Raw genomic sequence first — 57,233 nt, forward strand, 5'->3', positions numbered from 1 at the left:
GCCGCCGAGCCGCCGAGCCGCCGAGCCGCCGAGCCGCCGAGCCGCCGAGCCGCCGAGCCGCCGAGCCGCCGAGCCGCTGAGCCGCTGAGCCGCTGAGCCGCTGAGCCGCTGGGGCATGATCGGGTCTTGTCGCACCCGCATCTGCCCAGCACCCAGGCCGCCGTCGACGCCGTTCGCGCGCTCGCCGAGGAGTTCGGCCTGGAGATCACCGTGACCGACGACATCGGCGCCGACCAGACCTCGCGCCGCACCGCCTCCGGCGCCTTCAGCGTGCTGGACGAGGACGGTTCACTGCCGCACGAGGCCTTCATCGAGCTCGGCGGCTCCCCCTCGGTCTCCGTGCGGCTCCATCCCGAGGACGACGCCTGGATCCTGGTGGACGGCGTCGAGTTCGCCGACGTGCCGAGGGACGCCGTTCCCGGCTTCGTACGGGCGCTCCACACCGGTCTCGCGCATGTGAAGGGACGGTTCTTCCCGCCCGGCCAGTGGCTGGTCGTCCCGGTGCCCGGCGGCGAGACGTACAAGGAGCCCGTTCCGATGATGACGCTCACCCCGTGGCTGAGCGGCCGCGTCCGCTGACGGATGCGGCACCCGGTCAGCCCAGGCGCGCCATGGCGTCCGTGGCGATCGACTCGAAGACGGCCGGGTCGGCGGCGAACACCGAGTCCTGGATCGGCCAGTGGATCACGATCTCGGTGAAGCCGAGGTCGCGGTGGGTGCCCGCGAAGTCCACGAAGGCCTCCAGGGAGGAGAGCACGTCGTTCTTCTCCGGGGTGAAGCCGGTGAGCAGGATCTTGTCCAGCCCGGCCACGTCCCGTCCGGTGTCCGCGCACGCCTTGCCGAGCCGCTCGACCTGGCCGCGCAGGGCCTCCACCGACTCGGCGGCCGTACCGGACTCGTACAGCTTCGGGTCGCCGGTCGTCACCCACGCCTGCCCGTGCCGGGCGGCGAGCCGCATCCCGCGCGGGCCGGTCGCGGCGACCGCGAAGGGCAGCCGGGGCCGCTGCACGCAGCCCGGGATGTTGCGGGCCTCCTCGGCCGAGTAGAACGTGCCGCGCTCCGTCACCGCGTCCTCGGTCAGCAGCCGGTCGAGCAGCGGGACGAACTCGGCGAACCGGTCGGCCCGCTCCTTCGGCGTCCACGGCTCCTGGCCGAGCGCGGTGGCGTCGAAGCCGTTGCCGCCCGCCCCGATGCCGAGGGTGATCCGGCCGCCCGAGACGTCGTCGAGCGCGATGAGCTCCTTGGCCAGCGTCACCGGGTGCCGGAAGTTGGGCGAGGTGACGAGGGTGCCCAGGCGCATACCCTGGGTGACCGCCGCTGCGGCGGTGAGCGTGGGGACGGCGCCGAACCACGGCCCGTCCCGGAACGACCGCCACGACAGGTGGTCGTACGTGTACGCGGCATGGAAGCCGAGGTCTTCGGCCCGCCGCCAGATCTTCTGCCCTTCGGCCCATCGGTGGATGGGGAGGATCACCGTGCTCAGACGCATGACCTCGACGATACGCGGGCCTCCCGCTGTCGCGGATATGCCGACGGAGCAGATCCGGGAAGCCACGCCGACGTCGTGATGCGGGCCGCTGCCGCTGCCCGCTTCGACCGGTGGGCAGACGGCCGGAGCCGCCGCCGGCCTGCTGGAAGAGGTCGGACCGCACGCCGCCGACCTGCTGGAAGAGGCCGGACCGCACGGCCGCATGTACGCGATCGTTGTCACCGTCGCCGAGCTCGCGCTCCGCCGGCCAGGCCCGGTGGCCATGATCGCGTCGGAGGTCGACGACATGACCGAGCTGTGCGGTAACCGCGTCCGCCTCATCGGGATCCGATCCGCTTCGTTCGGTACCAAGACGCCGCTGACGTGTGTTTCCCCAGGTCAGGCCGCAATGGGTGAACGAGGCTCGACTGAGATGACGAGGGTGCCCGGGCGCAGCCGGTCCGTGGCGGTCGCGGCGGCGGTGGGCGCCGGCAGGGCGCCGAACCACGGGCCGTCCCGGAAGGCGCGCCAGGACAGGTGGTCGTAGGCGTACGCGGCGTGGAAGCCGGGCTCCTCGGCGCGCTGCCAGGTCTTCTGCCCCCCCCTCGCTCCACCGGTGGACGGGGAGGACCGCCGTGCTCGGTCGCATGCCGTCGACCCCGCGGAATCCTTCCGGCCGACCCGGACGGGAACGCCAGGGCGGGAACGCCAGAACGGAAAGCCGGGTCGGGAACGCCAGAACGGAACGCCGTCTCCCGGCCGCTCAGAACAGGAACGCCGAGTCGGTGGTGTCGTCCGCCTGCACGGCTCCGCACGGCGTGCCGAGAAGACGGTTCATCGTCTCGGCGGCGCGGACGGCCGCGTCACCGCAGCAGTTGTTGAACAGGACGTGCACCTCGCGGGCCCGGTCGGCCATCTCGCGGACGGCCGACGTCCAGGGCGACAGCTCCTCGGGCGTGTACCGGTGGCGGAACCGATCCTCCTTCGAACCCGTCCCCCAGGCAGGGCTGCGGCCGTGGAAGCGCACCACGGCGAGCCGGGCGGAGGGGACCGGGGTGACCGGCGGGATGGACGTGGGCAGCGACTGTGCCATGTCCACGGCCACGGCGGTCAGGTCCAGTTCCGCCAACAGGCCGAAGGTGGAGGCGTAACGGTCCGGCCGCCACCAGTCGGGGTGCCGGAACTCCACCGCCACCGGCCAGCCCTCCGTGCGTTCCCGGCACCGGCGCAATATCGCCGTCGCCGACGTGCCCGGGGCGAGCCAGGGCGGGAACTGGAAGAGGACGGTGCCCAGGCGTTCCGCTCGGCGCAGCGGTTCGAGGGCTCCGCTGAAACGGCGCCACACCTCGTCGAGCAGCTCGGGATCCGCCTCCGTCCGGCCGTTCCGCCCTGCCGAAGCCGACCGCAGATCGGCAGGCAGCGCGCCGGGGCGCGTCGGGTGCCCGGTCAGCAGCGAGAACGCCTTCACGTCGAACCGGAAACCGGCCGGAGAGCGCTCGACCCAGAGGGCGCTGTTCCGCGTACTGGGCAGGCCGTAGTAGGTGGCGTCCACTTCGACCAGCGGAAACCTGGCGGTGTAGTACCGCAGCCTGGCCTCCGCCCCGCGGTGGCCTTCCGGGTACCAGCCGCTGGAGAGCAGCTCCCGGTCCGTCCACGAGCACGCGCCGACGAGAATGTCGCCCATGGCAGGCGTCTTCCCGGTCCCGGGGCGCTGATTCCCTCACTCCGCGTGTCGATGTCCTCGCTTCGCGCCCCGGCCCCTCACACCGCGTGCCGATCCCCTCCGGCTCGGCCCGACGCCCGGGCCGACGGCGGGGAAACACCGACCGCGGCCGAAAGCCGGCCCCTCCCCGTCCGGACCACGTGCCCCACCGCCCACAGCCACACCGAGTGACCCACGTCCTCCTCGCCCTCCGCATGACGCGACCCCACCGCTTGCCTCACTCAGATGTGCAGTGACCCGCACGCACGTGCGGCCGGTGCGGAACAATGAGGAGGTGACCTCTCCCCGACCCTCACCCCGTCCCGCCGACGAGTCCGCCGGCCCCGCCGGCGCCCGCTCCACCGACTCTCCCATCGGCTCCGCCGCCGTCCGGCCCGCCGCCCGTCTCGTCGCCACCGACCTCGACGGCACCCTCCTTCGCGACGACAAGTCCGTCTCCGAGCGGACCGTCGCCGCCCTCGCCGCGGCCGAGCGGGCGGGGATCGAGGTCTTCTTCGTCACCGGCCGCCCGGCCCGCTGGATGGACGTGGTCAGCGCCCACGTCCACGGCCACGGCCTCGCCATCTGCGCCAACGGCGCGGCCGTCGTGGACCTGCACGCGGGCGGCACCTTCCAGCAGGTGCGCCCGCTGCCCCGGCCCGCCGCGCTCGACGTCGTACGGGCCCTGCGGGCCGCCGCGCCCGGCACCAGCTTCGCCGTGGAGATGACGACCGGCATCCACTACGAGCCGCTGTACCCGCCGTTCTTCCTCGACCCCGGCGCCACCGTCGCCACCGCAGAGAAGCTGCTGTACGAGGAGGTGCCCGACGCCGCCGCGCCGGTCCTCAAGCTGCTCGCCCAGCACCCCGAGCACGACCCCGACGTGTTCCTGGCGACGGCCCGGGAGGCCGCCGGCCACCTGGCGTCCTTCACCCGCTCCAGCCCCACCGCGCTCATCGAGATCAGCGCCCTCGGCGTCTCCAAGGCGTCCACGCTCGCCCTCTGCTGCGAACAGCGCGGCATCTCTCCGGACGAGGTGGTGGCCTTCGGCGACATGCCGAACGACATCGAGATGCTGAGCTGGGCGGGCCGTTCGTACGCCATGGGCAACGCCCATCCCGACGTCGTCGCCGCCGCCTCCGGCCGCACGGTCGGCAACAACGACGACGGCGTCGCCGTCGTCATCGAACAGCTCGTCGCCCAAGCGGTCGCGGCGCAGCGCGCCGGGGACCTGCCCTAGGGCCTGTCTGACCATCCCCGTCGGTCCGGCCCGCCCGGCACGCACGCTCGCCGCACGGCAGAAACGCCCAAGTAGCTCCGCTGCGAGGACGCCCCTGCCGCACGCCGATCACACGCACCGAACAACCCGGCCTGATCCGACGCCGATGGTCAGACAGACCCTAGAGGGGCGCCTCCCACACCACCGACGTGCCGCCGCCGTCCTCGGCGAGGCCCGGGCCGCACCAGCTCGCCCCGCCGAGGGACTCGGCGCGGCGGGCGAGGTTGCGCAGACCGCTGCGGCGGCCGCCCTCGGGCAGGCCGACGCCGTCATCCGCGACCGTGAGCCGCACCCCGGGCGATCCGTCCGGCAGGGTCACGGTCGCGTCGACGACGACCTCGATGCGGCCGGCCGAGGCGTGCCGGAAGGCGTTGGAGAGCGCCTCGCGGAGCGCGGCGATCAGGTTCTTGCCCGTCAGTTCGCCGACGGTGGCGTCGATCGCGCCGAGGAAGCGGTGGGCGGGCTTGAAGCCCAGCGGCACCGCCGCCATGTTGATCTCCCGCAGCACGCGCGTGCGCAGCCCCGACGGGGCCTCCGCCGGGCCCTGCTGGAGGGCGAAGATCGCCGTGCGGATCTCCTGGATGGTCACGTCCAGCTCGTCCACGGCCTTGCCGACGCCCTCCTGGACGGCCGGCACGATCGCCTTCCGCTGGGCGCTCTCCAGCATCATCCCGGTGGCGAAGAGCCGCTGGATGACGAGGTCGTGCAGGTCGCGGGCGATCCGGTCGCGGTCCTCGAAGACCGCGAGCCGCTCCCGGTCGCGCTGGGCCTCGGCCATCATCAGTGCGAGCGCGGCCTGCGAGGCGAACTGGGTGGCGAGGGTCCGTTCCGCCTCGGAGAAGGGCCGGGCGCCCCGGGCCCGGGGCATCGCGAGCGCGCCGAGCACCCGGCCGCCGCTCTGCAGCGGCAGCAGCATGCTCGGCCCGTACAGGGAGGTCAGCCGGCTGAGCATGCGCGGATCGGTGGAGGCGTCCTGGACGAAGACCGCCTCGCCCTCCAGGAGGAGCTCCACGACCTGGCTCTCCGGCGGGATCACCATGCCGAGGGCCTTGGTGGCGCGGGCCGAGGAGACGGCGACGATCTCCAGGCCGCCCTCCTCGGCGGGCAGCAGCACGATCCCGGCGTCCGCGTCGGCGAGCCTGCACGCCTGTTCGGCGACGACGGACAGGGCGTCGTCGGCATCGCCGCCGGAGAGCAGGGCGGTGGTGACGGCGACGGAGCCGTCGATCCACCGCTCGCGCTGCCGGGCCGCCTCGTAGAGGCGGGCGTTGCCGATGGCGATGCCCGCCTCGGTGGCGAGCACCCGGACCATGTGCTCGTCGTAGTCGTTGAACTCCTCGCCGCTCCGCTTCTCCGCGAGGTAGAGGTTGCCGAAGATCTCGCCCTGGACGCGGATGGGGACGCCGAGGAAGCTCCGCATGACCGGGTGGCCGGGCGGGAAGCCGGCCGAGCGCGGATCGGAGGCGAGGTCGGCGAGCCGGATGGTCCGGGGTTCGCGGATGAGCGCGCCGAGCAGCCCGGCGTGCCCGTCGGGGAGGCGTCCGATCCGCCGGGCCACGTCCTCGCCGACGCCGTGGGTGACGAAGTCGGAAAGGCCCTTGCCCTCCTCGTCGACGACTCCGATGGCCGCGTAGCGGGCGCCGGCCAGCTCCGCCGCGGTCTCGCAGATCCGGTCGAGGGTGGTGTGGAGTTCGAGCCCGGTACCCACCGACCGCATCGCTTCGAGCAGCTGCGGCACGCGGGCGGTCAGCTCCGTGGAGAGCCCCTGGAGACTGCGGGTGGCCTCGGTGGCGGCGACCAGGGGGTCCGGGGAATCGGGCGTGGCGGCGGTCATGGCCCCGAGCCTAGTTAGTCCTATTTGGAGAGAAAAGTCGGACGGTCGGGCGGCGTCGGCCCGCCACCGGCGAGGAGCAGATCGGCCGCCCGCTCCTGCTCCAGCATCCGCCGCAGCGGCCCGTCCTCTGCGGCGAGCTCGGCGTACGGTCCGCGCTGCACGGTCCGGCCGCCGTCGAGGACCACCACCTCGTCGACCGCGTCGAGTCCGTGCAGCCGGTGGGTGATGAGGACGGTGGTACGGCCCTCGGTGGCGCGGAGCAGGTCGTCGGTGAGCGCGTCGGCCGTGGCCAGGTCCAGGTGCTCGGCCGGCTCGTCGAGGACGAGGACCGGGAAGTCGGCGAGGAGGGCGCGGGCCAGCGCGAGCCGCTGCCGCTGGCCGCCCGAGAGCTTCGAACCGTGCTCGCCGACCAGCGTGTCGAGCCCGTCGGGCAGCCCGTCGACCCAGTCGAGCAGCCGGGCCCGGCGCAGCGCCTCCCGCAGTTCCCCGTCGCCCGCGTCCGGCCGGGCGAGCCGCAGGTTCTCCCGCAGGGAGCTGTCGAAGAGGTGCGCGTCCTGCGCGCACAGGCCCACGAAGCGGCGCACGTCGTCGCCGTCGAGCTCCGCCGCGGGCACCCCGCCGATCCGGTACGTTCCCGCCTCCGTGTCCAGGAAGCGCAACAGCACCTGGGCGAGCGTGGTCTTGCCGGAGCCGGAGGCGCCGACGACGGCGACCCGCCGCCCGGCGTCGAGGGTGAGCGCGAACCCGTCGAGCGCGGGCCGCTCCTGTCCGGCGTACCGGGCCGAGAGCCCGGTCAGCTCCAGCGGGAACGGCCCGGCCGGGGGAGCCGCGGGCACCGCGGGCTCGTGTACGGGGACGGGCGCGTCGAGCACCTCGAAGACCCGCTCGGCGCTGTGCCGGACCCGTCGGCGGTACTGCACGGCGAGCGGCAGCCCCGTCACGGCCTCGAAGGCGGCGAGCGGGGTGAGGACGACGACCGCGAGCGCGACGCCGTCGAGCCTGCCGTCCCGGACGGCCTGGACGCCGACCCAGGCCGCGGCGACCACCGTCAGACCGCACACCAGGGCCGAGAGCCCGGCGCCGAGGGCGGCCGCGGCGGACTGCCGGGAGGCGATGCCGGTGAGGACGCGGTCGGCGGCCCGCGCCCGGTCGAGCCGGTCCCGCAGCGCCCCGGCCACGGTCAGCTCGGCGCAGCCGCGCAGCGGATCGGCGACCGCGGTCGCGAGCGCCCCGCGCGCCGGGGCGAGCCGCCGCTCGGCCCGGCGGGCCAGCGCGGCGCCCAGCGGCGGCACGAGCACGCCCGCCACGAGGAGGCCCACCGCGAGCACGGCGCCCGCCTCCGGCAGCAGCCAGGCGGTGAAGCCGACCGAACCGAGCCCGACGACGAGCGCGGCACCGGCCGGGAGCAGCCAGCGCAGCCAGTAGTCCTGGAGGGCGTCGACGTCGTGGACGAGCCGGGCGAGCAGATCGCCGCGCCGGACGCGGCTCAGTCCGGCCGGGGCGATCCGCTCGAGGCGGGAGTAGACGGAGACCCGTAGTTCGGCGAGCATCCGCAGCACGGCGTCGTGCGACACCAGCCGCTCGGTGTACCGGAAGACGGCCCGTCCGATGCCGAAGGCGCGGGTGGCGGTCACGGCGACCATGAGGTGCAGCACGGGCGGCTGCTCCGAGGCCCGCGAGATGAGCCATCCGGACACGGCCATGAGCCCCACGGCCGAGCCGAGCGCGAGGCTGCCGAGCAGCAGCGCCAGCCCCATCCGCCCCTTGAGCTCCCCGGCCATGGACCGCACCCGGGCGAGCACGCCCCGCTCGCCCGTGGACACCGGTGCGGCCTCCTGCCGCACGGACGCGGCCGCGGGCGGAACGGCGGCGCGGGCCGCCGCCACGGGCTCTTCCGCGCCCCCGGCGACCTCGCCCACGGGCGCGTCCGTACCGATCCTCACGACCCGGTCCGCCACCGCGAGCAGCGCGGGCCGGTGCACCACGAGCAGCACCGTCCGTCCGGCGGCGAGTCGCCGCACCGCGTCGACGATCCCCGCCTCCGTCTCCCCGTCGAGCGCCGCCGTCGGCTCGTCGAGGAGCAGCAGCGGCCGGTCCGCGAGGAAGGCCCGCGCCAGCGCGAGCCGCTGCCGCTGCCCGGCCGAGAGCCCGGACCCGTCCTCGCCGAGGACGGTCCCGGCCCCGTCCGGCAGCGCGTCCACGAAGCCGTCCGCCCCGGCGTCCCGGAGCGCCGCCCGCACCTCCTCGTCACCGGCCCCCGGCCGGGCGAGCCGTACGTTCTCGGCGATCGTCCCGGCGAAGAGGTACGGCCGCTGCGGCACCCACGCGATCCGCTCGCGCCAGGCCGTCGGGTCCAGCTTCGCCAGGTCCACGTCCCCGACCCGTACGCTGCCCGCCGCCGGCTCCGTGAAGCCGAGGACGACGTCGAGCAGGGTCGACTTCCCGGCGCCACTCGGCCCGACGAGCGCCACCGTCTCCCCCGGCTCGACGGTGAGGCTCGCCGCGTCCAAGGAGGGCTCCGCCCGCCCCGGGTGGCGGACCGTCACCCCGTCGAGCTCCAGTCGTGTCCCGGCCGGCACCGCCCGCCCGCCGCCGCTCCGCACCGGGGTCTCCAGGACCTCGAAGATCTCCTCTGCGGCCGCGAGGCCCTCCGCCGCGGCGTGGAACTGGGCGCCGACCTGGCGCAGCGGCAGATATGCCTCGGGGGCGAGGACCAGGATGACGAGACCGGTGTAGAGGTCGAGGGTGCCGTGGACGAGCCGCATGCCGATGGTGACGGCGACCAGCGCCACCGACAGGGTGGAGAGCAGCTCCAGGGCGAAGGAGGAGAGGAAGGCGATCCGCAGGGTGCGCATGGTCGCCCGCCGGTAGTCGGCGGTGATGGCGCGGATCGACGCGGCCTGCGCCTTGGCCCGGCCGAAGACCTTGAGGGTGGGGAGGCCCGCGACGACGTCGAGGAAGTGGCCGGAGAGCCGGGAGAGCAGCTTCCACTGCCGGTCCATCCGGGCCTGGGTGTACCAGCCGATCAGGATCATGAAGATCGGGATGAGCGGCAGGGTGACGACGATGATGGCGGCCGAGACCCAGTCCTCGGTCACGATCCGCGCGAGGACCGCGATCGGGACGACGACGGCGAGGCCGAGCTGGGGCAGGTAGCGGGCGAAGTAGTCGTCGAGCGCGTCCACGCCCCGGGTGGCGAGCGCGATGAGCGAGCCGGTGCGCTGTCCGCCGAGCCAGCCGGGCCCGAGCGCGGTGGCCCGCTCCAGGAGCCGGCCGCGGAGCTCGGACTTGACCGCCGCACTGGCCCGGTGGGCGGCGAGTTCGGTCAGCCAGGAGACCAGGCCCCGTGCCACCGCGACCCCGGCGAGCAGCAGCAGGGGAGTGGACAGCGCGGAAACCGAGAGGCCCTGCTGGAAGGCCCCCACCACGATCTCGGCGATCAGCATGGCCTGGGCGATGACCAGGCCGGCCCCGACCAGGCCGAGCACGACGACCGCGACGAGGAAGACGCGGGTCGCCCGGGCGTACCGGAGGAGACGCGGGTCGATCGGTTTCACGTGAAACATGCCCCTCTGGATGAGCGCCCGGGCCCTCGCGGACCCGGGCGACGACGGCGTCGGCGGCTGCCCTAGTGGGCGTCGGCGATGTGCTGGGTGCCGATCCGCTTGCGGAAGACCCAGTAGGTCCAGCCCTGGTAGAGCAGGACCAGCGGCGTGGCGACGGCCGCGCACCAGGTCATGATCTTGAGCGTGTACGGGCTCGACGACGCGTTCGTCACGGTCAGGCTCCACGCGGGGTCGAGCGAGGACGGCATGACGTTCGGGAAGAGCGCCAGGAACAGCATCGCGACCGCGGCGGCGATCGTCACGCCCGAGAGCGCGAACGACCAGCCCTCGCGCCCCGCCTTGATCGCGCCGATCGCTCCGACCAGCGAGAGCGCCGCGACGAGCATCGCCGCGAGGCTCCAGCCGTCGCCGGAGTCGGCCTGGGTCCAGATCAGGAAGGCGAGCGCGAGCACCGCGGTGACCAGCCCCAGCCTCAGGGCGAGCGCCCGGGCCCTGACCCGGATGTCACCGACCGTCTTCAGGGCCACGAAGACCGTGCCGTGGAAGGTGAAGAGGGCGAGCGTCACCAGTCCGCCGAGGAGGGCGTACGGGTTGAGCAGCTCCCAGAGGTTGCCGACGTACTCCATGTCCCCGTCGATCTTCACGCCGCGGACGATGTTGCCGAAGGCGACGCCCCACAGGATCGCGGGGATCAGCGAGGTCCAGAAGATCGCCTGCTCCCAGTTGCGCTGCCAGTTCTCCTCGGGCCGCTTGACCCGGTACTCGAAGGCGACACCGCGGACGATGAGGCAGACCAGGATGACCAGCAGCGGCAGGTAGAAGCCGGAGAAGAGGGTCGCGTACCACTCGGGGAAGGCGGCGAAGGTCGCACCGCCGGCGGTCAGCAACCACACCTCGTTGCCGTCCCAGACGGGTCCGATGGTGTTGATCAGGACCCGCTTCTCGGGCCGGTTCCGGGCGAGCAGCTTGGTGAGGACGCCGACCCCGAAGTCGAATCCCTCCAGGAAGAAGTAGCCGGTCCAGAGGACGGCGATGAGTACGAACCAGACGTCGTGGAGTTCCATGCCTCGATCTCCTGAGCCTCAGTACGAGAAGGCCATGGGCCGGTCGGGGTCGCGGGTGTCCCCGCCGATCTTGGTGGGCGGGTTGAGGTCGTCCTCGGTGAGCTCGGGCGGTCCGGCCTTCGCGTACTTCACGATGAGCTTGACCTCGATGACGGCGAGGATCGCGTAGAGCGTGGTGAAGACGATCATCGAGGTGAGCACCTCGCCCTGGGAGGTGCCGGGGGAGACGGCGGCGCTGGTCTTCATCACGCCGTAGACCACCCAGGGCTGCCTGCCCATCTCGGTGAAGATCCAGCCCCAGGAGTTGGCGATCAGCGGGAAGAGCATGGTCCAGAGGGCCACGATCCAGTACCACTTGCCGATCTTCGGGCTGAGCGCCTTGTTCTTGAAGAGGACGAGGTTCGGCACCTCGTCCTCACCGGTCCGCAGGCCGGGGGCGATCAGGAACTTCCTGCGGGTCAGCCAGAGCCCGATGAAACCGAGGGTGAGCGAGGCCATGCCGAAGCCGATCATCCAGCGGAAGCCCCAGTAGGCGACGGGGATGTTGGGCCGGTAGTCGCCGGGCCCGTACTTCTCCTGCTCGGCCTTGTTGATGTCGTTGATGCCGGGGACGTACGAGTGGAAGTCGCCGTTGGCGAGGTAGGAGAGCACCCCGGGGACCTCGATGGCGACCTTGTTGTGGCCCTTGTCGACGTCGCCGACGGCGAATATCGAGAAGGGCGCGGGCGCCTCGCCGTCCCACAGCGCCTCGGCGGCGGCCATCTTCATCGGCTGCTGCTTGAACATGACCTTGCCGAGCATGTCCCCGCTGATCGCGGTGCCCAGGCCGGCGATGATCAGGGTGATCAGGCCGAGCCGCAGCGAGGTCCGCATCACCGGGACGTGCCGCTTGCGCGCCAGGTGGAAGGCGGCGATGCCGACCATGAAGGCGCCGCCGACGAGGAAGGCCGCCGTCATGGTGTGGAAGAACTGGGTGAGGGCGGTGTTCTGGGTGAGGACCGCCCAGAAGTCGGTGAGCTCGGCGCGCGCGCCCTGGCCGCGGTCCTCGTTGATGCGGTAGCCGACCGGGTGCTGCATCCAGGAGTTGGCGGCCAGGATGAAGTACGCGGAGAGGATCGTGCCGATCGACACCATCCAGATGCAGGCGAGGTGGATCTTCTTCGGCAGCTTGTCCCAGCCGAAGATCCACAGGCCGATGAACGTGGACTCGAAGAAGAAGGCGATGAGCGCCTCGAAGGCCAGCGGGGCGCCGAAGACGTCACCGACGAAGCGGGAGTAGTCCGACCAGTTCATGCCGAACTGGAACTCCTGCACGATGCCGGTGACGACGCCCATCGCGATGTTGATGAGGAAGAGCTTCCCCCAGAACTTGGTGGCCCGGAGGTACTTCTCCTTCTCGGTCCGCACCCAGGCGGTCTGGAGCCCCGCGGTGAGCGCGGCGAGCGAGATCGTCAGCGGGACGAAGAGAAAGTGGTAGACGGTGGTGATGCCGAACTGCCAGCGCGCCAAGGTCTCCGGCGCCAGAGCGAGGTCCACGTCGTCTTCTCCTTACATCGCCGTGGTCACATCGGCGGTTTGCCCCTTTAATCCCGCCCTTACGGGACGAACGGGGACACGCTTGTGAACGCGTTCACATTCACAAGCAATTATGACTCATACGAAATCCGTACTGGAGAGCGGGGGCCTGTACCGAAGGTCACACCTTCCCAAGGCCTTCAACATATTGTTGAATTCGGCGCATGATCCTTCGGATACGCCTCAGCTGGCCGGCCGGTCACACCACGGCCACCCTCGACGAGACCCCCACGAGCACGGCGCTCCTGGGGGCTCTGCCGATCGTCTCCACCGCCCGCACGTGGGGCGAGGAGGTCTACTTCGACACTCCGGTCTCGGTGCCGCGCGAGGAGGGGGCGCGTCAGGTCGTCGACCCCGGCACGGTGGCCTTCTGGACCGACGGCGACGCCCTCGCCCTCCCCTACGGGCCGACCCCGATCTCACGGGGCGAGGAGTGCCGGCTGGCGAGCCCCTGCAATCTGCTGGGCTCGCTCGACGGGGACCCGCGGATCCTGGCCACCGTCCGCGACGGCGACCCGATCCGCGTGGAACTCGCCTGAGAGGTGCGCCCCCGGGCCGTCAGGCCCACGAAGGGCGCCTCCCCGAGCCGTCAGGCTCCCTGCCGGAAGCCCTCCGTCACCTTGAGGAACAGGTCGTTCGCCTCGGTCTCGCCGATCGTGACGCGCACACCCTCCCCCGCGAACGGCCGCACCACCACACCGTGCCGCTCGCACTCCGCCGCGAACTCCATGGTCCGCTCGCCGAGCCGCAGCCAGACGAAGTTCGCCTGTGCGTCCGGCACCGTCCAGCCCTGGGCCACGAGCCCCGCGCGGACCCGCTCGCGCTCCGCCACCAGCGAGCCGACCCGGCCGAGCAGTTCGTCCTCGGCGCGCAGCGAGGCCACCGCCGCGTCCTGTGCCAGCTGGCTCACGCCGAACGGCACCGCCGTCTTGCGCAGCGCCGCCGCCACCGGCTCGTGGGCGATCGCGAAGCCGACCCGGAGCCCCGCCAGGCCGTACGCCTTGGAGAAGGTGCGCAGCACCGCCACGTTCGGCCGGTCACGGTAGAGCTCGATGCCGTCCGGGATGTCGGTGTCGCGGACGAACTCCTTGTACGCCTCGTCGAGCACGACCAGGACGTCGGAGGGCACCCGGTCCAGGAAGCGCTCCAGCTCGGCGCGGCGCACCGCGGTGCCCGTGGGGTTGTTGGGGTTGCAGACGAAGATCAGGCGGGTGCGGTCGGTGATCGCCGCGGCCATCGCGTCGAGGTCGTGCACCTCGCCGTCGGTCAGCGGCACCTGCACCGAGGTGGCCCCGCTGATCTGGGTGATGATCGGGTAGGCCTCGAAGGAGCGCCAGGCGTAGATCACCTCGTCGCCCGGGCCCGAGGTCGCCTGGAGCAGCGACTGGGCGACGCCGACCGAGCCGGTGCCGGTGGCGATGTGGGAGACCGGGACGCCGAAGCGGTCGGCCAGCTCCGCGGAGAGCGCGGTGCAGGCCATGTCCGGGTACCGGTTGAAGCTCGCGGCGGCGGCCAGCGCGCTCTCCATCACGCCCGGCAGCGGCGGGTACGGGTTCTCGTTGGAGGACAGCTTGAAGGCGACGGGGCCGCCCGCCGCGGCCGGCTTGCCCGGCTTGTAGGTGGGGATGCCGTCCAGCTCGGCGCGCAGCCTGGGGGTGGACGTGCTCGTCCCGCTGGTCTCGCTCACAGTGTGGCCTCCTCGACCGTCCGTACCGCCAATGCTTCTCACCTTATGAGGATTCCGGCCCGCTGCGAATGGGCTGTGGACAACAGCCCTGCAACGCTGTGGAAAACCCGGTCCTCCGGCCCTCTCCATGCAAGGGGGCGCACGGACGGGTGGCGTGCGCCGGTGGCGAGCGCCGTGGCGCGCATCCCCCGTAGAGGTGAGTTGAGACCTCTTCGAGACCTCGCCCCCACACCAGGCCCATCCCGTCCGACGGCATCAAGTCGCATGGAGAAACCCTCAACTACCTTTGATTCTCCTTAATTTGAGCCTGTTCGACCATGCAGAAACGTGCCTGTCAACGCCTGCATATGCGACCGTCTCGCTCACCCCACATCGCCCTACTATCGGCTCGCCATGACAGCAGCAGGGAAGCACCAGGTGAGCCGGGCACAGACCCGGGGAAGCCGGCAGGGCCGGGCAGGCATCCGGGACGTGGCCGCCGCCGCCGGGGTCTCCATCACGACTGTCTCCGACGCGCTCAACGGCAAGGGACGACTCCCGGACGCCACCCGCAGGCACGTCCGCGAGGTCGCCGACCGGCTGGGCTACCGCCCCTCCGCGGCGGCCCGCACGCTCCGCACCGGCAAGTCGGGACTCATCGGCCTGACCGTGACGACATACGGGGATGAACCTTTCACCTTCACGGAGTTCGCCTACTTCGCGGAGATGGCCAGGGCCGCCACGTCGGCCGCGCTCGCCCGCGGCTACGCCCTCGTCATCCTCCCCGCGACCTCACGCCATGACGTCTGGTCGAACGTCGCCCTCGACGGCACCGTCGTCATCGACCCCTCCGACCACGACCCGGTCGTCACCGAGCTCGTCCGCCAGGGCCTCCCCGTCGTCTCCGACGGACGCCCCGCCGGCACGCTCCCGGTGACCGCCTGGGTCGACAACGACCACGATGCCGCCGTCCTCGGCCTCCTCGACCACCTCGCCGAGGCCGGCGCCCGCCGGATCGGCCTCCTCACCGGCACCACCACCGACACCTACACCCGCCTCTCCACCACCGCGTACCTCAAGTGGTGCGAGCGGGTCGGACAGGACCCCGTCTACGAGGCCTACCCGGCGCACGACCCGTGCGCGGGCGCCGTCGCGGCCGACCGGCTGCTCGCCCGCCCCGACCGTCCCGACGCCGTCTACGGCCTCTTCGACCCCAACGGCACCGACCTCCTCGCCGCCGCCCGCCGCTACGGGCTGCGCGTCCCGGACGACCTGCTGATCGTGTGCTGCAGCGAGTCCACCGTCTACGCCACCACCGAACCGCCCATCACGACGCTCTCGCTCAAACCGCGGCGCATCGGCACCGCCGTCGTCCAGCTCCTCATCGACGCCATCGAGGGGATCGAGAGCGACGGCCCGCTCGAACAGGTGATACCGACCGAGCTCATCGTCCGCACCTCCTCGCAGCGCCGGTCGCCGCGGACGACGGTGAGCCCGCCGCGCTCACCCGCGAAGGACTGACGGGCCGCGGGCCCGGACGACCGACGGCACACCCTCCGGACTCCGGCCGCGCCGAAAGAGCGGCCGGACGAACGACCCGAGCGGGACGGGCACGACCCGAGCACGACCGAGCACGACCGGGCGGGTTCGGGCTTCACCGAGCACGACCGAGCAGCACCGAACACGACCCGAGTACGGCCCAGGGGCGAGGCGCGCAGCACGAAGCGAGCCCGTCCCGGCACGATCCGGCACGAGCCGGTACGACCCCGAGAACGAGCGCCGTCCCGTCCCTGCCCGTGGGCGGTGACGGCGAAACCGGGCACCCCACCGGACCCGACCCTGGACTGGACCTTCTCAATTCGGGCGAAACAACCGGTGAACCCGGAGCGAACCCGGATTCACCACCCCTGGTGCGTCACACAGGCGGACCCTCATTCCTATGATGGGCGCACGACACCGCGGACCCCCCGACCAGGCCGGTCCGCGATGTGCAGGGCATCGCGACGGTGGTGGAGGGGTCGATGACTCAGGGGGCCGGGCAGGATCCCGTGGAACGCACGGCGACATTGCGTGACTTCCGCGTACCCCCGTACGCCCGGGTGCCCGTGCAGGGCCACGCGGGCGAGCCTCCCGTGCCACCCGCCGACCCGACGCTCCACCTGGGCACCCGCCCGGCCGCGTACCCCGAGCCGGTCGCGTTCCCGGAGCCCCCGGCACGCCCCGCACCGGCGTACACGGAGCCCCCGGCCCACCCCGAGCCGGCGTACGCCGAGGCCCCGGCTCGCCCCGAGCCCGCCGCCTACCCCGAGGCCCCCGCGCGTCCCGAAGCGGCCGGGTACCCCGAGCCTCAGACCCCCGCGGCGCACACCGGCACCGCCCACCCCCTGGCCGCCGCTCCCGTGGCGGCCAACCCCGTCGCCGCCACCGCCCACCCCGGCAGCGGCGGCTTCCCCGACGACTTCCCGGACGGTTACACGCCCACCGAGCGCGACCTCCCGGTGATCCAGCGCGGCGACACGCTCCAGGTCCCGGTCGCCCCGGCCGCCGCTCCCGCGCCCGCGCCCACCGGCGACGGACCCGGGCCGCTCTACGTCGTCGGCGACGTCCACGGCTACCTCGACGAACTCGTCGCCGCCCTCCGCGCCCAGGGCCTCGTCGACGAGAACGGCGGCTGGGCCGCGGGCAACGCCCGCCTCTGGTTCCTCGGCGACTTCACCGACCGCGGCCCCGACGGCATCGGCGTCATCGACCTCGTCATGCGGCTCTCCGCCGAGGCCGCCGCCGCCGGCGGCTACTGCAAGGCGCTCATGGGCAACCACGAGCTGCTCCTCATCGGCGCCAAGCGCTTCGGCGACACCCCCGTGAACTCCGGGGCCGGCACCGCCACCTTCCAGGCCGCCTGGCTGCTCAACGGCGGACAGAAGCACGACATGGACCGCCTCCAGGACGTCCACCTCCAGTGGATGTCCCGGCTCGACGCCGTCGTCCGCGAGGACGACCACCTCCTGCTGCACTCGGACACCACCGCGTACCTCGACTACGGCGGGACGATCGAGGACGTCAACGACACCGTCCACGAGATCCTCACGCGCAACGACGCCGACGAGGTCTGGGACCTCTTCCGGAAGTTCACCAAGCGCTTCGCCTTCCGCGACGACGGCGGCCCGCAGGCCGTCCAGGAGCTGCTCGGCACCTACGGCGGCTCCCGGGTCGTGCACGGCCACAGCCCGATCCCGTACCTCCTCGGCCAGGTCGGCACGGAGGACGGCGAGGAGGACTCCCGCCCGGTCGTCGACGGCCCGCACGTCTACGCCGACGGCCTCGCCATCGCCATGGACGGCGGCGTCACCATGGCCGGAAAGCTGCTGGTGGTCCAACTCCCGCTGGGGGACTGACCCTCACTCCACGCATCCGGAGCGGGCGAATTCCGGAAACCCCCTGTCAGCGCGCACGGTCACGGCCCTACCATCGGTCTCCCCAGTTAGGCAGGCTCTCCTCCGCTTCCGCCCGGACCGCCGTTCTGCACGGCCGGTCCCGGCCCATCGAGCATCGGGGGATGCACATGAACGTGGCTCCGCACCTGCTGACCGAGGACCGCGCCGAGTACGAGCGGGTCCTCGACGACGCACTGCGTACCGCTCCGGAACGGCCGGAACTCGCCGGAGCGGGCACCCGGCTGACCACCGGTCAGCTCCGCGCGATGGCTCTGAACGCGACAGCGCTGATCACCGCCGCGGCGGCGAGCGAGTACGAGCACTTCACCAAGGTCCGCGAAGCGGGCCGCGCCGCCTCCAACCGCCCCCGGAGCCACGCCCCCGACGAGTCCCCGGGCGCCGTCGCCGTCCTCACGGTCCTCGTCCCGGTCCTCGCCGGGACCGCCGCCGCGATCTTCCTCCTGGTCGGCGCCGTGGTCCACTGGCTCGCCCCGGGCGCCGCCCTCGGCACCACGCTGCTCACCGCCGGCCTGGTCTTCGGCGCCCTCGCCGCCGCCGGGCTGCTCTGCGCGGGCGCCGGACTCGTCCTGACCGCCCTCCGCAACAGCCCCGCCGAGACCGGCGCCCCCGACGAACTCGCCCTGGCCCGCGCCGCTTGGCGCCACGCCCTCCTGGAGCGCGGCGTCATCCCCTTCCTCCAGGCCGCCCTCACGGCCACGCCGACCGACCCCGACCGGGACCCGGCACCACCCTCCGCGTGACGCGCCCCGGCCCGCGATCCCCCCGTGGACCGCGGGCCGGGGCGGGTCTCGTCGGACCGGCCGCTACTCCGCCATCGGCAGGTAGACGCGGTTGCCGGAGGCGGCGAACTCCGCCGACTTCTCGGCCATGCCGGCCTCGATCTCCTCCTTCTTCAGGTCCCCGCCGTGCTCACGGCGGATGTCCTGGGAGATCTTCATCGAGCAGAACTTCGGACCGCACATCGAGCAGAAGTGGGCGGTCTTCGCGGGCTCCGCCGGCAGGGTCTCGTCGTGGAACTCACGGGCGGTGTCCGGGTCGAGGGCCAGGTTGAACTGGTCCTCCCAGCGGAACTCGAAGCGCGCGTCGGAGAGCGCGTCGTCCCACTCCTGCGCGCCCGGGTGCCCCTTGGCCAGGTCCGCCGCGTGCGCCGCGATCTTGTACGTGATGACACCGGTCTTCACGTCGTCGCGGTTCGGCAGGCCCAGGTGCTCCTTGGGCGTGACGTAGCAGAGCATCGCCGTGCCCCACCAGGCGATCATGGCCGCGCCGATGCCGGAGGTGATGTGGTCGTAGGCGGGCGCGACGTCCGTGGTCAGCGGGCCGAGGGTGTAGAACGGCGCCTCCTCGCAGATCTCCTGCTGGAGGTCGATGTTCTCCTTGATCTTGTGCATCGGGACGTGGCCCGGGCCCTCGATCATCGTCTGCACGTTGTGCCGCTTGGCGATCGTGTTCAGCTCGCCGAGCGTGCGCAGCTCCGCGAACTGGGCGTCGTCGTTGGCGTCCGCGATCGAACCGGGGCGCAGCCCGTCACCGAGCGAGTAGGTGACGTCGTACGCCGCGAGGATCTCGCAGAGCTCCTCGAAGTTCGTGTAGAGGAAGTTCTCCTTGTGGTGCGCGAGGCACCAGGCGGCCATGATCGAGCCGCCGCGCGAGACGATGCCGGTCTTGCGGCGCGCGGTGAGCGGCACGTACGGCAGGAGTACGCCGGCGTGCACGGTCATGTAGTCCACGCCCTGCTCGGCCTGCTCGATGACCGTGTCCTTGTAGATCTCCCAGGTCAGTTCCTCGGCCTTGCCGTCGACCTTCTCCAGGGCCTGGTAGAGCGGCACGGTGCCGATCGGCACGGGGGAGTTGCGCAGCACCCACTCGCGGGTGGTGTGGATGTTGCGGCCGGTGGACAGGTCCATGACCGTGTCGGCGCCCCAGCGGGTCGCCCAGGTCATCTTCTCGACCTCCTCCTCGATGGAGGAGGTGACGGCGGAGTTGCCGATGTTGGCGTTGACCTTCACCAGGAACCGCTTGCCGATGATCATCGGCTCGATCTCCGGGTGGTTGACGTTGGCCGGGAGCACCGCGCGGCCCGCCGCGATCTCCTCGCGGACGACCTCGGGCGAGACGTTCTCCCGGATCGCCACGTACTCCATCTCCGGCGTGATCTCGCCCCGGCGGGCGTACGCGAGCTGGGTGACGGCCTGCCCGGCGCGGCCCCGGCGGGGCAGCCGCGGACGGCCGGGGAAGACGGCGTCGAGGTTCTTGAGCCCGCCGCCGCGCGGCGAGGTGTGCTTGATGCCGTCGTCCTCGGGGCGGACCGGGCGCCCCGGGTACTCCTCGGTGTCGCCGCGCGCGATGATCCAGTTCTCGCGGAGCGGAAGGAGGCCCCGGCGCACGTCGGTGTCGACGGCCGGGTCGGTGTACGGGCCGGACGTGTCGTACAGCGTCACGTCCTTGCCGTTGGTGAGGTGCACCCGGCGGACCGGCACCCGGAGGTCGGGGCGGGAGCCCTCGACGTATCCCTTGTGCCAGCCCGGCGTGCGCTCGTCCTGGCTGGAGGCAGGCGTGCGTGCATCCTGAAGGGTCATGTGACCGAATCTCCCTACGCCGGCATTACCCGGTAACAGGTTCGGCGGTCGGCGCAGCCTCCTCCCGTACGCGTGCGTACGGTGATCAGCGCCCTCTCAGCCCGGTGCTCCGAGCTCCCGCGTGTGCAAAGGTGTCACGAGGCTAGCGCCCTCCCGGGCGTGCTGAACAGTGGGCCCCCGCCGTTCTTGCGATGATCGGTCGGTGACTTCCCCCCAGCAGACCCCCGATCCGCACGGCCACGAGCACGGGCATGGTTTCGGCCGGCACGGTCCGGACCACGGTTCCGGCCACGGGCACAGCCACGGCCACGGGCCCGCCGCGCCCGTCTCGCGCCATCTGCGAAGAGTCATCGCGGCGGTCCTCATCCCCTTCGCCACCGCCGTGGTCGTCGGCCTCGCGGTGCTCTGGCCCGGTGGCACGCCGGCGCACGAGCGGACGGGCGTCGGCTTCGACCGGCAGACCGAGCAGGGCAAGGTCGTGGCGGTCGAGCAGGTGGACTGCAAGGACGTGAACGCGGCGCAGGTGCCGCCCACCGGCGACACCTCCACCCCGCAGGGCCGCGAGGCGGTCAACGCGCAGCAGGGGCAGTGCGAGAAGGCGACGATCGAGGTCACGAGCGGTCCGGACCAGGGCCGGAAGTTCACCGAGATCGTGCAGCCGGACGCACCGCGCCAACTGGACGAGGGCCAGGGCGTGGTGGTCGCCTACGCGCCCGACGCCCCGAAGGACCTCCAGTACTCGGTGACGGACGTGAACCGGAAGGTGCCGATGGCGGTCCTCGCCGGCATCTTCGCGCTCGCGGTCGTGCTCGTCGGCCGTCTGCGGGGCGTGATGGCACTGGTCGCGCTCGCGGTGAGCTTCCTGGTGCTCACCCTCTTCATCCTGCCCGCGATCCTGGAGGGGTCGAACCCGCTGATCGTGGCGGTGGTCGGGTCGAGCGCGATCATGCTGCTCGCGCTCTACATGTGCCACGGCCTGTCGGCCCGGACCTCGGTCGCGGTCCTGGGCACGCTGATCTCGCTGCTGCTGATCGGCCTGCTCGGTTCCTTCTTCATCGGCTGGGCCTCGCTCAGCGGCAACACCGACGACTACACCGGGCTGATCCACGGTCTCTACCCGGAGATCGACATGTCCGGCCTGCTGCTCGCCGGCGTGATCATCGGTTCGCTCGGTGTCCTGGACGACGTCACCGTCACTCAGACCTCGGCCGTCTGGGAGCTGCACCAGGCCGATCCCGGCATGGGTCCGCGCGCCCTGTACCGGGCCGGCATCCGGATCGGCCGCGACCACATCGCCTCGGTGGTCAACACGCTGGTCCTGGCCTACGCCGGTGCGGCGCTCCCGCTGCTCCTGCTCTTCACCATCGCGGACAGCAGCATGGGGACGGTGGCCAACAGCGAGCTGGTGGCGGAGGAGATCGTCCGGACGCTGGTCGGCTCGATCGGTCTGGTCGCCTCGGTGCCGGTCACGACGGCCCTCGCGGCGCTCGTGGTCTCGGCCGACCGTCCCTCGGCGGCGGAGGCCGGCGGCAGGGCGGCGGGCGGCGGCGGACGGCGTCGCCGCGCGAAGTGACGCGCGCGCGGCGGCCGTACGGGGCGGACCGCGTCGACGGCCGTACGGAGCGGGGCGCCTGCGGCGGTCGCACGGGAGGGGGGGCCGGCGTCGGCGGTACGGGAGGGGTGCCGGCGTCGGGCGTACGGAGCGGACTCGGTCAGGCGGGGCCGGCGCTCTCCTCGGCGAGGATCTTGCCGAGCGCGGCCTCCAGGCTGTCCTCGAAGTCGCCCAGCGTCTGTTCCTGACCGAGCGGCACCAGCTTGTCCGTGCGGTCGAGGAAGGCGACCAGCGGCGGGGCGCTGGCGCGGAAGAGGGCGCGGTCGCCGCCCACCTGGAGCCGGATGGAGACGTCCGACAGGCCCTCGGGGTCGGTCGGGGCGATGTGGACGTCGCCGTCGCCGCTCGGGCGGTTGATCCCGTCGAGCAGCAGCTCCCGGCCGAACGCCCAGGTCACGGGCGCGTCTCCGGGGAGGTGGAAGGTCATCCGCACCGCGTAGGGATCCCGGGTCTCGTATCGCAGTTCGACTGGGATCTTGAAGGAGAGCTCCTCGGAGACGAGGAAGCTCATCAGGACCTCGGCCTGAACCGACTCTCGCATCATGTACCCCGCAGTAGATGGAGCAGTTGTGTAAACACAGCTGCTGAAAGCTGTGACCGAAACGGCCAGGAATGATCCCCCGTGGCCCTCTTGACGCAATCGTGCTGTACGCGCTAGCGGATCACAAGGAGTGATTTTTCAGATACTGATAGAGAAGGCGAACGAACTGAAGAGCTTTCCGATCTCCGTCTGTAGCCGCTCGACTGCTGGGAGCAACCGTTCTTCCTGGTGAAGGGGGAGAGAAATGGCCAGAGTGGCCGCTGTGTCGCCCACCGTGATGGGGATGGCGGCGCAAACCGTGCCGAGCGCATATTCCTGCCGCTCCACCAGGGGCTCCATTCGCCCCAAACCGCCCAAACGCTCCAAAAGCATCCGCCGGTTACGCACCGTGTACGGAGTGATGGCTTCCACGGGGTGCCGGTCGAGGTGGTCTTGACGAGATTTCAGATCGAGTTGGCTGAGCAGACACTGCCCGATCGCGTGGGCGTGCCCGGTCTCCCGGAAGTCGGCCCATTCCTCCACCGCGGGGGAGTTGGGAGTGTCCGCCACGGAGACCAGTTCGACCTCGCCCTCGCGGTAGAGCGCGAAATAGACGGGTACACCGATCTCGTCCCGCCAGCGGGCAAGGGAGTCCTCGATCTTGATGCGACGATTCTGCACAGCCCCGCCGCCGGCCAACCGGGCGACTGCCTCGCCCAGATAGAACGCACCCTTGTCGCGGAGCAGATAGCCCTCGTGCGTCAGGGTGCGGAGAAGGTGGTACGTCGTGGGCAGCGGGAGGTTCGTCTCCCGGGCGAGCTGCTTGGCGGGGGCACCGTCCGCGTGGGAGGCCACGGCCTCCAGTAGTCTCAGCGCCCGCTGCACCGAGCCGATCAGGGTCGGCGCAGCTGTCTGCGTGGCCATGGCCAAAGGTCACCCCCAGGCGTGACAACGGATGCGCTGCATCCGTTCGCGGGGGCCGCCCCCGCGCACCCGCCGGGCCTGGGACGCCTATGGGGCCCGATGGACGGGCCCCTCAGGGACGAGCGGGAAACCGCTGGTCTGCCGGAGATCTACGCCCGTAGTCCCCGACTCGGCGGAGATCTGCCACTCTAGTGGCTTGTCCTGGCCCCCCACCCTGTTTCCACCAGCGCGTTCCCCCTGCCGGGCTAACGCCCCGCAGCCGCCGAATACCGATGAGTAGCTTGTGCTACCAGTCGCGGTCCGACTTCGACGGAGTGCCGAACTTCCGTACGGCGTAGATGAGTCCGGCCACGAGCGCGACGAACAGCAGCACCTTGAACAGCAGACTGACCACGAAGGTGAGGACGCTGGTGATGACTCCGCCGAAGACGAGCAGGACCAGAGCGGGTATGGCGACCCACTTCACCCACCACGGCAGTCCCGCGAGAATCTCCTGTACGGCCATGGCTCGCTCCTTCGCTCTCGACGCCCTGTCCGGAACCCTCCGTCCCCGACGCTTCAAGGCTAGGCGGGGGCCCCGGCCCGGCGGGGCCCCGGAAGCCCGGGCTCTCCCCTGATCCACCCCCTAGGGGAACCAGGGGTCCGGCCCCGAGAGTCCGCCGGTGCCGTCACGCCTCCGGCGGGGAGAAGACGACCAGGACCCGCAGGTCTTCGCTGATGTGGTGGAAGCGGTGCGGCACCCCGGCCGGCACATAGACGACGCTGCCCCGCGCCACCTGCGTCGTCTCCTCCCCGACGGTGATCGCCGCCCGCCCGGACACCACGAAGTACACCTCGTCCTGACCGTGCGGCGACTGCGGGTCCAGCTCGCCCGCGTCGAGCGCGTACAGCCCCACCGACATGTTCCGCTCACGCAGGAACTGGAGGTACGCCCCCTGGTTGGCGAGGCGCTCCGCCTCGAGTTCGTCCAGCCGGAATGCCTTCACTGACGTTCGCCCCTGCCCTCGGCCCGATGGTCTCTGCCACGATCAGACACATGAAGAATTTCGTAGTCAAGACGCTCGCCAACGCGGGCGCCCTAGCCGTGGCCATCTGGCTCTTCGGGGGCATCACGCTGACCGGTGACGACGAGATCACCGGCAAGGCGATCGGCAGCCTACTGCTCGTCGCCCTCGTCTTCGGCCTCGTCAACTTCCTGGTCAAGCCGATCGTGAAGCTGCTGACGCTGCCCCTCTTCATCCTGACCCTCGGCCTGATCACCCTGGTGGTCAACGCCCTGATGCTGCTGCTCACCTCGTGGCTGGCCGAGCAGTTCGACCTCAGCTTCCACGTGGACGGCTTCTGGACCGCCGTCCTCGGCGCCCTGGTCATCTCCGTCGTCTCGTGGGCGCTCAACGTGCTCCTCCCGGACGGCGACTGAGCGACCGCCATGACCTATCGCGTCTGCTTCGTCTGCACCGGCAACATCTGCCGCTCCCCGATGGCCGAGCACGTCTTCCGCGCGCGCGTGGAGGAGGCCGGCCTCGGTGGGGCGGTCGAGGTGGACAGCGCGGGCACCGGCGGCTGGCACGAGGGCGAGCCGGCGGACCCGCGCACCGTCACCGTCCTGGAGGAGCACGGCTACACCTCCGCCCACACCGCCCGCCGGTTCCGCACCTCCTGGTTCGCCGAACTCGATCTGGTGATCGCGCTCGACGAGGGCCACGTCCGGGAGCTCCGCCGCCTCGCCCGTACCCCCGACGAGGCGGCGAAGATCCGGCTGCTCCGCTCGTACGACCCCGCCGCCGGGGACGCGCTCGACGTCCCCGACCCCTACTACGGCGGGCGTGAGGGCTTCGAGGAATGCCTGGAGATGGCCGAGGCGGCGAGCGAGGGCCTCCTCGCCGCCGTCCGGGCCGGAATCGGGGGAAGACATCAGGGGGACGAGACCATGGAAAGGACCCCGTGAACCCGTTGATCCCTCAGGAACGGCACCACCCCGGCGAGGGGCCCGGCGACGGGACGCTCGCCGTACGGGCCGGACTGCCCGAGCCCGTGAAGCACGAACCGACCCTGCCGGGGCCGGTCTTCGCCGCCCACTTCCACCTGCCGGGCGAGCCCACCGGCCCGTACACCTACGGCCGTGACGAGAACCCGACCTGGACCCATCTGGAGCGGGCCATCGGCACCCTGGAGGCGCCCGGGGAGTCCGGCGTCGAGACCGTGGTCTTCGCCTCCGGCATGGCCGCCATCTCCGCCGTGCTCCTCTCCCAGCTCTCCGCCGGCGACGCCGTCGTCCTGCCGGCCGACGGCTACCAGGCCCTGCCGCTCCTCCACGAACAGCTGCGCGCGTACGGGATCGAGGTGCGCACCGCGCCGACCGGCGGCGACGCCCAGCTCGACGTGCTCGACGGCGCCAGGCTGCTGTGGATCGAGACCCCCTCCAACCCCGGGCTCGACGTCTGCGACATCCGCCGGCTGGTCGCCGCGGCACACGCCGGCGGAGCACTCGTCGCCGTCGACAACACCCTCGCCACCCCGCTCGGCCAGCGCCCCCTCGAACTCGGAGCGGACTTCTCGGTGGCCAGCGACACCAAGGGCATGACCGGCCACGGCGACGTGCTGCTCGGCCACGTCAGCTGCCGCGACCCGCAGCGGGCCGCGGAGGTGCGCCGCTGGCGCAAGATCGTCGGCGCGATCCCCGGGCCCATGGAGGCCTGGCTCGCCCACCGCTCACTGGCCACGCTCCAGCTCCGGATCGACCGCCAGTGCGCCACCGCCCTGGAGCTCGCCCGCGTCCTCGCCGAGCACCCCGACGTGACCGGTCTGCGCCACCCCGGTCTTCCGGAGGACCCCTCGCACGCGATCGCCTCGCGGCAGATGCGGCGCTTCGGCTCGGTGATCTCCTTCGAGCTCGCCGACCGCGCACGGGCCGAACGCTTCCTGGAGGAACTGCGTCTGGTCGACGACGCCACCAGCTTCGGCGGGGTGCGCTCCTCGGCCGAGCGGCGCGGCCGCTGGGGCGGGGACGCCGTCGCGGAGGGCTTCATCCGCTTCTCGGTCGGCGCGGAGGACCCGGAGGACCTGATCGCCGACGTGCTGCGGGCCCTCGACGCGGCGCGCAAGGCCGTCGGCTAGCCGCCCGCTTCGGCCCGGAACCGGGACCGGCCTCACCGCGCGCGTATCTCACGGAGCACCGGGCCGGTTCCGGATCGCGGGGGAGCGGGGCGTTTCAGCCCGACGGGAACGGGCCATTTTCTTCCCATGCCCGAACGCCCCGTGGTCAAGCGCACCGCACGCGCCATCCTGCTCGACGGAGACGACCTCATCCTCATCAAGCGCACCAAGCCGGGGATGGATCCCTACTGGGTGACGCCCGGCGGCGGCGTCGAGCCCTCCGACTCCACCGTCGTCGAAGCCCTGCACCGCGAGGTGCACGAGGAGCTCGGCGCCAAGATCGTCGACGTGGTCCCCTGTTTCGTCGACACCGTCGAGCACATCGTCGACGGCGGGGTCTCCGGCGTGAAGGTCCAGCACTTCTTCGTCTGCCGGCTCGAATCGATGGACCTCAGCCTGCGGCACGGCCCCGAGGTGGACGAACCGGTCGGCGAGTACGAGATCGTCCGGGTGCCCTTCAACCGCGTCGGGATCGCCGCCGTCCACCTGGTGCCGCTCTCACTGCGCCACTACCTCGACGGCAACATCGAGGGCGTCCGCGCCATGCACGCCCCCGACCTCGGCTGACCCGGCCCCCACCGTGGCGAGCTCCGCCAGGAAGTCGTGGCGGATCCGCTCGGTGGGGACCCCCGAGCCGCGGAGCACGTCGATGCCCTCCCGGACCATGCCGAGCGGTCCCGAGAGATAGGCGTCCCGCTCGGTCCAGGGGCCCGCCGCCCGGACGGCCTGCGGCAGCGGTCCCTGCGCCTCGGTGACGGGATGGACGGCGAGCCACGGGAAGGTCCGCTGGAGCCGCAACAGGGTGTCGATGTCGTAGAGGTCCTGGCCGCTGCGAGCGCCGTAGAACACGTCGACCTTCCTGCGGTCGCCGTGCTCGGCGACGTCCTCGACCAGCGCCTTGATCGGCGCGATGCCGGTCCCGCCGCCCAGGCAGAGCAGCCCGGAGTCGGTGGCGTGGTCGACCGTCATGGAGCCCGTCGGCGGGCCGAGGCGGAGCACGTCCCCCGGCCGGGCACGGTGGACCAGCGCTCGGGAGACCCACCCCGCCGGGACCGCCTTCACATGGAGGGTGAGCAGTCCGTCCGGACGGGGCGCCGAGGCGAAGGAGTAGTGCCGCCAGACGCGCGGCCACCAGGGCGTCTCCAGCGTGGTGAACTGCCCGGCGAGGAACGGGTAGGGCGCGTCGGGCCGCAGGGTGAGCACCGCGATGTCGGGGGTCCGCAGGTCGTGCGAGACCACCTCGGCCTGCCACCAGGCCGGTGCCCGCGTCTCGTCCTCGGCGGCCGCGTCGATCATGATCTGCGAGATCGCCGTGTACGCCCGGACCCAGGCCGCCTCGGTCTCCCCGTCCCAGCTCCGCTCCGCGTACCGCGCGAGCGCGCCGATCAGCGCCTCGCCGACCGCCGGATAGTGGGCGGCCTCGACGCCGTACTTCCGGTGTCCCCGGCCGAGATGACCCAGGTACTCGACGAGGAAGGCGCTGTCGTCCATCCGCTCGGCGACCGTGAGCAGGGCCTTGAGCAGGCGGTCCCGCTGGGTGTCCATCGCGGCCGGGAACAGCTCGCGCAGGGCCGGGGTCCGGAGGAAGAGCAGGGCGTAGAAGTACGAGGTCACCTTGTCGGCGACCGGTGCGATCTCCTCGAGGGTGCGACGGACGAGCACCGCGTCGGGGGAGGGCTCTGGTATTCGGGCCCCCGTCCCGCCCGTCGTACTGGTCGGACCATCCATCATGTGCCTCGCCTCACGCAGCCGGCTTCCGTGTTCGCAGCATGGCGGCCCACGGAGGGACTTCGGGCGGAAAGCGGTGTTCTCGGGCCAAAGGGCGGGGTTGCGGACTAGGCTCCACTCTTTCGGCGCGCTCGGGTGTTTCACGTGAAACGACGACGGAATCCCAGGGCCGAAAACTCCTGGCAGGACGGAAAACCCCTGGACGGAAGATCACCGCGTCGGAGACCCTGGCCGTCATGCCGATCTCCCCCACCGCTCTCGCCGAGCTCCCCATCCGGCGTCTCGACTCCGCCGATCTCCTGGCCTGTGCCGATCTCTCCGAGAACCGCGGCTGGCCGCGCGAGGAGCACAAGTGGGGCCTGCTGCTCGCCGCGGGCACCGGGTACGGCATCGACTCCCCGGACGGCGAGGGTCTGCTCGCCTGTTGCGTGGTCACCTCCTACGGCCCCGGCCTCGCGGCCATCGGCATGGTGCTCGTCGACCGGCGTCATGCCCGACAGGGTGTGGGGCGCCGGCTGATGCGCCACGTCGTGGAGCAGGCCGGGGAAACCCCGCTGACCCTCCATGCGACGCCGAACGGGCAGCCGCTCTACGAGGGACTCGGTTTCACCGAGATCGGCCGCGCCGAGATGGTGAAGGGGCGTTTCTCCGCCACCGTGCCCGCGCCCGGGATCACGGTCCGCCCGGCCACCGCGGAAGACCTCCAGGAAGTGCTCCGCCTCGACCACGAGATCTTCGGCCTGGACCGCACTCCGCTGATCACCCGGCTCCCGGCCTTCGCCGACCATCTGCGGGTCGCCGTCGAGGACGGCGCGATCACCGGCTTCGCCGCCGCCTGGCCCAACATGGACACCCATGTCGTCGGGCCGCTGATCGCCCGTGACACCGCCACCGCCCAGGCGCTCGTCGCCTCGCTGGCCGCCGCCACGGACCGTCCGCTCCGCACCGACGTCGACGTCCGCCACACCGAGCTCCTCGACTGGCTCAAGGGGAACGGCCTCGACCCGATCATCGAGAACGCGGTGATGATCCGCTCCGCCCCGGGCCTCCCCGGCGACATCTCCCGCCGCTTCGCCCCGCTGACCGTCGCGGCGGGCTGACCTCCGGGGCCGAGCGGCCACCCTGGGACCACATGCTTGCAGACGCGCACTATTGCGAGCCATCGTCTACTCTGGATCCCGAGCCGCCCGACCGACCAGGAGAGGTACGAGGAGAGACCATGACCGCGACGGATCCCGCCCTCACCGCACTCGCGCAGCGCTGGTGCGCCCTCTCCCTGCTGCACGGCCGGATCGAGTCCCACATCGAGCGCGCCCTGGAGTCCGGGCACGGCCTGAGCGCCCGCGAGTACTCGCTCCTCGACGTCCTCAGCCGCCAGCACGACGGACCCGGCGGACACCTCCAGATGAAGCAGGTCGCCGACGCCGTGGTGCTCAGCCAGAGCGCCACCACCCGGCTGGTCACGCGCCTGGAGGACCGGGGCCTGCTCACCCGCTACCTCTGTGCCACCGACCGGCGCGGCATCTACACGGACGTCACCGAGTCCGGCCAGAAGCTGCTCGCGGAGGCCCGCCCCACCAACGACCGGGCCCTGCGCGAGGCCCTGGACGAGGCCGCGAAGAACCCCGAGCTCGCTCCCCTGGTCCAGGTCCTCGAAGGCGAGACCGTCGGCGCCTGACGATCGGCCTCGCCGTACGCTGCGGGCATGAGTGATCTTGAGATCCGTCCCGCGACCGCCGAGGACGTGCCGGCCATCGTCGCGATGCTCGCCGACGACCCCCTCGGCGCCCAGCGGGAGTCCCCGGACGACCCCGTGCCGTACCTCTCCGCCTTCGCCCGGCTCGCGGAGGACCCGAACCAGCACCTCGTGGTGGCCGCGCGCGACGGAAGGGTCGTCGGCACGCTCCAGCTGACGATCATCCCTGGGCTCTCCCGGCGCGGCGCCACCCGCGGGCTGATCGAGGGCGTGCGGATCCACGCCGACGAGCGCGGCAGCGGCCTGGGCACCCGGCTCATCGAGTGGGCCGTCGAGGAATCCCGGCGCCTGGAGTGCGTCCTGGTCCAGCTGACCTCCGACGTCACCCGCACCGACGCGCTCCGCTTCTACGAGCGGCTCGGTTTCGAGGCGAGCCACGTGGGCTTCAAGCTCGCGCTCTGACTCTCGGCGGATGCCCGTGTTTCACGTGAAACACTGGCATCCGAGTCACCTGGGCCGAGTCATCTGGCCTGGGCCCTCCGGGCCGGGTCACCCGGGCCGGGTGGGGCCGGGTCAGAGCCCCCGCCACCCCTGCTCGTCCACCCCGCCCGGAACCGCGTCCCCGGGCTCGTACGGCTCCCGGGTGAAGACGAAGGAGCCGAGGTCGAGATGGCTGACGCTGCCGTCGGGACGCCGCACCACACGGAGCCGCTCCCCCGCGTAGTACCCGTCGAGCCCGATCCAGCCGCCCTCGGGCAGCGCCCGGAAGCGGGCGCCGCGGCCGGGCCCGCGCAGGGGCTCCAGGGCCACCCCGCCCTCCGCGCCGAGCCGCAGACCGTACGAGTACGTCCCCCAGTACCAGGGGCCGGTCAGCGCCAGGAGCTCCTGGTCGACCTCGGCCTCGGGCAGCGGACGCCACGGCTCGGGGAACCGCGGCTCGGCCTCCGCCACGATCCGTACGAGGTCGGTGGCGACGAGCCCGGGCTGCGGGCCGCTCGTGGCGTTGGCGAGCGCCACGCCGACCAGGCCCTCCTCGACGTCCACCCAGAGGCCCGCGACGAAGCCCGGCAGCGAACCGCCGTGTCCGATGAGCGTGCCGCTCTCCTTCCGGGCCACCTGGAGACCGAGGCCGTACCCCATCAGCGGATCCCCGATCGCCGGGGGACCCACGGGGACCCGCATCTCGGCGACGGAGGAGGCGCTCAGCACCCGCTCGTCGCCCTCCGCGAGGAAGACGCCGAACCGGCAGAGGTCCGCCGCCGTCGACCACAGCCGGCCGGCCGCGCCCATCACCCCGAGGTCCTCGGAAGGCTCCGGAAGCATCACATCGGCCCAGGGGTGCACCGCCCAGCCCCCGGCGTGCGGGGCGACGGGCTCCCCCGTCGTCCGGTCCATTCCCAGCGGCTCCAGGATCTCGGTGCGCAGCGCCTCCTCCCAGGAGACCCCGCGCACCGCCTCGACCAGCGCGCCGAGCAGGGTGTAGCCAGGGTTGGAGTAGTGGAAGGTGCGGCCCGCGGGGTGGAGCACGGGCGTCTCCCCCAGCACGTCGGAGAGCTCGGGCCGCGAGGACCCGGGTGTCCGCTCCCACCAGGGCGAGGGGGACTCCGCCGCGAGTCCCGCGGTGTGGCCGAGCAGCTGGGCGATGGTCGCCTCGCCCACTCCGGTGCCGGGCAGGTGCTTCTCCAGCGGGTCGTCGAGCCCGAGCAGCCCCTCGTCCCTCAGCCTGAGGACGAGGACGGCGGTGAACACCTTGGTGATCGAGCCGATCCGGTACTGCGTGTCGGCGTCCGGGGCATGGCCGTCGACACAGCTGCGGGAGCCGCTCCACACCATCGCTCCCCCGCGGGCTACGGCGCCCACGAACGACGGCGCGCGGCCCTCGCTCTGGGCGCGGGCCACGCGGTGCAGCAGGGAACGCTCGGTGGTGGGCAGAAGGGCTTCGAAGGCTGAGGTCATGCGAACGATCATGCCTTGGCGCCCCGCCGCGGCACGATCAGGTTTGTGCCATGTCCACGAAGCGCGAGTAGTGGCCCTGGAAGGCCACGGTGATCGTGGCCGTGGGGCCGTTACGGTGCTTGCCGACGATGATGTCGGCCTCGCCGGCGCGCGGCGACTCCTTCTCGTAGGCGTCCTCGCGGTGGAGCAGGATGACCATGTCGGCGTCCTGCTCGATGGAACCGGACTCACGGAGGTCGGAGACCATCGGCTTCTTGTCGGTGCGCTGCTCGGGGCCACGGTTCAGCTGGGAGAGCGCGATCACCGGGAGCTCCAGCTCCTTGGCGAGGAGCTTGAGGTTTCGCGACATGTCGGAGACCTCCTGCTGACGGCTCTCCTGCCGCTTGGAACCGCCGGACTGCATCAGCTGGAGGTAGTCGATGATGACCAGCTTGAGGCCGTTGCGCTGCTTGAGCCGGCGGCACTTGGCGCGGATCTCCATCATCGACAGGTTCGGGGAGTCGTCGATGTAGAGCGGCGCCTGGGAGACGTCGGGCATGCGGCGGGCGAGCCGGGTCCAGTCCTCGTCGGTCATCGTGCCGGAGCGCATGTGGTGCAGGGCGACCCGCGCCTCGGCGGACAGCAGGCGCATCGCGATCTCGTTGCGGCCCATTTCGAGGGAGAAGATGACGCTGGGCAGGTTGTGCTTGATCGAGGCGGCCCGGGCGAAGTCCAGGGCGAGGGTCGACTTACCCATGGCGGGCCGGGCCGCGATGATGATCATCTGGCCGGGGTGGAGGCCGTTGGTGAGCGAGTCGAGGTCGCTGAAGCCGGTGGGCACACCGGTCATCTCGCCGCTGCGGGAGCCGATCGCCTCGATCTCGTCGAGCGCGCCCTCCATGATGTCGCCGAGCGGCAGGTAGTCCTCGGTGGTCCGCTGCTCGGTGACCTTGTAGATCTCCGCCTGGGCCGAGTTCACGATCTCGTCGACGTCGCCGTCGGCCGCGTAACCCATCTGCGTGATCTTGGTTCCGGCCTCCACGAGCCGACGCAGCACGGCCCGCTCGTGGACGATCTCCGCGTAGTACGAGGCGTTCGCCGCGGTGGGCACCGACTGGACGAGGGTGTGCAGGTAGGAGGCGCCGCCGACGCGGTTGATCTCGCCGCGCTTGGTGAGCTCGGCACCGACCGTGATGGGGTCGGCGGGCTCACCCTTGGCGTAGAGGTCGAGGATCGCGCCGAAGACGGTCTCGTGCGCGGGCTTGTAGAAGTCGTGACCCTTGATGATCTCCACGACGTCGGCGATGGCGTCCTTGGAGAGCAGCATGCCGCCGAGCACCGACTGCTCGGCGTCGAGGTCCTGCGGGGGCACCCGCTCGAAGCCGACGAGGCCGCCGTCCCAGGGACCGTCGCTGCCGCGCTCGTGCTGCTCCTCACGGCTCCGGCCGCGCCCGCGGCCCTCGCCTCGCCCTTCGCTCCGCGTGCGGACGGGCAGCCGGTCGCTCGGTCCGCCGTCTGCCCAAGGGTCGTCCATGGGCTCGGGAACGCTCACCCGCCACCTCTTCCCGTCCGCTCAGCGGACCTCGCCGTGCCACTCCTTCTTACGCCACGGCCTTGGTCAAAGAGTGGCTTTGCGTCCGGTTCTGACGCGTCGGGCGCCGGTCCACGGTAGGCCCGGGAGGGGCGTCAGCCAACCTGGTTATCCACAGGCCCTGTGGGTGAAGGCCCCAATGCTGTGGATAAGCCGCCGGATCCTGTGCACGGACCGGGGGACAGGCATGTGGACAAACTCATAGCCCCCTCCTCGATGCGGCTCTGACCTGCACCTTTTCCATCCACGGGCTGTGGGGGAGAAAAACTTTTGCGCGGGGACCACGAACAGAACAAACAGCCCACACCCGAAGTCCCGATCCCTCTGAAAGTAAGGATCACTAATCCATTGCATCACTTACCTGTGGACGATTAGATTGGCCCTCATGACCCAGGCCCCCACGAGCTCCAAGGCCACGCTGCGCCGGCACGACCGCGAGATCCTGTCGCTCGCCCTGCCGGCCTTCGGCGCCCTCGTCGCCGAGCCGCTCTTCCTCATGGTGGACAGCGCCATCGTGGGGCACCTCGGCACCCCACAGCTCGCGGGCCTCGCCATCGCCGGCGCCCTGCTCTCCACCTTCGTCAGCGTCTTCGTCTTCCTCGCCTACGCCACCACGGCCGCCGTCGCCCGACGGGTCGGCGCGGGCGATCTGCCCGCCGCCCTCCGGCAGGGCATCGACGGCATCTGGCTGGCCCTGCTCCTCGGGCTCGCCCTCATCGCGGTCACCCTCCCCCTGGCCCCCTGGCTGGTCGAGGCCTTCGGCGCCTCCGACACCGCGGCGCCCCACGCGACCACGTATCTGCGAATCTCCCTCCTGGGCATTCCCGCGATGCTGATCGTCCTGGCCGCCACCGGTGTCCTGCGCGGGCTCCAGGACACCCGCACCCCGCTCTACGTGGCCGTCGGCGGCTTCGCGGCCAACGGCGCCCTGAACCTCGGACTGGTCTACGGCGCCGGGCTCGGCATCGCGGGCTCCGCCTGGGGCACCGTCATCGCCCAGTGCGGCATGGCCGCCGCGTACCTCTTCGTGGTCGTCCGGGGTGCCCGGCGCCACGGAGCCTCGCTCCGGCCCGATGCCGCCGGCATCCGGGCCTCGGCCCAGGCGGGCGTCCCCCTCCTGGTCCGTACGCTCTCGCTGCGCGCCGCCCTGATGATCGCCACCGCCGTCGCCGCCCGTCTGGGCGACACCGAGGTCGCCGCCCACCAGATCATCCTCTCGCTGTGGAGCCTGATGGCCTTCGCCCTGGACGCCATCGCCATCGCGGGCCAGGCCATCATCGGTCGCTATCTGGGTGCCGACGACGCCGAGGGCGCCCGCCAGGTCTGCCGCCGGATGGTCCAGTGGGGCGTCGTCTCCGGAGTGGTCCTCGGGCTGCTGCTCGTCCTGAGCCGCCCGCTCTTCATCCCGCTCTTCACCGGCGACCCCGCCGTCCGGTCCACCCTGCTGCCGGCCCTGCTCGTCGTGGCCCTGTCGCAGCCGATCTCCGGCGTCGTCTTCGTCCTCGACGGCGTCCTCATGGGCGCGGGAGACGGTCCCTACCTCGCTTGGGCGATGCTGCTCACCCTGGCGGTCTTCGCACCGGTCGCCCTGCTCGTGCCCGTGGTCGGCGGCGGGCTGACCGCACTCTGGTGGGCGATGACGCTGATGATGACGGTCCGGCTGGCCACCCTCTGGTTCCGGATGCGCTCCGGCCGCTGGATCGTCACGGGCGCCACTCGCTGACCGGGGGCGGTGTTTCACGTGAAACGCCGCAAAGAGCCACAAGCGCCTGTTTCACGTGAAACGGCGGATGGGCCGCCCCCCAGCGGGGAGCGGCCCATCCGTACTGCTGAGCGCAGCGTTACGCGGCAACGACCTCGATGCCGAGCTTCGCGGCAACCTCGGGGTGCAGACGCACGAGCACCTGGTGCGAGCCCAGGGTCTTGATCGGCGAACCGAGCTCGACGCGACGCTTGTCGACCTCGGGGCCACCGGCGGACTTGATCGCCGTGGCGACGTCGGCCGGGGTCACGGAGCCGAAGAGACGGCCGGCGTCGCCGGAGCGAACGGCCAGACGGACCTTCGTGCCCTCGAGCTTGGCCTTGATCTCGTTGGCCTGCTCGATGGTCGCGATCTCGTGGATCTTGCGGGCGCGGCGGATCTGCGCCACGTCCTTCTCGCCACCCTTGGTCCAGCGGATCGCGAAACCACGCGGGACCAGGTAGTTGCGAGCGTAGCCGTCCTTGACCTCGACGACGTCGCCGGCCGCACCGAGGCCGGAGACTTCCTGGGTGAGGATGATCTTCATTTTTCGGTCACCCTTCCCTTATCGCGCGGTGGACGTGTAGGGCAGCAGCGCCATCTCACGGCTGTTCTTGACGGCCGTGGCGACGTCACGCTGGTGCTGCGTGCAGTTGCCGGTCACGCGGCGGGCACGGATCTTGCCGCGGTCGGAAATGAACTTCCGCAGCATGTTCGTGTCCTTGTAGTCCACGTACGCGGTCTTGTCCTTGCAGAACGCGCAGACCTTCTTCTTAGGCTTGCGCACAGGCGGCTTCGCCATGGTGTTTCTCCTGTGTGATCAAGAAGTGTGGGGTACGAGCTGCTTCCGGGGCCGGGCCCTAGAAGGGAGGCTCGTCCGAGTAGCCGCCGCCGGAGTTGCCACCCCAGCCGCCACCGCCGCCGGCCTGCTGGCCGCCGGAGGAGGAGCCGCCGGAGGCCCAGGGGTCGTCGGAGGGAGCTCCGCCGCCCTGCTGCTGGCCGCCGCCGGAGTTGCCACCCCAGCCGCCGCCACCCTGCTGGCCGCCGCCGCCGAAGCCGCCGCCGCCACCCTGGCCACCGCGGCCGGTGGTCTTGGTGACCTTGGCCGTGGCGTTGCGCAGGCTGGGACCGACTTCCTCGACGTCCAGCTCGAAGACCGTGCGCTTGACGCCCTGGTTGTCCTCGTAGGACCGCTGCTTCAGACGGCCCTGCACGACGACACGCATGCCGCGCTGAAGGGACTCCGCGACGTTCTCCGCCGCCTGACGCCAGACCGAGCAGGTCAGGAAGAGGCTCTCGCCGTCCTTCCACTCGTTGGTCTGACGGTCGAAGGTGCGGGGAGTGGACGCGACGCGGAACTTCGCGACCGCCGCACCGGACGGGGTGAAGCGCAGCTCGGGGTCGTCGACGAGATTGCCGACGACCGTGATGACGGTCTCGCCTGCCATGGGTGAACCTCTCGGCGTTGCTTCTGGCTGCTTGCTGCTACTCGGACCCGATTACCTCTGAGCGGAAGCTCAGTGGGTCTCGGGACGGAGGACCTTGGTCCGGAGGACCGACTCGTTCAGGTTCATCTGGCGGTCGAGCTCCTTGACGACCGCAGGCTCGGCCTGCAGGTCGATGACCGAGTAGATGCCCTCGGGCTTCTTCTTGATCTCGTAGGCGAGACGACGACGGCCCCAGGTGTCGACCTTCTCGACCTTTCCGTTGCCCTCACGGACGACGGAGAGGAAGTTCTCGATCAGCGGGGAGACAGCGCGCTCCTCGAGATCGGGGTCGAGGATGACCATCACCTCGTAGTGACGCATGTGGAACCCACCTCCTTTGGACTCAGCGGCCACGGTCGTTCCGTGGCAGGAGGGTCGTGATGCGTGAGCGACGGCGTCCAGACTGGCAGGACCAGGGCAGACACCGGCGCAGACCGTACAGAGTACCCGCACAACGCCTTGCGGTTGAAATCCGGCGGGGAGGGGACGCAATCTGTACACATCGGACGTCGGCGGCGCTAGGATGCGCCGCCCTCCGCTCGGCACGCCAGGAGGTGCCCCATGGCACAGGCAATGCGACCCGACCCCGGCCACTCCCTCTTCGCGACGGACGGCAAGCCGCACCCGCTCCAGGACACGCTGCTCGCGGTGACCCTGGTGCTCGGCATCCTGTCCTTCGTCACGGCGCAGTTCCACAGCCTGCACCTGCTCAGCTCGTGGACGGGCCTGATCGGCATCCTGACCGGGGCCTACGGGCAGTTCATCTCCGTCACCACCCGCGAACGCTTCTTCCTGATCGTCGGCCTCGGCGCCGCGGCCGTCGGCTTCTACCTCGGCATGGCTCACGGCGGGCTCTTCACCGGGGTGATCAACTGACACCGGGCACGTCAGGGCCCCCGTGGCCCTTCGGGGCGCTCCCCGGTCGCAGTAGGCTTCGGCGCGAGAGCCGGAGCCCCTGACCGATGGGGACACACCTGCCGAGGAGCGCCCCGACATGAGCCTGACCCTGAGGACCATCAGCCGAGAGCAGCATCTGGCGTACATCCAGAGCCTGCCCGGCGCGAGCCACTGCCAGGTCCCGGCGTGGGCGGACGTGAAGACCGAGTGGCGCTCGGAGAACCTCGGCTGGTTCGACAAGAACGGCGAGCTCGTCGGCGTGGGCCTGGTGCTCTACCGCCAGCTCCCCAAGCTCAAGCGCTACCTGGCGTACCTCCCCGAGGGCCCGGTCATCAACTGGTACGCCCCCAACCTCGACGAGTGGCTCCAGCCGATGCTGGCCCACCTCAAGCAGCAGGGCGCCTTCTCCGTGAAGATGGGCCCGCCGGTCGTCATCCGCCGCTGGGACGCGGCCGCGATCAAGTCCGGCATCCAGGACCCGGACGTCAAGCGCCTCAAGGACGTGCAGGCCACCGAGGTCGTGCCGCACGCCTTCGAGGTGGCCGACCGGCTGCGGAAGATGGGCTGGCAGCAGGGAGACGACGGCGGCGCCGGCTTCGGCGACGTGCAGCCCCGCTACGTCTTCCAGGTCCCGCTGGCCAACCGCTCGCTCGACGACGTCCTCAAGGGCTTCAACCAGCTGTGGCGCCGCAACATCAAGAAGGCCGAGAAGGCCGGCGTCGAGGTCGTCCAGGGCGGCTACGAGGACCTCGCCGAGTGGCAGCGCCTGTACGAGATCACCGCCGTCCGCGACAAGTTCCGGCCGCGCCCGCTCTCGTACTTCCAGCGCATGTGGACGGTCCTCAACAACGAGGACCCCAACCGGATGCGCCTCTACTTCGCCCGCCACAACGGCGTGAACCTCTCCGCGGCGACGATGCTCGTCGTCGGCGGCCACGTCTGGTACTCGTACGGCGCCTCCGACAACATCGGCCGCGAGGTCCGGCCGTCCAACGCCATGCAGTGGCGGATGCTCCGCGACGCGTACGCGATGGGCGCCACCGTCTACGACCTGCGCGGCATCTCCGACTCGCTCGACGAGACCGACCACCTCTTCGGCCTGATCCAGTTCAAGGTCGGCACCGGCGGCGAGGCCGTGGAGTACGTCGGCGAGTGGGACTTCCCGCTGAACAAGCTCCTGCACAAGGCGCTCGACATCTACATGTCGCGCCGCTGACGCACCGCGCGGGGCTTGCGTAACCTCGTAGTTCCACGAGTCTCGTACACACCTGCGAAACCCCCCACCGCAGCCATCAGAAAGGTTCCGGGCCGGCCATGGCGCTCTCCCTCTACGTCGACACCGCTCGCTGGCGGGCGCACCAGAAGTCCGTGATCGACCAGTTCCCCGGTCTGATCCCGGTCTGCAAGGGCAACGGCTACGGCTTCGGTCACGAGCGACTCGCCGAGGAGGCGGCCCGGTTCGGCGCCGACATGCTCGCGGTGGGGACCACGTACGAGGCCGCGAAGATCAAGGACTGGTTCGGCGGCGACCTGCTGGTCCTCACCCCCTTCCGGCGGGGTGAGGAGCCGGTGCCGCTGCCGGACCGGGTGATCCGCTCCGTCTCCTCCGTCGACGGCGTGCACGCGCTGGTCGGCGCCCGGGTCGTCATCGAGGTCATGAGCTCGATGAAGCGGCACGGCGTCCGCGAGGACGAGCTCGGCCGGCTCGCCTCCGCGATCGAGGACGTGCGCCTGGAGGGCTTCGCCCTGCACCTGCCGCTGGACCGCCCGGACGGCACGGACGCCGTCGAGGAGGTCATCTCCTGGATGGACCGGCTGCGCGCCGCCCGGCTGCCGCTGCACACCATGTTCGTGAGCCACCTGCGGGCCGAGGAGCAGGCCCGGCTCCAGCAGCAGTTCCCGCAGACCCGCTTCCGCGCCCGGATCGGCACCCGCCTCTGGCTGGGCGACCACGAGGCCACCGAGTACCGCGGTTCGGTCCTGGACGTCACCCGGGTCGCCAAGGGCGACCGCTTCGGCTACCGCCAGCAGAAGGCGGCCTCGGACGGCTGGCTGGTCGTCGTCGCCGGCGGCACCTCGCACGGCGTGGGCCTGGAGGCGCCGAAGGCGATGCACGGCGTGATGCCGCGGGCCAAGGGCGTGGCCCGGGCCGGTCTGGCCACGGTCAACCGGAACCTGTCGCCGTTCGTCTGGGCGGGCAAGCAGCGCTGGTTCGCCGAGCCGCCGCACATGCAGGTGTCGATCCTCTTCGTGCCGGCCGACGCCCAGGAGCCGCAGGTCGGCGACGAGCTGGTGGCCCACCTGCGGCACACCACGACGCAGTTCGACCGGCTCGTGGAGCGCTGAGCCGGTCGTCCCCGCGTCGTCGGATCACCCCCGGGAGCCCTCGGCCCCGGGGGTTCCCCATGTCACGAGGAGCTCCCCCTCGCAGGGCGCGGGGGCCGCGTGGCGGGCCGGCCGGGCGGCCGCGCCCACCACGAAGACGTCCCGGGCGCCGTCCAGGACGCCGCCCGAGGGGTCGTCGGCGCCGTCCTGGCGGACCGGGTCCTTCTCGGGCGCCAGGACGTCCCGTACGACCACGGCGCACAGGTAGACCGTGCCCAGCAGGTGCAGCACGATCGCGAAGTGGTAGCCGTCCAGCGGCAGCCCCTGCTTGTTGCCGCTGCCGGTGAACGCGAGGTACATCCAGATCCCGAGGTAGTACAGGACCTCGCAGGACTGCCAGATCAGGAAGTCCCGCCAGCGCGGCCGGGCGAGCGCGGCGAGCGGCACCAGCCAGAGGACGTACTGCGGCGAGTAGACCTTGTTGGTGAGGACGAACGCGGCGACCATCAGGAACGCCAGCTGGGCGAGGCGGGGCCGCCGGGGCGCGGCGAAGGCCAGCCAGCCGAGGCCGCCGGCGGCGAGCAGCAGGAGGAGCAGCGCGTACAGGTTGGCGCGTTCGGGCGGGATGGTCTGCCCGGCGCGCTGGCTGACGAGCAGCCAGATCGAGCCGAAGTCCACGTTCCGGTCGCGGCTGAAGAGGTAGAACTGCTTCCAGCCCTCGGGCGCGAGGAGCATCACCGGCAGGTTCACCACCAGCCAGGAACCCGCCGCGCCGAGCAGCGCGGTGCCGAAGGCGCGCATCCGGCCGGCCCGTCGGCAGAGCAGCAGCAGCGGCCACAGCAGCAGCACGGGGTAGAACTTGGCGGCGACGGCCAGGCCCAGCAGGATGCCGGCGGCGAGCGGCCGGGAGCGGGACCACATCAGGATCGCGGCGGCGGTGAGGGCCACGGCGAGCAGGTCCCAGTTGATGGTGGCGGTGAGGGCCACGGTGGGCGCCAGGGCGACGAGCAGGCCGTCCCAGGGGCGGTTGCGGTGCGTCCGGGCCACGCAGACCGCGAGGACGGCCGCGCAGACCATCAGCAGGCCGGAGTTGACGAGCCAGTACGCCTGCCCGCTGGCCTGGAGGTCGCCGCCGGGCGTCATCCAGGCCGCCACCTCCATGAACAGCCCCGTCAGGACGGGGTACTCCAGGAACGGTATGTCGCCGGCGAGCCGGTCGAAGTAGGGCACCAGCCCCTCGGAGAAGCCGCGCCCGGCGAAGAGGTGCGGGATGTCCGAGTAGCAGGCGTGGGTGTACTGGGAGGTGGTGCCGCGGAACCAGGCCCAGTTGTAGCAGGGCAGTTTCTGCACCATGCCGAGGGCGAACATGCCGATGGCCACGAGCGCGACCACCCGTACCGGGGTGAACTGCCCGCCCCCGGGCCCGCTGCCGGGCAGGGCGCGGCGGCCGTGGCGCCCGCCGATGAGGGCGCTGCCGGCGGCGGCCACCTCGTCGCGCCGGGTGGGGGCGACGACGGTCTCGACGACGGGGGCGGCGTCGACAGGGGCGTCGTCGGGGGGGCCGTTCGTCTTCTTCAGGCTCGGCATGGGGGACATCCTGCCGTACGCCCCCGGGAATCCGGCCGTGCCCGGGGCGATGACGCGGAGGGCCGCCGCGCTCCGCCCCGTACCGCGTGGGTACGGGGCGGGCGCGACGGCCCTCGCCGCGCCGGTCGTCCGGCGGGTCGTCCCGGCCGGTCGCCCGGCGGGTCCTCCGAGTCGGACGCCTCAGTCGAAGAAGCCCCCGGTGGAGCTGTCGGTCGGGTCTCCGCCGCTGCCGCCGTTGTTCCCGTTGCCCCCGTTGCCGGGACCCGCCGGGTCCGTCGTAGTGTTCGTCGGGGTCGGCGCCGTGCTGCCGGTCGGTGTCGGCGGAGTGGATCCGCCGTCGCCGCCGCCCGTGTCGTTGCAGTCCCAGCTGTCCCAGATGCTGCAGGTGGTCTTGCCGGGCTTCGGCTCCTTGGTCGTCGGACGGCCGCTGTCGGTGGGCATCGCCGGGGGAGTCGTCGTCGGGGGGGCGGTGGTGGCCGTCTCGGTCGGCGTGGGCGTCGCGGTCGGCGTCGGGGTGGCCGTCGGCTTGGGCGTGGCGCCGCCGCCGTAGACCGCCTTGGCGTCCGCGAGCTTCTCCGGCTTCGGGAACTTCTCGACGGGCAGGTCGGCCACGGCGTCCGTCATGTAGTCGTTCCAGATCTGGGACGGGAAGGACGAACCGTGGATCGACTTCTGGCCGCCCGTGCCGTACATCTCCAGGAACTCGCGGCCTTCCTTGGTCTCGTCGTCGTCGAAGCGGTACATGTCGATCGCCGTCGCGAGCTGCGGGGTGTAGCCGACGAACCAGGCCGACATGTTGTCGTCGGTGGTACCGGTCTTGCCGGCCACGTCGCGGCCGGGGATGGCCGCGTTGTTGCCGGTGCCGTCCTCGTCCTCGACGACGCTGCGGAGCACGTCGGTGACGTTGGAGGAGATGGCCGAGGAGAACGCCTGCTCGGACTTGCCCTCGTGCTTGAAGATGACCCGGCCGCCCTTGACCACCTTGGTGACCGAGTACGGCTCGTTGCGCACGCCCTGGTTGGCGAAGGTGGAGTAGGCGCCGGCCATCCGGATCGCGCTGGGGCTGGAGATGCCGAGCGAGAAGGACGGGACCTCACCCTTGACCAGGGAGTCAGGACGCAGACCGGCCTCGACGGCCGCCTCACGGACCTTGTCGATGCCGACGTCCATGCCCAGCTGTACGAAGGGGGAGTTGGCGGAGACGATCATCGCCCGGCGCAGGCTGATATTGCCGTAGCTCCGGTCGCCCTCGTTGTCCTGCTCCCACTCGTTCCCGTTCTCGTCGTGCCAGATCTCGCCGTTGTACTTGCGGACCTTGAGGTCGTCCTTGCCGCTGTAGCGGCTCTTGTCGGGGTCGACCAGGGTGCGCGTGGAGGGGCCCTGGTCCGCGGGGCCCTCCGGGTCGCGCACGCCGTCCTTCATCGCGGCGGCGAGCACGAACGGCTTGAACGTCGAACCGACCTGGGCACCGGTGGTGTCGGCGTTGTTGGTGTAGTGCTTGGTGGCGTCCTGGCCACCGTAGATCGCGACGATGGCGCCGGTCTTGACGTCGACGGAGGCGCCGCCGAACTCGACGTGGGTGTCGTCCTTCGGGCGCTTCTTCTCGTCGATGTACTCGTCGTAGACCTTCTTGACCGAGTCCGACATCGCGTCCACCTTCTTCTTGTCGAAGGTGGTGTGGATCTCGTACCCGCCGAGGTTCAGGGCCTCTTCGCTGATGTCGTACTTGCTGCGGAAGTTGGCCTTGGCGGTGGCGACCAGGTAGCCGATCTGGCCGCTGAGCTGCGCGTCCGTCTTCCGCTTCTGGATCTTCGGCAGGGTCGTGTACTTCGCCCGCTCCTCCGCCGCGATCTTCCCGTCCTTGACCATCTCGTCGAGGATCCAGGACCAGCGCTCGGTGAGGCGCGCCAGGTTCTTCTCGGCGGTGGCGTTGGGGTCGTACTCGGGGTATCCGGCCGGGTCGTAGTACGTCGCGCCCTTCAGCACGGCGGCGAGCACCGCCGACTCGGAGGCGTTGAGGTCCTTGGAGTCCTTCTCGAAGTACGCGCGGGAGGCCGCCTGGATGCCGTAGGCGTTGCGGCCGTAGTAGGCGGTGTTGAGGTAGCCGGCCAGGATGTCGTTCTTCTCCAGGTCGTTGCCGACCTTGATGGAGATGAAGAGTTCCTTCACCTTCCGGGAGAGCGACTGGGTCTGGTCGTTGAGCAGGCCGTTCTTCACGTACTGCTGGGTGATGGTCGAGCCGCCCTGGGTCTCGCCGCCCTTCGCCATGTTCCACACGGCGCGGCCGATGCCCATGGGGTCGACGCCCCAGTCGTCCCGGAAGGTCTTGTTCTCGGCCGAGATCACGGCCTCCTGCATGACCTTCGGGATCTGGTCGATGCCGACGATCTGGCGGTTCGCGCCGGCGCCGGTGGCGACCATCCGCGAGCCGTCGCTCCAGTAGTAGATGTTGTTCTGGGAGGTCGCGGCCTCGGCCACGTTGGGGACGACCACCTGGGTGTACGCGAAGACGGAGACGCCCATGAGGAGGCCCACGAAGAGCAGGAACGCGCCCGTGACGAGCTTCCAGGACGGCATCCAGCGACGCCAGCCGTCCTTGTCGTGCCGCGGGTAGTCGATCAGCCGCTTCTTGCCCGGCGGACGGCCGCCCGGGCCGCCGCCGCGTCCGCCGCCACCGCCTCCTCCGCCCCGGCGGCCACCGCCGCCGGGACCGTTCGGTCCGCCGGGGCCGGCCGCGGGCGCGCGCCGGCGGCCGCCGCGCTGGGCGGCCCGGCGGGCCTCCGCGCGGCCGCCGTACGGACGTGCCTCCTCCCCGGGGGAGGAGGGCGCCCCGTGGGAACCGGACGGCCCGTACGGGGCGGACGACCCGTACGGGGCCGGCGATCCGTACGGGGGCGTCCCGCCACCGGGGTTCTGGGCCGGGGCCGACCTGCGGCCGGCCGGCTGCTGGGCGGCGCGTCGTGCCGCCGCGCGGCCGCCCGTCGGCGGCTCCTGCGACGGCATCCTGCGACGGTGCTCGCTCATCGAACGACTACTCCTCGGGCAGGCGCGTACGCCTGGAAGCGGCAGTTGAGTTCCGGTCCCCCCGAAATGCGTACGACCGGAGCCCATCGGAGGCCCCTTTCGTACCGCAGCCGGTCACCCGCTGCACTGACGCCCCAGCGCGGCTCCTGGTTCCCGGTGGTGTGCATGCCGCACAGACTACGCACGGCCAAAACCCCTCTTGCACCGGAGTTCACCCCAAATCAGGCAAGTCGCACGCTGTGAATTGACGATGTGACGCCGGTCACCACACCCCCACTTGTCGGACCTCTCGGGCCGTTCTATCGTGCTGATGTATCGAGTCGATACATCAGCACGGCATAAGTGTTTCGGACACCGACCGCAGAGCGGAGGAGGGCGACGGATGAGCAGACGCTCCGGCATCCTCGAATTCGCCGTTCTCGGCCTGCTGCGCGAAGCCCCGATGCACGGGTACGAGCTGCGCAAGCGCCTCAACACCTCGCTCGGCATCTTCCGAGCGTTCAGCTACGGGACGCTTTACCCCTGCCTCAAGACGCTGGTCGCCAACGGCTGGTTGATCGAGGAGCCGGGCAGCGCCCCCGAGGAGGCGCTCGCCTCGTCACTCGCAGGACGCCGGGCCAAGATCGTCTACCGGTTGACGCCCGAAGGGAAGGAGCACTTCGAGGAGCTCCTCTCCCACACCGGCCCGGACACCTGGGAGGACGAGCACTTCGCCGCCCGCTTCGCGTTTTTCGGCCAGACCGAGCGCGAGGTGCGGATGCGGGTCCTCGAAGGCCGCCGCAGCCGGCTGGAGGAGCGCCTGGAGAAGATGCGCGCCTCGCTGGCCCGGACGCGCGAGCGACTCGACGACTACACGCTTGAGCTCCAGCGCCACGGAATGGAGTCCGTGGAGCGCGAAGTGCGCTGGCTGAACGAGCTCATCGAGAGCGAGCGGGCGGGACGCGACCAGCGGCCCGGCACCGACGCTCCGCACGACAACGATTCTGGAGAGACGGGCGGCCTGCCCCGGCACGGGGGCAGTACCCGGCCGGATCCGTCCGATGACACCACCAAGTGAAGCCCTGCTTCAGCAGGGCTTCCACGATCACAACAGGGAGCAACCGGAATGGGTTCGGTTCGCGTAGCCATCGTCGGCGTGGGCAACTGCGCCGCCTCGCTGGTGCAGGGCGTCGAGTACTACAAGGACGCCGACCCGGCGACCAAGGTGCCCGGTCTGATGCACGTCCAGTTCGGCGACTACCACGTCGGTGACGTCGAGTTCGTCGCCGCCTTCGACGTCGACGCGAAGAAGGTCGGCCTGGACCTCGCGGACGCCATCGGCGCCAGCGAGAACAACACCATCAAGATCTGCGACGTGCCCGCCTCCGGCGTCACCGTCCAGCGCGGCCACACCCTCGACGGTCTCGGCAAGTACTACCGCCAGACCATCGAGGAGTCCGCCGAGGCGCCGGTCGACGTCGTCCAGATCCTCAAGGACCGCCAGGTCGACGTCCTCGTCTGCTACCTGCCCGTCGGTTCCGAGGAAGCGGCGAAGTTCTACGCCCAGTGCGCCATCGACGCCAAGGTCGCCTTCGTCAACGCCCTCCCGGTCTTCATCGCCGGCACCAAGGAGTGGGCCGACAAGTTCACCGAGGCCGGTGTCCCGATCGTCGGCGACGACATCAAGTCCCAGGTGGGCGCCACCATCACGCACCGCGTGATGGCCAAGCTCTTCGAGGACCGCGGTGTCCGTCTCGAGCGCACCATGCAGCTCAACGTCGGCGGCAACATGGACTTCAAGAACATGCTCGAGCGCGAGCGCCTGGAGTCCAAGAAGATCTCCAAGACGCAGGCCGTCACCTCGCAGATCCCCGACCGCGAGCTGGGCGACAAGAACGTCCACATCGGCCCGTCGGACTACGTGGCCTGGCTGGACGACCGCAAGTGGGCGTACGTCCGCCTCGAGGGCCGCGCCTTCGGTGACGTCCCGCTGAACCTCGAGTACAAGCTCGAGGTCTGGGACTCCCCGAACTCCGCGGGTGTCATCATCGACGCCCTGCGTGCCGCGAAGATCGCCAAGGACCGCGGCATCGGCGGCCCGATCCTCTCCGCGTCGAGCTACTTCATGAAGTCCCCGCCGGTCCAGTACTTCGACGACGAGGCCCTGGCCAACGTCGAGAAGTTCATCAAGGGCGAGGTCGAGCGCTGACCCTCCGAGGTCCGATGCGTCTCACCTGACGAGGGTCCCCGCGGCACTGCCCGGGGACCCTCGCCGTATGTGAGTCTTGCTGCCATGTCCGTCGCACGTGATCTGCGCGTACTGCTGCGCCTGCGGGACTTCCGGCGCCTGCTCGCCGTCCGGCTGCTCTCCCAGTGCGCGGACGGGGTCTACCAGGTCGCCCTGGCCACGTACGTCGTCTTCTCCCCCGAGAAGCAGGCGACCCCCGCCGCCATCGCCTCCGCCATGGCCGTGCTGCTGCTCCCGTACTCCCTCGTCGGCCCCTTCGCCGGCGTCCTCCTCGACCGCTGGCAGCGCCGCCAGGTCTTCCTCTACGGGAACCTGCTCCGTGCCCTGCTCGCCGGCGGGACCGCCGTGCTGATCCTCGCCCCGGTCCCCGACTGGCTCTTCTACGCCTCCGCCCTCTCCGTCACGGCCGTCAACCGCTTCGTGCTCGCCGGGCTCTCGGCCGCCCTGCCCCGGGTCGTCGACGAGGAACGGCTGGTCGTGGCCAACTCGCTCTCGCCCACCGCCGGCACCCTCGCCGCCACCGTCGGCGGCGGGCTCGCCTTCGGCGTCCGGCTGCTGGCCGACGGGTCCGACGCCGCCGTGGTCACCTTCGGTGCCGTGCTGTACCTCTGCGCCGCCCTCGCCTCCCTGCGGATCGCCCGGGCACTGCTCGGTCCCGACCCGGACCAGGTGCCGGACCGGCTCTCCACGGCCATCGCCTCCACCGCCCGGGGCCTCGCCGCCGGACTGCGCCATCTCGCCGCACGCCGACGGGCCGCCCGGGCGCTCACCGCCGTCGGGCTGATGCGCTTCTGCTACGGCGCCCTGCTCGTGACCGTGCTGATGCTCTGCCGGTACGCCTGGAGCACCACCGAGTCCGAGGGGCTCGGACTCCTGGGGATCGCCGTCGCCGCCTCGGGCGCCGGTTTCTTCGCCGCCGCCGTCCTCTCGCCCTGGGCGGTGGGACGGTTCGGGCCCTTCGGCTGGATGAGGCTCTGCTCGGCCGCGGCCGCCGTCCTCGTCCCGGCGCTCGCCGTGTCCTTCAGGCCGACACCGTTCCTCGTCGCCGCCTTCGTCCTGGGGTTCATCACCCAGGGAGCGAAGATCGCGACCGACACCGTGGTGCAGACGAGCGTGGACGACGCCTACCGCGGCCGGGTCTTCTCCCTCTACGACGTGCTCTTCAACGTCGCCTTCGTTGCGGCGGCCGGGGTCTCCGCCCTGATGCTGCCGCCCGACGGCCGCTCACCGCTGCTGATCGTGCTGGTGGCCGGCGGATACGCGGGCATCACACTGCTCCTGCGCGGGGCCGGCCGGGAACGGTGACGTTTCACGTGAAACACCGTCCAGGGTGTTTCACGTGAAACATGGGCGCGGGCTCAGTCGCGCGCGGCCCACCACTCCTTGAGCGCGGCGACGGCCTGCTCGTACTCCATCGGACCGTTCTCCAGGCGCAGCTCCAGGAGGAACTTGTACGCCTGGCCGACGGCGGGGCCCGGCTTGATCTCCAGGATCTCCTGGATCTGGTTGCCGTCGAGGTCGGGCCGGATCGAGTCCAGCTCCTCCTGTTCCTGGAGCTGGGCGATGCGCTCCTCCAGGCCGTCATAGGCCCGGGAGAGCGCCGACGCCTTGCGCTTGTTGCGCGTGGTGCAGTCCGAGCGGGTCAGCTTGTGGAGCCGCGAGAGCAGCGGCCCGGCGTCGCGGACATAGCGGCGCACGGCCGAGTCGGTCCACTCGCCCGTGCCGTAACCGTGGAAGCGCAGGTGCAGCTCCACGAGCCGCGAGACGTCCTTGACCAGTTCGTTCGAGTACTTCAGCGCGGTCATGCGCTTCTTGGTCATCTTCGCGCCCACCACCTCGTGGTGGTGGAAGGAGACCCGGCCGTCCTTCTCGAAGCGGCGGGTACGCGGCTTGCCGATGTCGTGGAGGAGCGCGGCGAGACGGAGCACCAGGTCCGGACCGTCCTCCTCCAGGTCGATCGCCTGGTCGAGGACGGTCAGGGAGTGCTCGTACACGTCCTTGTGCCGGTGGTGCTCATCGCTCTCCAGGCGCAGCGCGGGCAGCTCAGGGAGGACGTGGGCGGCGAGGCCGGTGTCGACGAGCAGGCCGAGGCCCTTCCGCGGGTGGGCGGAGAGCAGCAGCTTGTTCAGCTCGTCCCGGACACGCTCGGCGGAGACGATCTCGATCCGGTCGGCCATCTCCGTCATCGCGGTGACGACCTCGGGGGCGACCTCGAAGTCGAGCTGGGCCGCGAAGCGGGCCGCCCGCATCATGCGCAGCGGGTCGTCGGAGAAGGACTCCTCGGGCGTGCCCGGGGTCCGCAGGACCCGGGCGGCGAGGTCCTCCAGGCCGCCGTGCGGGTCGATGAACTCCTTCTCGGGGAGGGCCACGGCCATCGCGTTGACGGTGAAGTCACGGCGGACGAGGTCCTGGTCGATGGAGTCGCCGTAGGAGACCTCGGGCTTGCGGGAGGTGCGGTCGTACGCCTCGGAGCGGTACGTCGTGACCTCGATCTGGTAGCCGTCCTTCTGCGAGCCGACGGTGCCGAAGGCGATCCCGACCTCCCAGACGGCGTCGGCCCAGGGGCGGACGATCTTCAGGACGTCCTCGGGGCGGGCGTCCGTGGTGAAGTCCAGGTCGTTGCCGAGCCGGCCGAGGAGGGCGTCCCGTACCGAGCCGCCGACCAGGGCGAGGCGGAATCCGGCCTCCTGGAAGCGGCGGGCGAGGTCGTCGGCGACAGGGGCCACGCGCAGCAGTTCGCTGACGGCGCGGCGCTGCACCTGGCTCAGCTCGGTCGAGGTGTCTTCGTTGGCGTTCGGCACAACAGAAAAGGGTACGTGCCCCGCTCCGCCCCAGCGCCCCCGTTTTCCCGTGGCCGCCCCGTCCGGGCGGGAGCCGTCTGTGAGCTTCTTGTGAAAAGGGCCTCGTCCGGCGTCATCGGCTGGAGGACTCCCCGGCACTCGGCCCCTCCATGCCTCGTTACCATGCCTGGACACAGCAACCGGGAACCACTGGCATCACGGGCACCACCGACAACGACGAGGACGGGCGAACGCGTGGCTGAGGCGGCAGCTTTCCAGGGAACCGGTCCCTCACCCGCCCGCCGGTGGCTGCGGCGCACCCTCACCGTAGCCGTCGGGGCACCCCTCCTCGCCGGTCTGCTCCAGAATCCCTCGGCGGCCGGGACCGCCGAGGAGGCCCCGGCCTCCCGGACGGTCGATGTGTCCATCGACACGCTGACGCCGAGCGCCCCGGTCGAAGGGGACACCGTCACCGTCACCGGCACGCTGACCAACCGCGGCAAGCGGACCATCACCGACGCGACGGTGAACCTGCGGGTCGGTCCGCGGATGGACAGCCGCAGCGAGATCGACCAGGTCGCCCGCCGCAAGGGCTTCCGTTCCGACAGCGACCCCCAGCCGCTGGACTCCCCCGAGATCAAGGTCGCGCGCCTGGCCGCCGGCGTCCCCCAGGACTTCCGGATCTCCGTGCCCGTCGCCGATCTGGACCTCGGCGACGAGGGCGGCGTGTACCAGCTGGGCGTCTCCCTCACCGGACAGACCTCGGACGCGAAGTGGGACCGCGTCCTCGGCATCGAGCGGACCTTCCTGCCGTACCAGCCCGAGCCGACCGCCAAGCGGACCCAGCTCACCTATCTCTGGCCGCTGATCTCCTCGGCCCACGTCTCGGCCGACACCGCCGCGGACGACCAGCAGACGCCTGTCTTCCAGGACGACGAGCTCGTCGAGGAGCTGCGACCCGGCGGCCGGCTCGACCAGATGGTCACCCTGGGCAAGGACCTCCCGGTCACCTGGGTGATCGATCCGGACCTGCTGGCCTCCGTCGACGCCATGGCCAACGGCTACCGGGTCAAGGACGGCACCGGGCACATCGCGGGCACCGAGGCGAACCGCAAGCTGGCCGAGCGCTGGCTCGGCGAGCTGGAGAAGGCCGTGCGGGGCCGCAAGGTCGTCGCGCTGCCCTTCGCCGACCCCGACCTGGCTTCCCTCGCCCACCGCGGCAAGGCCGTGCCCGGCTCCCTCGGGCACCTCCAGTCGGCGACGGCGCTGGCCGGGTCGACCGTGGAGACGGTCCTCCACGTCCAGCCGGCCACCGACTTCGCCTGGCCCGTCGAGGGCGCCGTCGATCCCTCGATCATGGCGGTCGCGACCTCGGCCGGCGCCCGCAAGGTGATCGCCCGCAGCGACAGCATCCGGGACGACGACCTCTCCTACACCCCCACGGCGGCCCGCCCCATCGGCGGCGGCGCCACGGCGGTGGTGAGCGACGCGGAACTCTCGACCGCCTTCCAGGGCGACATGGTCCGCGCCGAGACGTCGACGCTCGCCGTCCAGGAGTTCCTGGCGCAGACCCTCGCGATCACCCTGGAACAGCCGCAGGACCGGCGCAGCGTCGTCGTCGCCCCGCAGCGGCAGCCGAGCGTGTCCCAGGCCCAGGCGATGGCGGCCGCCGTGCGCGGGCTCGGCGCCAAGCGCTGGACCGAGCCGGTCGACCTGGTCGCCGCGGCGGCGGCCAAGCCCGACCCCGACGCCTCCACGAGGGTGCCGCGCGCCTCGCAGTACCCGAAGAAGCTCCGTGACGGCGAGCTGCCGGTGGACGCCTTCCGGGACATGAAGACCACGGGTGACGAGCTGAGCGACTTCAAGGTCATCCTCAGCAGGCAGGACCGGGTCGTGCCGCCGGTGCTCGCCGCGATCAACCGCGAGATGTCCACCTCCTGGCGCGGGCGGACCACCGCGGCGGCGATCTACCGCGTCGACGTCCAGGACGTCCTCCGACGCCTCACCAAGAGCGTGGTGCTCGTCGACAAGTCCGCCCTGACCCTGTCGGGCCGCAGCGCCACCATCCCCGTCACGGTGCAGAACAAGCTCCTCCAGGACGTGCAGGGGCTCGTCCTGCGGCTGACCTCCAGCAACGGCACCCGGCTGAAGGTCGACGGAGAGACCTCGGCCGACCTGCCCCTCACGGTCCGCGCCGGGCACAGCCAGTCGGTGAAGTTCCCCGCCTCGGCCAACGCCAACGGCCAGGTCTCGATGACCGCCCAGCTGTACACGGTGGACGGCACGCCCTACGGCTCCCCGATGACCTTCTCCGTGAAGGTCTCGGAGATGACCCCGACGGTGATGCTGGTCATCGCCGGCGGTGTGCTGCTCCTCGTCCTCGCCGGCGTCCGCATGTACAGCCAGCGCAAGCGCCTCGCCGCCCGCGCCGCCGACGCCGACGCCGAAACCGGAACCGAAGCCGAAACCGGCGCACCGATCGCGGGCGGGCCGGCGGCCGGTACCGAGACCGCGAGCGAAGCCGGGGCCACGAGCGCCACGGCGGACCGAGCCGGGCAGCCGAGTGACCCGGACGCGGACACCGGCTCCGAAAGCGGCGACCCGTCGGGCCCGGGTGAGAAAGTGGACCGTTGAGCGATGTCGTGGCCGGTCGGCCGGGGACGATGAGGTGGGGTAACCATGAACGCGCCGTACGACGGTGACCGCGGCCAGGGAGCGGGCGGCGCCGCACCGTCCGGCGGCATGCCCGTTCCCCCCGTCGGGCCGGACGGGCAGCCGCTCCCGCAGGGGCAGCACCCCGGGTACCCGCCACAGGTCCCGTACGCGCAGGAGCCCTACGGCGCGCAGCCGCAGGACCCGTCCGCGTACCCCGGACAGCCCGGGCACCCCCACTCCGAGAACCCCTACGCCCAGGACCCCTACGTCCAGGACGCCTACGCCCACGACCCGTACCGGGCGCGCGACCTGTCCGCGCAGGACCCGGTGGGCGAGGCGCTCTACGACCGCGCCGCCCACCCGCCGCCCCCGCCGGGCACGTACCAGGACCCGCAGGCGCTCTACCAGCAGCCGGCCGCGCCCCAGCACGCCCCGGACCCGCGGGTATGGGCCCAGACCCCGGCGCCCGAGCCCGACGGCCCGTCCCGCCACCTCCCCTACGGCGACGACGCCCGCACGGTGCAGTTCACCGGCGTCGACGACCTGGTGACCCGGGCGAGCGAGGACGAGCGGCCCGAGCAGGACGCCTTCGCCCACCTCTACCGGGACCAGCAGGGCCAGGTGCCCGCCCCCGCCGCGGAACCCGACCCGCTGCCCGCCCCGCCGAAGAAGGGCGGCCGTGCCTCCGGGCTGCTGAAGTCGAGCGCCGTGATGGCCGCCGGCACCCTCGTCTCCCGGCTCACCGGCTTCGTCCGCTCGCTGGTCATCACCGGCGCCCTCGGTGCCGCGCTGCTCGGCGACACCTTCACCATCGCGTACACCCTGCCGACGATGATCTACATCCTCACCGTCGGCGGCGGGCTCAACTCGGTCTTCGTGCCGCAGCTGGTCCGCTCGATGAAGAACGACGAGGACGGCGGCGAGGCCTACGCCAACCGCCTGCTGACCCTCGTCATGGTGGCCCTCGGCCTGATCGTGGTCGCGGCGGTCTTCGCGGCACCCGTCCTGATCCGGCTGATGTCGAACACCATCGCCGACGACGCCGCCGCCAACAGCGTCGCGGTGACCTTCGCCCGCTACTGCCTGCCCACCATCTTCTTCATGGGCGTGCACGTGGTGATGGGCCAGATCCTCAACGCCCGCGGCAAGTTCGGCGCGATGATGTGGACCCCGGTCCTCAACAACATCGTCATGATCGTCACTTTCGGCCTGTTCATCTGGGTCTACGGCACCTCCGCCGAGTCCCACATGGGTGTGCAGACCATCCCCGACGAGGGCATCCGCCTCCTCGGCATCGGCACCCTGCTCGGCCTCGTCGTCCAGGCGCTCGCGATGATCCCCTACCTGCGCGAGACGGGCTTCCGCTTCCGGCCCCGGTTCGACTGGAAGGGCCACGGCCTCGGCAAGACGGTCAAGCTCGCCAAGTGGACCGTCCTCTTCGTCCTCGCCAACCAGGCGGGCGTCCTGGTCGTCACCCAGCTCGCCACCGCGGCCGGCGAGGAGTCCGGCAAGAACGGCGCCGGCTTCCTCGCCTACTCCAACGCCCAGCTGATCTGGGGCATGCCGCAGGCCATCATCACGGTCTCCGTCATGGCCGCCCTGCTGCCCCGGATCTCCCGCGCCGCCAGCGACGACGACCCGGGCGCCGTCCGCGACGACATCTCCCAGGGTCTGCGCAACTCCGCGGTCGCCATCGTCCCGGTCTCCTTCGCCTTCCTGGCCCTCGGCGTCCCGATGTGCACCCTGCTGTACGCCTCCAGCGGCGTCCAGGCCGCCCAGGGCATGGGCTTCATCCTGATGGCCTTCGGCCTCGGCCTGATCCCCTACTCCGTGCAGTACGTCGTCCTCCGCGGCTTCTACGCCTACGAGGACACCCGCACCCCCTTCTACAACACGGTCATCGTCGCGGCCGTCAACGCGGCGGCCTCCGCCCTCTGTTACGTCCTGCTCCCCGCCCAGTGGGCCGTCGTCGGCATGGCCGCCTCCTACGGCCTCGCCTACGCCGTCGGCGTCGGCATCGCCTGGCGACGGCTGCGCAACCGTCTCGGCGGCGACCTGGACGGCGCCCACGTGATGCGCACCTACGCCCGCCTCTGCATGGCCTCCCTGCCGGCCGCGGTCCTGTCCGGGGCCGTCGGCTTCGGTCTGCTGAAGCTGCTCGGCGAGGGCGCCCTCGGTTCGCTGGTCGCTCTCGTCGTCGGCGGTGCGGTGCTCCTCGGGGTCTTCTTCGTCGCCGCGCGCCGCATGCGGATCACCGAACTGAACACCCTCGTCGGCATGGTGCGGGGCCGTCTCGGACGCTGATCCCGTCCTCCGGGACAACCTTCGGGGGGACCCGTGTGTCGTGCATGGCGTCCGACTGTGGGCACAATTGGCTTGGCTGTTGGATGTGGCGCAACGGATGGGGAGGCAGGAACGACGGTGGCGGAACGTAGCACGGCTGCCGTCGACGTGGCCGACAACAGCGGTGACGACCCGCTGACCGCGCAGGCGGACACGGCCGCGACCGACGGGGTGGCGGAAGAACGGAAGACGTCGGAGGCGCCCTCAGCGGCCCCCGAGCAGAAGGCGGTCGAACGGAAGAACGGCGAACAGCCCTCCCTCGCTCCACCCGAGTTGCACAGCGGTCACAAGCTGGCCCGGCGCTACCGGCTGGAGGAGTGCGTCACCCGTTTGGACGGCTTCAGCAGCTGGCGTGCCGTCGACGAGAAGCTGCGGCGGGCCGTCGGCGTGCACCTGCTGCCGGCCGACCATCCCCGCGCCCGCTCCGTCCTGGCCGCCGCCCGCTCGGCGGCCCTCCTCGGCGACCCCCGGTTCGTCCAGGTCCTCGACGCGGTCGAGGAGAACGACCTCGTCTACGTCGTCCACGAGTGGCTTCCCGACGCCACCGAGCTGACCGCACTCCTCGCGGACGGTCCGCTCCAGGCCCACGAGGCCTACCAGCTCGTCTCCCAGGTCTCCCAGGCCATGGCCGCCGCGCACCGCGAGGGCCTGGCTCACCTGCGCCTCACGCCGAGCGCCGTCCTGCGCAGCTCCACCGGCCAGTACCGCATCCGCGGCCTCGCCGTGAACGCCGCCCTGCGCGGCATCACCGCCGACCGCCCCCAGCGCACCGACACCGAGGCCATCGGCGCCCTCCTCTACGCGGCACTCACCCAGCGCTGGCCGTACGAGAGCGACGCCCACGGCCTCTCCGGCCTCCCCAAGGGCGTCGGCCTGATCCCGCCGGACCAGGTCCGCGCCGGCGTCCACCGGGGCCTCTCCGAGATCGCCATGCGCGCCCTCGCCAACGACGGGGCCACGGCGTCCCGTCAGGAGCCGCCCTGCACCACGCCGGACGAACTCGCCAAGGCCGTCGCCGCGATGCCCCGCGTCAAGCCGCCGGAGCCGGAGTTCCCCGCTCCCGCCGAGTACCAGCGCACCACGTACCAGCAGGGCACCTACGGGCGCCCCCAGCCGCGCCCCGTGGTCACCCAGCCCGTCCCGGTCCCGCCGGCCCCGCTGGAGAGCCGCACGGGCAAGGCACTGAAGTGGGCCGTCGGCGCCCTCCTCATCGCGGCCCTGGGCCTGGGCAGCTGGCAGATCGCCGACCGGCTCCTCAAGCCGGAGCCCAAGGAGGAGACGCCGGTCGTCCAGCCCACGACCGACGAGAAGCCCCCACCGCCGAAGCCGATCACGATCCAGTCGGCGGACGACTTCGACCCGCTCCCCGGGGGCAACGGCGAGGAGTACCCGGAGGCGGTGAAGAACGCCTACGACGGCGATCCGGGCACCGTCTGGCACACCAAGAACTACACCACCACGCACTTCGGCAATCTGAAGCCCGGCGTCGGGATCGTGCTCGACCTGGGCTCGGAGCAGAAGCTCAGCTCGGTCGACCTGTCGTTCGTGGGACGCACCTCGGTCGAGATCCGTACCGCACCCGAGGGCGCCTCCTCGGCACCGTCCACCGCCGACGGGTTCACCACCCAGGTCTCCGACGCCGGCGACGACCTGAAGCTGAAGCTCCCCAAGCCGGTCACGACCCGCTACGTTCTGGTCTGGCTGACGGAGCTGCCTCTCACCGACGGCCAGATCCGCGGCCAACTGTCCGAAGTCAAGGTCATGGGCTGACGACCACAGGGGAGGGGGCTCACCGTTGGACCGTCCGATAGACGCCACAGACGACCGGGAACTCCTGGCCCGTCATGTCGCCGGGGACCCGGACGCCTTCGGTGAGCTCGTACGGCGCCACCGCGACCGGTTGTGGGCGGTGGCGCTCCGGACCCTCGGGGACCGCGAGGAGGCCGCCGACGCCGTCCAGGACGCCCTCATCTCGGCCTTCCGGGCCGCCCACACCTTCCGGGGCCAGTCGGCCGTCACGACCTGGCTCCATCGCATCACCGTGAACGCCTGTCTGGACCGCCTCAGGAAGAGCGCCACCCGCAGGACCTCGCCCGTGGACGACACCGCCCGCTTCGAGCAGCTCCTCGAACCGCACGAGTCCGCCGAGGCCCCTGCCGAGCGCGAGGACCTCCACCGGCAGCTGCTCGCGGCGCTCGCCACCCTCGCCCCCGACCAGCGCGCCGCCCTCGTCCTCGTCGACATGCAGGGATATCCCGTCGCCGAGGCCGCCCGTATCCTCGGCGTCCCCACCGGCACCGTGAAGAGCCGCTGTGCACGCGGTCGGGCCCGGTTGCTGCCGATGCTCACTCATCTGCGCGCCGACACCGTGGGTAACGAGCCCCCCGAGGGGGGAAGGAACCGGACGCCGGGGGCATCCGTCCCACCGGTGTCGGAGCCGACGGAACCAGGACCGACCGATCCAACTGCTGTGAAGGGCGGAGGTGGGCGCGCGTGACCACGACCGACAAGGCCGACACAGCACAGCACCCGGACGTCTCGGAGATCTCCGACCTGACCGAGGGGCTGCTCTCCCCGAGCCGCTCCGCGACCGTCCGCAGGCACCTCGACGGCTGCGTGCTCTGTGCCGACGTCCGGAGTTCCCTGGAGGAGATCCGGGGGCTCCTGGGCACCCTTCCGGGCCCTCCGCGCATGCCCGCCGAGATCGCCGGCCGGATCGACGCCGCTCTCGCCGCCGAAGCGCTCCTCGACGCCACCGCCCCCGACGCGCCCCGGCCTGTTTCACGTGAAACCACGGTCTCGGGGGACACGCCTTCG

Annotated in this window: 48 protein-coding genes and 1 pseudogene (1 of these 49 running past the window's edge); 26 read left to right on the top strand and 23 right to left on the bottom strand. The window is 71.4% G+C overall.

What is annotated here, in order from left to right; genetic code table 11:
* The first annotated feature begins 126 nt into the window (after nt 1–126).
* Complete coding sequence (locus tag IE245_RS30320) at nt 127–579, top strand: hypothetical protein (protein WP_189953373.1); 453 nt, start codon at nt 127–129, stop codon at nt 577–579.
* 16 nt (nt 580–595) lie between these two features.
* On the opposite strand, the gene IE245_RS30325 is transcribed toward IE245_RS30320, so the two are convergent.
* From IE245_RS30325 to IE245_RS30330, 3 genes and pseudogenes are all read right to left on the bottom strand, one after another.
* Nucleotides 596–1,489 (bottom strand): LLM class flavin-dependent oxidoreductase, encoded by an 894-nt coding sequence (locus IE245_RS30325; protein WP_189953376.1) that lies wholly within the window; start codon nt 1,487–1,489, stop codon nt 596–598.
* 387 nt (nt 1,490–1,876) lie between these two features.
* Nucleotides 1,877–2,117 (bottom strand): annotated as a pseudogene (locus IE245_RS37370) (LLM class flavin-dependent oxidoreductase); the annotation flags it as partial.
* A 114-nt stretch (nt 2,118–2,231) separates the two neighbouring features.
* Nucleotides 2,232–3,152 (bottom strand): DUF72 domain-containing protein, encoded by a 921-nt coding sequence (locus IE245_RS30330; RefSeq protein ID WP_189953378.1) that lies wholly within the window; start codon nt 3,150–3,152, stop codon nt 2,232–2,234.
* Between the two features lie 391 nt (nt 3,153–3,543).
* Between IE245_RS30330 and IE245_RS30335 the strand changes: the two genes are divergently transcribed.
* Entirely contained in the window at nt 3,544–4,410 is an 867-nt protein-coding gene (locus IE245_RS30335; protein WP_189953506.1) for a Cof-type HAD-IIB family hydrolase, read from the top strand.
* A gap of 160 nt (nt 4,411–4,570) precedes the next feature.
* On the opposite strand, the gene IE245_RS30340 is transcribed toward IE245_RS30335, so the two are convergent.
* The 4 genes from IE245_RS30340 to IE245_RS30355 form a co-directional block, all read right to left on the bottom strand.
* Nucleotides 4,571–6,283 carry a sensor histidine kinase gene (locus IE245_RS30340; RefSeq protein WP_189953379.1) on the bottom strand — a complete coding sequence of 571 codons (1,713 nt, stop codon included), beginning with the start codon at nt 6,281–6,283 and terminating at the stop codon, nt 4,571–4,573.
* Between the two features lie 20 nt (nt 6,284–6,303).
* On the bottom strand, nt 6,304–9,840 hold the full coding sequence (gene cydD, locus IE245_RS30345; protein ID WP_189953381.1) for a thiol reductant ABC exporter subunit CydD: 3,537 nt from the start codon (nt 9,838–9,840) through the stop codon (nt 6,304–6,306).
* A 71-nt stretch (nt 9,841–9,911) separates the two neighbouring features.
* Nucleotides 9,912–10,913, bottom strand: a complete 1,002-nt coding sequence (cydB, locus tag IE245_RS30350) for a cytochrome d ubiquinol oxidase subunit II (protein WP_189953383.1) — start codon at nt 10,911–10,913, stop codon at nt 9,912–9,914.
* 18 nt (nt 10,914–10,931) lie between these two features.
* Nucleotides 10,932–12,449, bottom strand: coding sequence for a cytochrome ubiquinol oxidase subunit I (locus IE245_RS30355; protein WP_189953385.1), 1,518 nt, complete (start codon nt 12,447–12,449; stop codon nt 10,932–10,934).
* Between the two features lie 203 nt (nt 12,450–12,652).
* Between IE245_RS30355 and IE245_RS30360 the strand changes: the two genes are divergently transcribed.
* Complete coding sequence (locus tag IE245_RS30360) at nt 12,653–13,027, top strand: cyclophilin-like fold protein (protein WP_189953387.1); 375 nt, start codon at nt 12,653–12,655, stop codon at nt 13,025–13,027.
* A 50-nt stretch (nt 13,028–13,077) separates the two neighbouring features.
* On the opposite strand, the gene hisC is transcribed toward IE245_RS30360, so the two are convergent.
* A complete protein-coding gene (hisC, locus tag IE245_RS30365; protein WP_189953389.1) occupies nt 13,078–14,175 on the bottom strand; it encodes a histidinol-phosphate transaminase in 1,098 nt (365 codons plus the stop codon).
* Nucleotides 14,176–14,568: 393 nt separating this feature from the next.
* Between hisC and IE245_RS30370 the strand changes: the two genes are divergently transcribed.
* From IE245_RS30370 to IE245_RS30380, 3 genes are all read left to right on the top strand, one after another.
* Nucleotides 14,569–15,675: a LacI family DNA-binding transcriptional regulator gene (locus tag IE245_RS30370; protein ID WP_189953391.1), complete on the top strand. Its 1,107-nt coding sequence runs from the start codon at nt 14,569–14,571 to the stop codon at nt 15,673–15,675.
* A gap of 485 nt (nt 15,676–16,160) precedes the next feature.
* On the top strand, nt 16,161–17,549 hold the full coding sequence (locus tag IE245_RS30375; RefSeq protein WP_268256601.1) for a metallophosphoesterase: 1,389 nt from the start codon (nt 16,161–16,163) through the stop codon (nt 17,547–17,549).
* Between the two features lie 161 nt (nt 17,550–17,710).
* Nucleotides 17,711–18,349 (top strand): hypothetical protein, encoded by a 639-nt coding sequence (locus IE245_RS30380; protein ID WP_189953396.1) that lies wholly within the window; start codon nt 17,711–17,713, stop codon nt 18,347–18,349.
* Nucleotides 18,350–18,412: 63 nt separating this feature from the next.
* Here IE245_RS30380 and thiC read toward each other — a convergent pair whose 3' ends face one another.
* Nucleotides 18,413–20,188, bottom strand: coding sequence for a phosphomethylpyrimidine synthase ThiC (gene thiC, locus IE245_RS30385; protein ID WP_189953398.1), 1,776 nt, complete (start codon nt 20,186–20,188; stop codon nt 18,413–18,415).
* Nucleotides 20,189–20,390: 202 nt separating this feature from the next.
* Between thiC and IE245_RS30390 the strand changes: the two genes are divergently transcribed.
* Nucleotides 20,391–21,761 (top strand): YibE/F family protein, encoded by a 1,371-nt coding sequence (locus tag IE245_RS30390; protein ID WP_229851697.1) that lies wholly within the window; start codon nt 20,391–20,393, stop codon nt 21,759–21,761.
* A gap of 139 nt (nt 21,762–21,900) precedes the next feature.
* Here the strand turns inward: IE245_RS30390 and IE245_RS30395 are convergent, their stop codons facing one another.
* The 4 genes from IE245_RS30395 to IE245_RS30410 all read right to left on the bottom strand — a co-directional run bounded on the left by IE245_RS30395 (nt 21,901) and on the right by IE245_RS30410 (nt 24,230).
* Nucleotides 21,901–22,341, bottom strand: a complete 441-nt coding sequence (locus IE245_RS30395; RefSeq protein WP_189953508.1) for an SsgA family sporulation/cell division regulator — start codon at nt 22,339–22,341, stop codon at nt 21,901–21,903.
* A gap of 138 nt (nt 22,342–22,479) precedes the next feature.
* Nucleotides 22,480–23,244, bottom strand: a complete 765-nt coding sequence (locus IE245_RS30400) for an IclR family transcriptional regulator (RefSeq protein WP_189953402.1) — start codon at nt 23,242–23,244, stop codon at nt 22,480–22,482.
* Nucleotides 23,245–23,530: 286 nt separating this feature from the next.
* Complete coding sequence (locus IE245_RS30405) at nt 23,531–23,749, bottom strand: DUF5326 family protein (RefSeq protein ID WP_189953405.1); 219 nt, start codon at nt 23,747–23,749, stop codon at nt 23,531–23,533.
* Nucleotides 23,750–23,912: 163 nt separating this feature from the next.
* Nucleotides 23,913–24,230: a cupin domain-containing protein gene (locus IE245_RS30410; RefSeq protein ID WP_189953407.1), complete on the bottom strand. Its 318-nt coding sequence runs from the start codon at nt 24,228–24,230 to the stop codon at nt 23,913–23,915.
* 50 nt (nt 24,231–24,280) lie between these two features.
* Here IE245_RS30410 and IE245_RS30415 point away from each other — a divergent pair, with 50 nt between their 5' ends.
* The 4 genes from IE245_RS30415 (at nt 24,281) to IE245_RS30430 (ending at nt 26,967) form a co-directional block, all read left to right on the top strand.
* Nucleotides 24,281–24,664, top strand: coding sequence for a phage holin family protein (locus IE245_RS30415; protein ID WP_189953409.1), 384 nt, complete (start codon nt 24,281–24,283; stop codon nt 24,662–24,664).
* A 9-nt stretch (nt 24,665–24,673) separates the two neighbouring features.
* Nucleotides 24,674–25,192 carry a low molecular weight protein-tyrosine-phosphatase gene (locus tag IE245_RS30420; RefSeq protein WP_189953411.1) on the top strand — a complete coding sequence of 173 codons (519 nt, stop codon included), beginning with the start codon at nt 24,674–24,676 and terminating at the stop codon, nt 25,190–25,192.
* A complete protein-coding gene (locus IE245_RS30425; RefSeq protein WP_229851699.1) occupies nt 25,189–26,361 on the top strand; it encodes a cystathionine gamma-lyase in 1,173 nt (390 codons plus the stop codon). The genes IE245_RS30420 and IE245_RS30425 overlap by 4 nt, the downstream gene beginning before the upstream one ends.
* A 126-nt stretch (nt 26,362–26,487) precedes the next feature.
* Entirely contained in the window at nt 26,488–26,967 is a 480-nt protein-coding gene (locus IE245_RS30430) for an NUDIX domain-containing protein (RefSeq protein ID WP_189953414.1), read from the top strand.
* On the opposite strand, the gene IE245_RS30435 is transcribed toward IE245_RS30430, so the two are convergent.
* Nucleotides 26,899–28,131, bottom strand: coding sequence for a globin domain-containing protein (locus IE245_RS30435; protein WP_189953416.1), 1,233 nt, complete (start codon nt 28,129–28,131; stop codon nt 26,899–26,901). The genes IE245_RS30430 and IE245_RS30435 overlap by 69 nt on opposite strands.
* 233 nt (nt 28,132–28,364) lie before the next feature.
* On the opposite strand from IE245_RS30435, the gene IE245_RS30440 reads away from it, so the two are divergent.
* The 3 genes from IE245_RS30440 to IE245_RS30450 all read left to right on the top strand — a co-directional run bounded on the left by IE245_RS30440 (nt 28,365) and on the right by IE245_RS30450 (nt 30,286).
* On the top strand, nt 28,365–29,228 hold the full coding sequence (locus tag IE245_RS30440) for a GNAT family N-acetyltransferase (protein ID WP_189953418.1): 864 nt from the start codon (nt 28,365–28,367) through the stop codon (nt 29,226–29,228).
* A 119-nt stretch (nt 29,229–29,347) separates the two neighbouring features.
* Nucleotides 29,348–29,806 carry a MarR family winged helix-turn-helix transcriptional regulator gene (locus IE245_RS30445; RefSeq protein WP_189953420.1) on the top strand — a complete coding sequence of 153 codons (459 nt, stop codon included), beginning with the start codon at nt 29,348–29,350 and terminating at the stop codon, nt 29,804–29,806.
* Nucleotides 29,807–29,833: 27 nt separating this feature from the next.
* The gene (locus tag IE245_RS30450) at nt 29,834–30,286 is read left to right on the top strand and encodes a GNAT family N-acetyltransferase (protein ID WP_189953421.1); all 453 of its coding nucleotides are present in this window, start codon (nt 29,834–29,836) and stop codon (nt 30,284–30,286) included.
* Between the two features lie 111 nt (nt 30,287–30,397).
* Here IE245_RS30450 and IE245_RS30455 read toward each other — a convergent pair whose 3' ends face one another.
* On the bottom strand, nt 30,398–31,780 hold the full coding sequence (locus IE245_RS30455; RefSeq protein ID WP_189953423.1) for a serine hydrolase domain-containing protein: 1,383 nt from the start codon (nt 31,778–31,780) through the stop codon (nt 30,398–30,400).
* Between the two features lie 37 nt (nt 31,781–31,817).
* A complete protein-coding gene (gene dnaB, locus IE245_RS30460) occupies nt 31,818–33,311 on the bottom strand; it encodes a replicative DNA helicase (RefSeq protein ID WP_189953425.1) in 1,494 nt (497 codons plus the stop codon).
* 424 nt (nt 33,312–33,735) lie between these two features.
* Here dnaB and IE245_RS30465 point away from each other — a divergent pair, with 424 nt between their 5' ends.
* Nucleotides 33,736–35,073, top strand: a complete 1,338-nt coding sequence (locus IE245_RS30465) for an MATE family efflux transporter (protein WP_189953428.1) — start codon at nt 33,736–33,738, stop codon at nt 35,071–35,073.
* Nucleotides 35,074–35,191: 118 nt separating this feature from the next.
* Here the strand turns inward: IE245_RS30465 and rplI are convergent, their stop codons facing one another.
* The 4 genes from rplI to rpsF all read right to left on the bottom strand — a co-directional run bounded on the left by rplI (nt 35,192) and on the right by rpsF (nt 36,899).
* Nucleotides 35,192–35,638, bottom strand: coding sequence for a 50S ribosomal protein L9 (rplI, locus tag IE245_RS30470; RefSeq protein ID WP_169094053.1), 447 nt, complete (start codon nt 35,636–35,638; stop codon nt 35,192–35,194).
* An 18-nt stretch (nt 35,639–35,656) separates the two neighbouring features.
* On the bottom strand, nt 35,657–35,893 hold the full coding sequence (rpsR, locus tag IE245_RS30475; protein WP_005315025.1) for a 30S ribosomal protein S18: 237 nt from the start codon (nt 35,891–35,893) through the stop codon (nt 35,657–35,659).
* Between the two features lie 58 nt (nt 35,894–35,951).
* On the bottom strand, nt 35,952–36,539 hold the full coding sequence (locus IE245_RS30480; protein WP_189953430.1) for a single-stranded DNA-binding protein: 588 nt from the start codon (nt 36,537–36,539) through the stop codon (nt 35,952–35,954).
* 69 nt (nt 36,540–36,608) lie between these two features.
* Nucleotides 36,609–36,899 (bottom strand): 30S ribosomal protein S6, encoded by a 291-nt coding sequence (gene rpsF / locus IE245_RS30485; protein WP_004950685.1) that lies wholly within the window; start codon nt 36,897–36,899, stop codon nt 36,609–36,611.
* 240 nt (nt 36,900–37,139) lie between these two features.
* On the opposite strand from rpsF, the gene IE245_RS30490 reads away from it, so the two are divergent.
* The 3 genes from IE245_RS30490 to IE245_RS30500 all read left to right on the top strand — a co-directional run bounded on the left by IE245_RS30490 (nt 37,140) and on the right by IE245_RS30500 (nt 39,821).
* Nucleotides 37,140–37,454, top strand: a complete 315-nt coding sequence (locus IE245_RS30490; RefSeq protein WP_189953432.1) for a hypothetical protein — start codon at nt 37,140–37,142, stop codon at nt 37,452–37,454.
* 118 nt (nt 37,455–37,572) lie between these two features.
* Nucleotides 37,573–38,691 (top strand): lipid II:glycine glycyltransferase FemX, encoded by a 1,119-nt coding sequence (locus tag IE245_RS30495; protein ID WP_189953440.1) that lies wholly within the window; start codon nt 37,573–37,575, stop codon nt 38,689–38,691.
* 98 nt (nt 38,692–38,789) lie between these two features.
* Nucleotides 38,790–39,821, top strand: coding sequence for an alanine racemase (locus IE245_RS30500; protein WP_189953443.1), 1,032 nt, complete (start codon nt 38,790–38,792; stop codon nt 39,819–39,821).
* A 24-nt stretch (nt 39,822–39,845) separates the two neighbouring features.
* On the opposite strand, the gene IE245_RS30505 is transcribed toward IE245_RS30500, so the two are convergent.
* Together IE245_RS30505 and IE245_RS30510 are read right to left on the bottom strand one after the other, a co-directional pair.
* A complete protein-coding gene (locus tag IE245_RS30505; RefSeq protein ID WP_189953445.1) occupies nt 39,846–41,387 on the bottom strand; it encodes a glycosyltransferase family 87 protein in 1,542 nt (513 codons plus the stop codon).
* Between the two features lie 180 nt (nt 41,388–41,567).
* Nucleotides 41,568–44,411 (bottom strand): transglycosylase domain-containing protein, encoded by a 2,844-nt coding sequence (locus IE245_RS30510; protein WP_189953447.1) that lies wholly within the window; start codon nt 44,409–44,411, stop codon nt 41,568–41,570.
* Nucleotides 44,412–44,793: 382 nt separating this feature from the next.
* Between IE245_RS30510 and IE245_RS30515 the strand changes: the two genes are divergently transcribed.
* The 3 genes from IE245_RS30515 (at nt 44,794) to IE245_RS30525 (ending at nt 47,943) form a co-directional block, all read left to right on the top strand.
* Complete coding sequence (locus IE245_RS30515) at nt 44,794–45,468, top strand: PadR family transcriptional regulator (RefSeq protein WP_189953449.1); 675 nt, start codon at nt 44,794–44,796, stop codon at nt 45,466–45,468.
* Between the two features lie 48 nt (nt 45,469–45,516).
* Nucleotides 45,517–46,599: an inositol-3-phosphate synthase gene (locus IE245_RS30520; RefSeq protein WP_189953451.1), complete on the top strand. Its 1,083-nt coding sequence runs from the start codon at nt 45,517–45,519 to the stop codon at nt 46,597–46,599.
* An 84-nt stretch (nt 46,600–46,683) separates the two neighbouring features.
* Entirely contained in the window at nt 46,684–47,943 is a 1,260-nt protein-coding gene (locus tag IE245_RS30525; RefSeq protein ID WP_189953453.1) for an MFS transporter, read from the top strand.
* Between the two features lie 53 nt (nt 47,944–47,996).
* Here the strand turns inward: IE245_RS30525 and IE245_RS30530 are convergent, their stop codons facing one another.
* Entirely contained in the window at nt 47,997–49,439 is a 1,443-nt protein-coding gene (locus IE245_RS30530) for a CCA tRNA nucleotidyltransferase (RefSeq protein WP_189953456.1), read from the bottom strand.
* A 234-nt stretch (nt 49,440–49,673) separates the two neighbouring features.
* Between IE245_RS30530 and IE245_RS30535 the strand changes: the two genes are divergently transcribed.
* The 5 genes from IE245_RS30535 to IE245_RS30555 all read left to right on the top strand — a co-directional run.
* The gene (locus IE245_RS30535; RefSeq protein ID WP_189953458.1) at nt 49,674–52,052 is read left to right on the top strand and encodes a DUF6049 family protein; all 2,379 of its coding nucleotides are present in this window, start codon (nt 49,674–49,676) and stop codon (nt 52,050–52,052) included.
* Nucleotides 52,053–52,097: 45 nt separating this feature from the next.
* Nucleotides 52,098–54,377, top strand: a complete 2,280-nt coding sequence (murJ, locus tag IE245_RS30540) for a murein biosynthesis integral membrane protein MurJ (RefSeq protein ID WP_189953460.1) — start codon at nt 52,098–52,100, stop codon at nt 54,375–54,377.
* Between the two features lie 117 nt (nt 54,378–54,494).
* Nucleotides 54,495–56,186 carry a protein kinase family protein gene (locus IE245_RS30545; protein ID WP_189953462.1) on the top strand — a complete coding sequence of 564 codons (1,692 nt, stop codon included), beginning with the start codon at nt 54,495–54,497 and terminating at the stop codon, nt 56,184–56,186.
* Nucleotides 56,187–56,211: 25 nt separating this feature from the next.
* The gene (gene sigM, locus IE245_RS30550; RefSeq protein ID WP_189953464.1) at nt 56,212–56,913 is read left to right on the top strand and encodes an RNA polymerase sigma factor SigM; all 702 of its coding nucleotides are present in this window, start codon (nt 56,212–56,214) and stop codon (nt 56,911–56,913) included.
* Nucleotides 56,910–57,233, top strand: the start of a protein-coding gene (locus IE245_RS30555; protein WP_189953466.1) for an RsmA family anti-sigma factor. Its footprint extends 624 nt past the window's final position; 324 of the gene's 948 nt are visible here — the first part of the coding sequence; the start codon lies at nt 56,910–56,912; its stop codon lies beyond the right edge, outside the window. Before sigM ends, IE245_RS30555 begins: the two co-directional genes overlap by 4 nt.

This window comes from Streptomyces roseolus, assembly GCF_014649855.1.
Classification (GTDB): domain Bacteria; phylum Actinomycetota; class Actinomycetes; order Streptomycetales; family Streptomycetaceae; genus Streptomyces; species Streptomyces roseolus.

What these genes read in the sequence shown, in the direction of transcription:
- IE245_RS30340 (WP_189953379.1), bottom strand. Translation starts at nt 6,283, where the DNA reads ATGACCGCCGCCACGCCCGATTCCCCGGACCCCCTGGTCGCCGCCACC.
- IE245_RS30400 (WP_189953402.1), bottom strand. Translation starts at nt 23,244, where the DNA reads ATGGCCACGCAGACAGCTGCGCCGACCCTGATCGGCTCGGTGCAGCGG.
- IE245_RS30495 (WP_189953440.1), top strand. Translation starts at nt 37,573, where the DNA reads ATGAGCCTGACCCTGAGGACCATCAGCCGAGAGCAGCATCTGGCGTAC.
- IE245_RS30505 (WP_189953445.1), bottom strand. Translation starts at nt 41,387, where the DNA reads ATGCCGAGCCTGAAGAAGACGAACGGCCCCCCCGACGACGCCCCTGTC.
- murJ (WP_189953460.1), top strand. Translation starts at nt 52,098, where the DNA reads ATGAACGCGCCGTACGACGGTGACCGCGGCCAGGGAGCGGGCGGCGCC.
- IE245_RS30380 (WP_189953396.1), top strand. Translation starts at nt 17,711, where the DNA reads ATGCACATGAACGTGGCTCCGCACCTGCTGACCGAGGACCGCGCCGAG.
- IE245_RS30515 (WP_189953449.1), top strand. Translation starts at nt 44,794, where the DNA reads ATGAGCAGACGCTCCGGCATCCTCGAATTCGCCGTTCTCGGCCTGCTG.
- IE245_RS30525 (WP_189953453.1), top strand. Translation starts at nt 46,684, where the DNA reads ATGTCCGTCGCACGTGATCTGCGCGTACTGCTGCGCCTGCGGGACTTC.
- thiC (WP_189953398.1), bottom strand. Translation starts at nt 20,188, where the DNA reads ATGACCCTTCAGGATGCACGCACGCCTGCCTCCAGCCAGGACGAGCGC.
- cydB (WP_189953383.1), bottom strand. Translation starts at nt 10,913, where the DNA reads ATGGAACTCCACGACGTCTGGTTCGTACTCATCGCCGTCCTCTGGACC.
- rpsF (WP_004950685.1), bottom strand. Translation starts at nt 36,899, where the DNA reads ATGCGTCACTACGAGGTGATGGTCATCCTCGACCCCGATCTCGAGGAG.
- IE245_RS30370 (WP_189953391.1), top strand. Translation starts at nt 14,569, where the DNA reads ATGACAGCAGCAGGGAAGCACCAGGTGAGCCGGGCACAGACCCGGGGA.
- rplI (WP_169094053.1), bottom strand. Translation starts at nt 35,638, where the DNA reads ATGAAGATCATCCTCACCCAGGAAGTCTCCGGCCTCGGTGCGGCCGGC.
- IE245_RS30395 (WP_189953508.1), bottom strand. Translation starts at nt 22,341, where the DNA reads ATGCGAGAGTCGGTTCAGGCCGAGGTCCTGATGAGCTTCCTCGTCTCC.
- IE245_RS30440 (WP_189953418.1), top strand. Translation starts at nt 28,365, where the DNA reads ATGCCGATCTCCCCCACCGCTCTCGCCGAGCTCCCCATCCGGCGTCTC.
- IE245_RS30420 (WP_189953411.1), top strand. Translation starts at nt 24,674, where the DNA reads ATGACCTATCGCGTCTGCTTCGTCTGCACCGGCAACATCTGCCGCTCC.
- IE245_RS30330 (WP_189953378.1), bottom strand. Translation starts at nt 3,152, where the DNA reads ATGGGCGACATTCTCGTCGGCGCGTGCTCGTGGACGGACCGGGAGCTG.
- IE245_RS30510 (WP_189953447.1), bottom strand. Translation starts at nt 44,411, where the DNA reads ATGAGCGAGCACCGTCGCAGGATGCCGTCGCAGGAGCCGCCGACGGGC.
- IE245_RS30450 (WP_189953421.1), top strand. Translation starts at nt 29,834, where the DNA reads ATGAGTGATCTTGAGATCCGTCCCGCGACCGCCGAGGACGTGCCGGCC.
- IE245_RS30490 (WP_189953432.1), top strand. Translation starts at nt 37,140, where the DNA reads ATGGCACAGGCAATGCGACCCGACCCCGGCCACTCCCTCTTCGCGACG.
- IE245_RS30480 (WP_189953430.1), bottom strand. Translation starts at nt 36,539, where the DNA reads ATGGCAGGCGAGACCGTCATCACGGTCGTCGGCAATCTCGTCGACGAC.
- IE245_RS30465 (WP_189953428.1), top strand. Translation starts at nt 33,736, where the DNA reads ATGACCCAGGCCCCCACGAGCTCCAAGGCCACGCTGCGCCGGCACGAC.
- IE245_RS30405 (WP_189953405.1), bottom strand. Translation starts at nt 23,749, where the DNA reads ATGGCCGTACAGGAGATTCTCGCGGGACTGCCGTGGTGGGTGAAGTGG.
- IE245_RS30415 (WP_189953409.1), top strand. Translation starts at nt 24,281, where the DNA reads ATGAAGAATTTCGTAGTCAAGACGCTCGCCAACGCGGGCGCCCTAGCC.
- IE245_RS30360 (WP_189953387.1), top strand. Translation starts at nt 12,653, where the DNA reads ATGATCCTTCGGATACGCCTCAGCTGGCCGGCCGGTCACACCACGGCC.
- IE245_RS30455 (WP_189953423.1), bottom strand. Translation starts at nt 31,780, where the DNA reads ATGACCTCAGCCTTCGAAGCCCTTCTGCCCACCACCGAGCGTTCCCTG.
- IE245_RS30435 (WP_189953416.1), bottom strand. Translation starts at nt 28,131, where the DNA reads ATGATGGATGGTCCGACCAGTACGACGGGCGGGACGGGGGCCCGAATA.
- IE245_RS30445 (WP_189953420.1), top strand. Translation starts at nt 29,348, where the DNA reads ATGACCGCGACGGATCCCGCCCTCACCGCACTCGCGCAGCGCTGGTGC.
- IE245_RS30325 (WP_189953376.1), bottom strand. Translation starts at nt 1,489, where the DNA reads ATGCGTCTGAGCACGGTGATCCTCCCCATCCACCGATGGGCCGAAGGG.
- rpsR (WP_005315025.1), bottom strand. Translation starts at nt 35,893, where the DNA reads ATGGCGAAGCCGCCTGTGCGCAAGCCTAAGAAGAAGGTCTGCGCGTTC.
- IE245_RS30520 (WP_189953451.1), top strand. Translation starts at nt 45,517, where the DNA reads ATGGGTTCGGTTCGCGTAGCCATCGTCGGCGTGGGCAACTGCGCCGCC.
- IE245_RS30430 (WP_189953414.1), top strand. Translation starts at nt 26,488, where the DNA reads ATGCCCGAACGCCCCGTGGTCAAGCGCACCGCACGCGCCATCCTGCTC.
- IE245_RS30500 (WP_189953443.1), top strand. Translation starts at nt 38,790, where the DNA reads ATGGCGCTCTCCCTCTACGTCGACACCGCTCGCTGGCGGGCGCACCAG.